The sequence below is a fragment of the Caballeronia calidae genome (assembly GCF_900044055.2).
Taxonomy (GTDB): Bacteria; Pseudomonadota; Gammaproteobacteria; order Burkholderiales; family Burkholderiaceae; genus Caballeronia; species Caballeronia calidae.
Window position 1 is genome coordinate 1 of sequence record NZ_FCOX02000022.1, and the last position, 56,846, is coordinate 56,846.

Genomic DNA, 56,846 nt, shown 5'->3' on the forward strand with positions numbered 1-56,846 from the left:
ACGTCGGGCTGGGCCGCGCACATCATCGAGCAACGCATCGACAACAAGATCATCCGGCCGAGCGCGAATTACACCGGTCCTGAGAACCTCGAGTTTGTCCCGCTGGCCAAGCGTTCGTGAAATGGCTCAGGTTCCCTCTACGTGATACGCGAGATACGTGAGGGATTGGGCCCTGCTGTCACATCCGGCAGTTGGGCCCCTTTTTATGCTTCAATTCATGATGCTTTCCACAGGCAAGTGAAATCCGCTGGCAATTCGATACTCTGGCAACACAGCCGTCCCGAACGGTGAAGCCAGTGGCGACCGGATAGCCCGACTTTTGAAACCGATGGGTCTGCCCCACGATACTTTCGAGCATGGCATCCGAGAGACCATGCAATGACCGAGACACGGCGATGAATACTGCACACCGCAAACCCCTGAGCGGCTCCTCGCTCGACTACTTCGATGCACGCGCTGCCGTCGAAGCCATCGCGCCCGGCGCTTATGACACGCTGCCGTACACCTCCCGCGTGCTGGCTGAAAATCTCGTGCGCCGCTGCGATCCGGCGATCCTCGAGGCATCGCTGATGCAACTCGTCGAAAGAAAGCGGGAGCGCGACTTCCCGTGGTTCCCCGCACGCGTGGTCTGTCACGACATTCTCGGTCAGACGGCGCTCGTCGATCTCGCCGGCCTGCGCGACGCAATCGCGGACCAGGGAGGCGATCCCGCGAAAGTGAACCCGGTCGTGCCCGTGCAACTCATCGTCGATCACTCGCTCGCGGTGGAGTGCGGCGGCTTCGATCCGGATGCGTTCGCGAAGAATCGCGCGATCGAGGACCGGCGCAACGAGGATCGCTTCGACTTCATCAACTGGACCAAGAAAGCGTTCAAGAATGTCGACGTGATTCCGCCGGGCAACGGGATCATGCATCAGATCAACCTGGAGCGGATGTCGCCCGTGATTCACGCGGTCGATGGCATCGCGTATCCGGACACGCTCGTCGGCACGGACAGCCACACGCCGCACGTCGATGCGCTCGGCGTGATCGCGATCGGCGTGGGCGGGCTCGAAGCCGAGAACGTGATGCTCGGCCGCGCGTCGTGGATGCGTCTGCCGGATATCGTCGGCGTCGAACTGAGCGGCAAGCGGCAGCCCGGCATCACGGCGACCGACATCGTGCTCGCGCTCACCGAATTCCTGCGCAAGGAGAAGGTGGTCGGCGCGTATCTCGAGTTCTACGGCGAAGGCGCATCGAGCCTCACGCTCGGCGACCGCGCGACGATCTCGAACATGGCGCCGGAATACGGCGCAACGGCCGCGATGTTCTATATCGACGAGCAGACGATCGACTATCTGCGCCTGACCGGCCGCGACGACAAGCAAGTGAGCCTCGTCGAGCACTATGCGAAAACCGCCGGCCTGTGGGCCGATTCGCTGACGCGCGCCGAATACGAGCGCGTGCTGCGCTTCGATCTCTCGACGGTCGTGCGCAACATGGCAGGCCCCTCGAATCCGCACAAGCGCCTGCCGGTTTCCGAACTGGCGACGCGCGGCATCGCCGGCAAATGGGAAGAAGTGCCCGGACAGATGCCGGACGGCGCGGTGATCATCGCTGCCATCACGAGTTGCACGAACACGAGCAATCCGCGCAACGTCATCGCGGCGGCGCTGCTCGCACGCAATGCGAATGCGCAAGGTCTCACGCGCAAGCCGTGGGTGAAGTCCTCGCTCGCGCCGGGCTCGAAGGCCGTCGAACTGTATTTGCAGGAAGCCAATCTGCTGCCCGATCTGGAGCAGCTCGGCTTCGGCATCGTCGCGTTCGCGTGCACGACGTGCAACGGCATGTCCGGCGCGCTCGATCCCGCCATCCAGCAGGAGATCATTGATCGCGATCTGTACGCGACCGCCGTGCTCTCCGGCAATCGCAACTTCGACGGCCGCATTCATCCGTATGCGAAGCAGGCGTTTCTCGCATCGCCGCCGCTCGTCGTCGCGTATGCGATCGCAGGCACGATCCGGTTCGACATCGAACGCGATGCGCTCGGCGTCGGCAAAAACGGCCAGCCTGTCTATCTGAAAGACATCTGGCCGAGCGACGAGGAAATCGACGCCATCGTCAAACAGAGCGTGAAGCCCGAGCAATTCCGCAAGGTCTATGAGCCGATGTTCGCGCTGACCGCAACGAGCGGCGAAGCGATCAGCCCGCTGTACGACTGGCGCGCGCAAAGCACCTACATTCGCCGCCCGCCGTATTGGGAAGGCGCGCTCGCGGGCGAACGCACGCTCAAGGGCATGCGTCCGCTCGCGGTGCTCGGCGACAACATCACGACGGACCATCTCTCGCCGTCCAACGCAATTCTCGCGAACAGCGCGGCGGGCGAATATCTCGCGAAAATGGGCTTGCCCGAAGAAGACTTCAATTCATACGCGACGCATCGCGGCGATCATCTGACGGCGCAGCGCGCGACCTTCGCGAATCCGACGCTCATCAACGAAATGGCAGTCGTCGAGGGTCAGGTGAAGAACGGCTCGCTCGCGCGCATCGAACCGGAAGGCCGGGTCACGCGCATGTGGGAGGCGATCGAAACCTACATGGAGCGCAAGCAGCCGCTCATCATCATCGCGGGCGCGGATTACGGACAGGGCTCGTCGCGCGACTGGGCGGCCAAGGGCGTGCGGCTCGCGGGCGTCGAGGCGATCGTCGCGGAAGGCTTCGAGCGCATTCATCGCACGAATCTGATCGGCATGGGCGTGTTGCCGCTCGAATTCAAGGCAGGTGAGAATCGCCAGACTTACGGCATCGACGGCACCGAGACGTATGACGTCATCGGCGAGCGCAAGCCGCGCGCAAATCTCACGCTCGTGATCCATCGCAAGAACGGCGAGCGTGTCGAAGTGCCCGTGACGTGCCGTCTCGACACCGCCGAAGAAGTCTCGATCTACGAAGCCGGCGGCGTGCTGCAACGCTTCGCTCAGGACTTCCTGGAGTCGTCGAAAGAGGCGGCCTGATATCGCACGGAGACGGCGCGGGGCGTCGTCTTCTTCAACAACGGATTCGAAACAACATGGCACACGCACCTCAGATCAAGATCGCCGCGACCTATATGCGCGGCGGCACCAGCAAGGGCGTCTTCTTTCGCCTGAACGATTTGCCCGAAGCGGCGCGCGTGCCCGGCCCGGCGCGCGACGCGCTCTTCCTGCGCGTCATCGGCAGCCCGGACCCCTATGGCAAGCAGATCGACGGCATGGGCGGCGCGACGTCGAGCACGAGCAAGACGGTCATCGTCTCGAAGAGCGCGCGGCCCGACCATGACGTCGATTATCTCTTCGGCCAGGTTTCCATCGACAAACCGTTCGTCGACTGGAGCGGCAATTGCGGCAATCTGTCGGCGGCGGTCGGCCCGTTCGCGATCACGGGCGGACTCGTCGATCCGGAACGCGTGCCGGACAACGGCATGGCGACCGTGCGCATCTGGCAGGCGAATATCGGCAAGACGATCATCGCGCACGTGCCGATGACTGGCGGCGCCGTGCAGGAAACAGGCGATTTCGAGCTGGACGGCGTGACGTTCCCGGCCGCTGAAGTGCAGCTCGAGTTTCTCGATCCCGCAGCGGAGGAAGAAGGCGCGGAAGGCGCGATGTTCCCGACGGGCAATGTCGTCGACGATCTCGAAGTGCCGGGTGTCGGAACCTTCAAGGCGACGATGATCAACGCGGGCATTCCGACGATCTTCGTGAACGCGGACGCCATCGGCTACACGGGCACCGAGCTTCAGGACGCGATCAACGGTGACGATGCGGCGTTGAAACGCTTCGAGACCATCCGCGCGTATGGCGCGCTGCGCATGGGGCTGATCAAGAGCCTCGATGAAATCGCCAAACGTCAGCACACGCCGAAGATCGCGTTCGTCGCGGCCCCGGCGGACTATGTCGCATCGAGCGGCAAGCGGATCGGCACGAACGATGTCGATGTGCTCGTGCGCGCCTTGTCGATGGGCAAGCTCCATCACGCCATGATGGGCACGGCGGCGGTCGCGATCGGCACGGCGGCGGCGATTCCGGGCACGCTCGTCAATCTCGCGGCGGGCGGCGGCGCGCGTCAGTCGGTGCGCTTCGGCCATCCGTCGGGTACGTTGCGCGTCGGTGCGGAAGCGGTCGAATCGAATGGCGAATGGCAGGTTAAGAAGGCCATCATGAGCCGTAGCGCGCGCGTGCTCATGGAAGGCTGGGTGCGGGCTCCGGCGGCGGCGACAAATTGAGCCGCAGGGGGAACGCGGATATCGGACGGCGGGCGCCGTCCGAACATACCGGTGGCCGCTTCCCTAGCAACAACCGCTCGCCCATCCGAACAGCGGCGGATAGTTGAGACCTTGCGCTATCGCATTCAGACGCTGGACGAGCTGAGTCATCGTGTCTGCCGCCGCCTCGGGCGATGGCGCCGCAAGCTTGATCGATTTGTATGGGGCACTGTTGTACAGAAGACAGAAGTCCCAGCTGGGCCAATCGGATAGCGCGCCGGATTGCAGGCTCGCCACTTCCTCTTCAACGTCGATATCGACTAAATCCGCCATGAGAACCTCCCTGACGAAGATCGTGCGCGGACGCGAATCCGCAGGCAAGGACTTCAGTTGAGCCGGACAGCCGAACCATCGGTGATATCGGGCTTGACTTCGCTATAGCCGTCGGATCGGAAGTACGTGACACTCGCGTAGACGCCATCGGCGCTATAGAGCTGAAGATCGCCAGTGGACTGATCGGGTTCGAGATAGTTGTCGAACAGAACGGGCGGCGAGTTGGGGTCGCGGCTCGTATCGACGATCTGGTAGCGAATGCTCGAACCATGCCCATTGACGAATGACGCGGTGAGTGTTGCCATGCGAACCTCCTGAATGCGGGTTGCCGACCTGCAGATCCGGCGACGAGACCGGTGGGATGACTCGACCGCACCGCCCGGCGTCGCGGATGATGCATCACGCCATCGCGGTATGAGTCAGAACTCACGATAACCGCCGTCGTGACGAGCGCGTTATGACGATCCTGCTAATCGCTAGGAGAATCGTGCGCCCATTGTTCGCTCCGACCCTCTCTCCCCCCTCACCGCGAGAGGGGCGCGCGAAACGCCCACGCGATAGGATGCGCAGCAATCAAGGGCAAACCGTCGAAGTAATGATGCCGACGGACCGCGACCAAAGGAACCGCATGTCACACCGAATCCCAGTCGGAACGATCGACGAACTCCTGCCCGGCCAGCGCAAGCTCGTCTTCTTGGATGGCCGCAGCATCGTTCTTTTCAACATCGAGGGCGTCATCCACGCCATCGAAAATTCGTGTCCTCATCAGGGCGCGTCGCTCGCGAGCGGGCAGCTCGACGGCTGCGTGCTGCGCTGTCCCGCGCATGGTCTGCGCTTCGATCTGAGGACGGGACGCATGCCGGGGCCGGGAGGATTGAGTGTCGGCACCTTCCTCGTGCAGGCGGTCGATGGAAAGCTCGAACTCCAGATCGACGAGCCTTCGTCAGCAGCTTCGCCGGCGCCGGCCTGCAAAGGCGCGGCGGAGCGAGCCTGATGGGGTTTGAGCGCGCCAAAGAACTGGCGCGCTCATGTGCGAGACCGCTCGCGAGCGAAGGCCTTGGTCGAAGCTCATCGACCGAAGCGCACGCCTACGCAGAGTAATCGAACACCCCGCGTCCGGACTTGCGACCGAGCCGTCCGGCCGCGACGAGTTCGCGCAACAACTGACACGCGCGGTATTTCGGGTCGCCGAAGTCCTTCAGGAACACGTCCATCACGGACAGACACACATCGAGCCCGACGAGATCGGCGAGTGCGAGCGGTCCGATCGGATGGTTCGCGCCGAGCTTCATGCCTTCGTCGATTTCCGCCGCGCTCGCCACGCCTTCATGCAGCACGAAGAACGCCTCGTTGATCATCGGCACGAGAATGCGATTGACGACGAAGCCCGGCGAATTGCGCACGCCGATCGGCGATTTGTCGAAGCGCTCGGTCAGTGCGCGCACGGCTGCCGCCGTTTCGTCGCTGGTTTGCAGGCCGCGAATGATCTCGACGAGCGGCATCATCGGCACCGGGTTGAAGAAGTGCATGCCAAGAAAGCGCGACGGCTCGGCGAGCTGCGCCGCGAGCGCGGTGATCGAGATCGACGACGTGTTCGTCGCGATGATCGCATCCGGCCGCGCGGCCGCCTCGATCTGCTTCAGAATGCGTCCTTTCAGCTCGACGTTCTCGGTCGCCGCTTCGATGACGATATCGGCCGAAGCGAGCCGCGCATAGTCCGTCGAAGTCTCGATGCGCCCGAGCGCGGCCTCTTGCGTCGCCGCGTCGAGCTTGCCCTTGGACACGAGCCGCTCCAGGCTCGCCTTGACCGCCGCGCGACCCTTGCCGAGCGCAGCGTCGGTGACGTCGATCATCACGACGCGAAGCCCCGCGACGGCGGCGGTCTGCGCAATGCCGCTGCCCATCGTGCCCGCGCCGATGACACCCATCGATTCGATGTTCATGCCTGTCCCTCCGTGGGTCACTGAAGGTTTTCGAAGATCGCCGCGATGCCCTGACCGCCGCCGATGCACATGGTGACGAGCGCATACCGGCCGCCGATACGCTTCAGTTCGTAAAGCGCCTTGACGGTGATCAGCGCGCCGGTCGCACCGACCGGATGCCCGAGCGAAATGCCCGAACCGTTCGGATTGACCCTGGCCGGGTCCAGTCCCAGCTCGTTCGTCACCGCGCAGGCCTGTGCGGCGAATGCCTCGTTGGCCTCGATCACATCGAGTTGCGCGACGTCGAGACCGGCGCGCTCGAGCGCCTTGCGCGTCGCCGGCACCGGGCCGATGCCCATGTAGGCGGGATCGACACCTGCATGCGCGTAGGACACGAGCCGTGCCAGCGGCTTCGCGCCGCGCCGCTCGGCCTCGCCGCGCTCCATCAGCAGCACGGCCGCCGCTGCGTCGTTGATGCCCGATGCGTTGCCCGCCGTCACCGTGCCGTTCTCCTTGACGAACACCGGCTTCAGCGTCGAAAAATCGCTGTCGCTCGCGTCGTGGCGCACGTGCTCGTCGGTGTCGAACACGGCTTCGCCTTTCTTCGCGCGCACGGTGATCGGCAGGATCTGGTCGCGAAAGCGCCCTTCCGCGATCGCACGTTCCGCGCGCCGATGCGATTCGAGCGCGAGCGCGTCCTGCGCTTCGCGAGTGATGCCGTACTTGCGCGCGACGTTCTCTGCCGTCACGCCCATATGAATCGTCTGGAACGGGTCGTGCAACGCGCCGAGCATCATGTCGACGAGCCTTCCATCGCCCATGCGCTGCCCGAAACGCGCGCCCGGCAGCGCGTACAGCGCGCGGCTCATGGTCTCCGCGCCGCCGCCGATGGCGATGTCCGCGTCGCCCAGCATGATCGTCTGCGCGGCGGAGACCACGGCCTGCAGGCCCGAGCCGCACAGGCGGTTCACCGTCAGCGCCGGCACGTGCTGCGCGACGCCGCCGTTGATCGCCGCGACGCGCGCGAGATACATGTCCTTCGGCTCCGTGTGGACGACATTGCCGAACACCACGTGACCGATGTCATCGCCCGTTACGTTCGCGCGCTGAAGCGTTTCGCGCACGACCATCGCGCCCAGTTCGGTCGGAGAGAAGTCCTTCAGGCTGCCGCCGAAGTCGCCGATTGCAGTCCGCACGCCGCTCACTACCACTACTTCACGCATTGCTTCGCCCATCGAGTCGCTCCTGTTCGTCTGCGCGTCTGCGCAGTGCCGGTTACATGTTCGGATAGTTGGGTCCGCCGCCACCTTCCGGCGTCACCCATACGATGTTCTGCGTCGGGTCCTTGATATCGCATGTCTTGCAGTGCACGCAGTTCTGCGCATTGATCTGCAAGCGGTCTTCCTCTGCATCGCCCTTGACGAATTCGTACACGCCCGCCGGACAGAAGCGCGCTTCCGGCCCCGCGTAGGTGCGCAGATTGACGGCGACCGGCACGCTCGCATCCCTGAGCGTCAGGTGCACGGGCTGGTCCTCCGCGTGATTGGTGTTCGAGATGAACACGGACGAGAGCCGGTCGAAGCTCAGCTTGCCGTCGGGTTTCGGATACGCGATCGGCGTACATTGCGCGGCGGGCCGGAGCGTCTCGTGATCCGCATGCCGGTGATGCAGCGTCCACGGCACCTTGCCGCCCAGCAGCTTCTGCTCGATGCCGACCATCAGCGTGCCGAGGTAGAGGCCCTTGCCCATCCATTGCTTGAAGTTGCGCGCCTTGTGCAGTTCGTCGTGCAGCCAGGAACCTTTGAACGATTCCGGATAGGCCGCGAGTTCATCCGACCGACGGCCGGCCTGCAACGCGTCGAACGCGGCATCGGCGGCGAGCATGCCCGTTTTGAGCGCCGCATGCGAACCCTTGATGCGCGATGCGTTGAGAAAGCCCGCGTCATCGCCGACGAGCGCGCCGCCCGGAAACACCAGCTTCGGCAACGACATCAGACCGCCTGCCGCGATCGCTCGCGCGCCATACGACACGCGCTTGCCGCCTTCGAGGAAGGTGCGGATCGCCGGATGTGTCTTGTAGCGCTGAAATTCCTCGAAGGGCGAGAGATACGGATTCGAATAGCCGAGGCCGACGACGAAGCCGACCATCACCTGATTGTTGTCGAGGTGATAGAGGAACGAGCCGCCGTACGTGTCGCTGTCGAGCGGCCAGCCCGCCGTGTGAATCACGAGGCCAGGCTTGTGCTTCGCTGGATCGATCTCCCAGAGTTCCTTGATGCCGAGGCCGTACACCTGCGGATCGACGCCGTCGCGCAAGCCGAAGCGTTCCGACAGTTGCCGGCCGAGATGGCCGCGCGCGCCTTCGCAGAAAAGCGTGTACTTCGCGTGAAGTTCCATGCCGAGCTGGAAGGCATCGGTGGGCTGGCCGTCACGGCCCACGCCCATGTTGCCCGTCGAGACGCCCTTGACCGAGCCGTCATCGTGATACAGCACTTCGGCCGCGGCAAAGCCCGCGAAGATCTCGACGCCGAGCGCTTCGGCCTGCTGACCCAGCCAGCGCGTCACGTTCGCGAGGCTGATGACGTAGTTGCCATGGTTCTTGAAGTTGTCCGGCAGCGCCCAGTTCGGCACGGCCCGCGCGCCGGTTTCCGACAGGAACAGAAAGCGGTCCTCGGTCACGGAGACATCGAGCGGCGCGCCGAGCGCTTTCCAGTCGGGAATGAGTTCATCGAGCGCGCGCGGGTCCATGACGGCGCCCGACACGATATGCGCGCCGATCTCCGAGCCTTTCTCCAGCACGCAGACGCCAAGCTCGACGCCCTCTTCCGCCGCACGCTGCTTCAGGCGAATCGCGGCGGACAGTCCGGCGGGGCCGCCGCCGACGATCACCACGTCGTAGTCCATCGATTCACGCGGACCGTATTGCTCGATCCAGTTTTCGGGCGCGAGTGTCCCTGCCGTTGCCGACGTCATGCTGCCTCCATCGATCTCGAGTACGCGTACGCGTCAGAATTGCGCGTCGCTCAGTGCGAACAGCGGATCGTCGCCGCGTGCGGACACGATGGCCGTCTCCAGGCCGCGCGCCTGCGTCAGCACGTATTCGGAGAAGCAGTGCGCGGTCGCGATCTTCGCGCCGTAGAACTGCGGATCCTCGGCGCGCTTGCGTTGCGCGGCGAGCAGCGCGCGAGCCATCTGCCAGCCCGACAGCACGATCCCCGCGAGCTTCAGATACAGCACGCTGCCGCCAAACACCGCACGCGGGTCACGCTTGGCCGTTTCGAGCACATACGCGATGACGTTCGCGAGCGCGTCGCGTCCTTCGGAGAGACGATGGTGCATCGCGTCGAATACGCGCGCGGCGTCGCCTGCATCGACTGTCTGCAACGCAGCGAGCGTGTCGTCGATCTCCTTCAGCAGCGCATGCGCGGCCGCGCCGCCGTCGCGCATCGTCTTGCGGCCGACGAGATCGTTGGCCTGGATCGCCGTCGTGCCTTCATAGATCGACAGGATGCGTGCATCGCGATAGAACTGCGCCGCGCCGGTTTCTTCGATGAAACCCATCCCGCCGTGCACCTGCACGCCGAGGCTGGTGACGTCGATCGCCATCTCGGTGCTCCAGCCTTTCACGACCGGCACGAGGAATTCGTGGATCGCCAGATGCCGTGCGCGGGTTTCGCCATCGCCGTGATGATGCGCGATGTCGGCATGCGCGGCGGCGACATAGGCCAGCGCACGCGCGCCTTCGGTCATGGCGCGCATCGTGCCGAGCATGCGCCGCACGTCCGGATGCCGGATGATCGCGACGGCTTGCGCGCCCGAGCCATCGACGGGGCGGCTCTGGATGCGTTCCTGCGCGTAGACGGCCGCCTTCTGATAAGCCGCGTCGGACAGCGCGATGCCCTGCAGGCTCACGCCGAAGCGCGCGGCGTTCATCATGATGAACATGTATTCGAGGCCGCGGTTTTCCTCGCCTACGAGGTAGCCGGTTGCGCCGCCGTTGTCGCCATACTGAAGCACGGCGGTCGGGCTCGCCTTGATGCCGAGCTTGTGTTCGATCGACACGCAGTGCACGTCGTTGCGCGCGCCGAGACTGCCGTCCTCGTTCACCAGAAACTTGGGCACGACGAACAGCGAAATGCCCTTCACGCCCTCCGGCGCGTCCGGCGTGCGGGCCAGCACGAGATGGACGATGTTCTCGGCCATGTCGTGCTCGCCCCAGGTGATGAAGATCTTGGTGCCGGACACCTTGTACGATCCGTCGTCCTGCCGCTCGGCACGCGAGCGCACGAGCGACAGGTCGGAGCCCGCCTGCGGCTCGGTCAGGTTCATCGTGCCCGTCCACTCGCCCGCAATCAGCTTCGGCAGATAGCGCGCCTTCAGTTCATCCGAGCCCGCGATCAGCAACGCCTCGATGGCGCCGTCGGTAAGCAGCGGGCACAGCGCGAACGACAGGTTGGACGCGTTCAGCATCTCGATGCACGGCGACGCGACCAGCTTCGCCAGCCCCTGTCCGCCGAATTCCGCCGGATGGCTGATGCCTTGCCAGCCGCCTTCCGTGTATTGGCGATAGGCGTCGCCGAAGCCGGCCGTCGCGGTGACCGTGCCGTCGCGCCATTCGCTCGGCCGCTGGTCGCCCGCTGCGTTCAACGGCGCGATGACTTCGGCAGCCAGCTTCGCGCCTTCGTCGAGGATGGCTTGCGCCGTATCCGCATTCGAATCCGCAAGACCCGGAAGCTGGCTGACGCTTGCAATATCTGCCAGCTCTTCCATGACGAACATCATTTCCTTGACGGGGGGCGTGTAACTCATCGATAACTCCTGGCGCCCAGCGATCAGAGGAAAGTCGCGCTGCGGCGGAAAACGTTGATATGTTGCGATGCATGGTATCAACGTCACCCGGTTTCATCGTTACCGGAATCCGCCCTTTCACTGACAAAACCTGCCAAAAACGGATCGTTGGCGGATCGCCCGGTCCGTCCGGGATTTACTCGTCTTTTCTCTGTCTGTACGCCGTGGGCGTGCTGCCGGTCCAGTGCCGGAACGCCCGATGGAACGCGGTCGGATTGTCGAACCCGACGTCGAAGGCAATCGCCGCGATGGCATCGTCGGAACGGGTGAGCCGCTGGATCGCAATGTCGCGGCGCACCTCGTCCTTGATCGCCTGAAAGGTCGTTCCCTCCGCTTCGAGACGGCGGCACAGCGTCCGCGCCGAGTAGTTCAGTTCCTGCGCGACGGCATCGACCGTCGGTGTCGTCGGCAGGCCGCCTGCGATGCATTGCCGCACCCGGTGACACACCATCTCTTCGGTGAAGGACACGAAGATCCAATCCTCCGGCGCGCGCTGAAGGAAGGCGTCGAGATCCGATTTCCGCTGCCGGATGCGGCGGTCGAGATAGGCCGCATCGAAGGCGATGAACGTGCGATCGCGCCCAAAACGCACGGGGCCCGGAAAGAGGTAAAGCAGATCGCCGGTCTGCGCGGGACGCAAGAACTGGAACGCCGCCTCGACCAGTGGAATCTTCTCGCGTATGAGCCACGACGCCACCCCGTGCACCAGCTTCAGCACCAATTCCCGCGCGAGCGGGCTTGCCTCCGGCCCATGCGGATTCGCCACGAACTCGACGGTCGCATAGCGTCCTTCGCGACGCGACACGAGCTGGAATTCATCCAGGACCAGATGAAAGAACTGTCCGAAGCGATGTAACGCGACCTCGAGCCGTGGCGCGTCGAGCAGGCTCAGACAGAGGAACTTGAGCGTGCCGTTGCGCAGCGGACGCGCGAAGATGCCCGGCATTTCGTCATCGAGCTCCATCGCGAGCAGACGGTAGAGCGTCGAAAACTGCTCCTGCGTGACCCGCGCGGCCGGCATGCTGAGCAATTCATGCGGAATGCCGGAATGCTCCGCCAACCGGACGACCGCGGCGCGGTCGGCGCCCGAAAGGAAACCATTCACGACGGAAATGGGTACGGTGGCAGAGAGCGGTCTCATGTCAAGAACCGTGCGGGATGGAGAACTCGCGGCCGATTTTGTCACATCGGTCCCTCGATTCACATCCTCGCACAGGCGACCTGCGCCGCCTCCGCCGTGACCTCGTCCCACCAGCTTGTCGATTCGCCGTCGCTCAGATGCGCGGATCATGCCGGACGCCGATCACCAACTCGATCTGGATAGGGACGACATTGAGAATGCAGTTGTAGGCGAACGGCATCACGGCGCGCGCGGGGCGCCCGCTTCAGTCCACCGTCACGACGATCTTCCCGACTTGCTCGTTCGATTCCAGGAACCGCGTTGCTTCCCGAATCTCATCGAACTCGAAGGTCCGCGAAATAAGAGGAACGAGAGCACCCGACTCGAGCTTCTCATTGATGAACGCCTTCGCACGTTCGAGCAGTTCGTCACTGCTCGTGACCTCGATGTAGAGATAGCCCTTGAAGGTCAGACATTTGCCGAGCAGAGCGAACTGAGGAAACGTCCCCTCGTCCGTGCTCAGCGCGCCGTATTCGAGAAGGATGCCGCCGAACGACATGCACTCCGCAAGCTGAGCGATTGCCGGGCCGCCGATCGGATCGAACACGACGCGAGCCGCCTTTCCGTTCGTGATGTCTCTGACTCGGGTCGCCAGGTCCTCTTCTGTCGTGGCAATCACGGTAGCGCCGACGCTTCGCGCGATCTGAATCGCGGCGATGCCAACGCTGCTCGATGCCGCCGACACAATGACGAAATCGTCAGCGCTCAGTTTGCCCTGTGCGATCAGCGCCCCCCAAGCGGTGACGTACTGCATCCACGATGCAGCGGCCTGCTCGAACGTCAATCGCGCCGGATGCTTTACAACGTACCTGGCGGGAATGTTGATCACTTCGCCGTAGGTCGGGCAACGCGACATGTCCAGGGTTGGAATGACGCTCACGGCATCGTAAACCTACAGCCTTTCTTCTCGCACGACCTTCTATGCGCTGCAGGCGTATCAGCACGCGCGCGGCCAGTCGCTGGCGCGGGCGGCACGGCGATCGCGGATGCCGTGGCTGTCGTCGGCGACTCGCAGAACGGGACGCCATCGTCGGGGCCTTCGCAGTTCGTCGCGATGGTCGGCATCCGCCACGCATTCTGATGCGGTTGCGGCCGGCGAGGCGCTGCTCGCGCCTCGCCGGCGACACTATCGAAGCATCCAGGTTTGCGCGAACGCGTCGAAGCGCGCAGCCTCGTCGGATTGCCACTGCGCGGATTTGCCGAGTTCCTCCGCAATGATTCGCGCGACCTCCGGCGCGGCGCGGCGCGCAGCGGCGGCATCCAGAAACAGCGCGCGATTGCGCCGCGCCAGCACATCTTCCACACAGCGCGCGAGTTCGGCCCGCACCGCGAAGCGCGTCTGCGCCTCGGTCAGCCCGCTCGCACGCACGAGCATGTTCTCCGCGCCCGGCAACCGTTCGATGAACGGCGCGTCCGAACCGTAATGGCCGTGCTGCTCGGCCGTCGATCCATGCAGCGGCAACGACGCCGTGCGGCACGGCGCGGCGGGCAGCAGCCGCTTCGTCACGGCGAGATCGATCACCTGCTGCGCCATCAGCCGGTACGTCGTCCACTTGCCGCCCGTCACGGTGATCATGCCGGTCGCGTTGATTTCGATCGTATGCTCGCGCGACAGCGACGCGGTCGATGCGCTGCCGTCGCTTTTCACGAGCGGACGAAGGCCGGCCCACACGCTCAGGACATCGTCGCGCGTCGGCTTGACGGACAGATAATCCGCGGCCGTCGCGAGGATGAAGTCGATATCCTCGTCGCTCGCGCGCGGGTCGAGCGGCAGGTCGTCGCGCGGCGTGTCCGTCGTGCCGACGATCGTATGCCCGTGCCACGGCACCACGAAGAGCACGCGGCCGTCCGTCGTCTTCGGCACGAGAATCGCGCTTTCGCTGCGCAGGAAGCGGCCCGGCAAGGTCAGATGCACGCCCTGGCTCGGCGCGACGATCGGGCGGGCGCCCGGCTCGGCCATCGCGCGGATCGAATCGACCCAGACGCCCGTCGCATTGACGACGCAGCGCGCGCTCACCGTGAAGCGGTCGCCGGTTTCGGCGTCTTCCACCGCGAGCCGATGATGTCCCGTGGTGCGATCGAGTTCGACGCCGCGCACGGCGGCGTTGTTCAGCGCGACGCCGCCGAGATCGAACAGCGTGCGCATCAGCGCGATGGCGAGGCGCGCGTCGTCGAACTGGCCGTCGAAATAGAGCGTGCCGCCGCGCAATGCGTGCCCGTGCAGGCTCTCGGCGAGCATCGGCGACCTCGCGCGCGTTTCCGCAAGGCCGAGGCTGCGGCTTGCGCTCAGGTTCAGCGAACCCGCGAGCCAGTCATATAACTTGAGGCCCGCGCCGTACATCAGCTTGTCGCCGAGCTTGTATGCCGGGACGATGAAGCCGAGCGCACGCACCAGATGCGACGCGTTGCGCGCGAGCAGGCCGCGCTCGCGCAGCGCTTCGCGAACGAGCGGAATATTGCCCTGCGCGAGATAGCGCACGCCGCCGTGCACGAGTTTGGTCGCCTTGCTCGACGTGCCCTTCGCGAAGTCGCGCGCTTCCAGCAGCAGGGTTCGATAGCCGCGCGATGCGGCATCGACGGCCGTGCCGAGGCCGCTCGCACCGCCGCCGATCACGACGACATCGAAGAGCGGCGTCTGATCGACTTCGCGCAGCAGCGCCGCCCGGTGAGGGGGTGTTCTCGTTTGCATGTCAGTCCGTGCAGACAGCGTGTTCGGCGGGGCGCTCCCACGCGCGGCCGCGACGCGCCCGCGCGCGCAGGCCGGGCGCGCTGTCGAGCAGCCACGCGAGCCTGGTCGCCGAGAAATATGGATCGATGCGCAGACCGGTCTTGCGCTCGATGACCGCCTGCGCACCGCTTTCTATCAGCCGCGCGCAGTGCGCCGCGGTGCGCCGGTCCTGCCAGACGATCGCCGGCACCACCGGCGCGCCCGTCTGCCGGTCCCAGAGCAGCGTGGTTTCGCGCTGGTTCGCGATGCCGATCGCCGCGATCTCCGACGCCTGCGCGCCCGCGTTGCGCATGACTTCGTGCGCGACGGCCAGTTGCGAGCGCCAGATATCGCCGGGATCATGTTCGACCCAGCCGGGCGACGGATAATGCTGCGCGAACTCCCGCTGCGCGCTGGCGATCACGCTGCCCGAACGGGCGAAGAGCATCGCGCGGGAACTGGTCGTTCCCTGGTCGAGGGCAAGGATAAAACGTCGCTGGCTCATTCCGCCACTCCAGACAGCCGGTTCAAGTCATGTTCGAAAACGAATCATGATATTCGTTTTCAATCATCCTAGCACCGCGTGCCGATGACGCAAAGATGGCGGCGGTGCGGTCTCCAGCCGTTCTAATTCACGCGCCGTCGTTGGTCGGAGGCATGCTATCGTCGTACACTGCGCGCATCCGGCAATTTTCATTTTTTTGCGATTCCGCTCAAGCTGATGACATCCGACCATGCACTGAACGGCAGGCAGCGGGCGCTGCTGGACCGCGTCGCCCGGGACGGCTTCGCGACCATCGACGATCTCGCCGCGCAATTCCAGGTCACGCCGCAGACCATCCGGCGCGACGTCAACTGGCTGTCCGATCAGAACCTGCTGCGCCGCTATCACGGCGGTGCGAGCGCGCTGACGAGTTCCGAGAACGCCGCCTATGCCGCGCGGCAGCAGATGTTTCTCGACGAGAAACGGCGCATCGCGAAGCTCGTCGCGTCGGAGATTCCGAATCACGCGACGCTGTTCATCAATCTCGGCACGACGACCGAGGAAGTCGCGCGCGCATTGCGTCAGCACACGGGGCTGCGCGTCATCACGAACAACCTGAACGTGGCGGCCATTCTCGCGGACGAGTCGGATGCGGAGCTGATGGTCGCGGGCGGCAAGGTGCGCGCACGGGATAAGGGCGTCGTGGGCGAGCAGGCCGTCGACTTCATCCGGATGTTCAAGGTGGACTTCGGGATCATCGGCATTTCGAGCATCGAGGAGGACGGCACGCTCAGGGATTTCGATATCGCCGAAGTGCGCGTGGCGCAGGCGATCATCGAGCAGTCGCGCACCGTGTTTCTCGTCGCAGATCATTCGAAGTTCGGCCGCGCCGCGCTCGTGAAGCTCGGGCATCTCAGTCAGATCGATGCGCTTTTTACCGATGCGCCGCCGCCGGAATGGATGGCCGAGGGTCTTGCGGCGGCTGATGTCGCGGTGCGCGTGGCTGATCAGGGCTGAGTGATCGGCGTGCCGTCCTTGGGCATGGCTGGTCAGGCTGTCGCTACCAGTAGCTCTTCCGCATTCTCCGGCGGACGCAGCCCATCGGTGCGATCAGCGAAGTAACGTTGCGTCAGATCCGCCGCCGACACATGTCGCGCGTCCTGGAATCCGGCATCGAGCGCCAGCGCCTGAATCTCCGCGGGCCTGAAGAAGCTGATGAACGGCGTGCCGCTCGCACGCGCGCCCTTCTCCGCCATCTCCAGTCCGGGACGCACTTCAGGGTCCGCGAGTTCGAGCGGAAGCAGAAACGTCATCGCGAAGATCGATCCCGATGCAAAGCCTGCGACTTCACGCAACGTGCCGGCGTTCGCTTCCTTCGTGAGATACATGCTGACGCCCGTCGAAACGACGATAGCCGGCCTGCTTTCATCGAAGCCGTTCATCACGAGTTTCTCGCGCCATGATTCGCCCGCTTCGAAATCCACCGGCACGAAGCGCAGCCAGTCCGGCACGCCATAACCGAGTTCCACGAGACGCCGGCGCTTCCATGCCTGCGGCCCCGGCGGATCGACTTCGAAGATAGTCAGGCGCGACGCGATCTCCGGCCTGCGCTGCGCGAAGCTGTCGAGACCCGCGCCGAGGATGACATATTGCGCGACGCCGCGATCGAGCTGCTCCACGACGAGATCTTCGATGAAGCGCGCCCGCGCGACGATCGATGCACGAAACGGCCGCGTGAACTGCGGGTTCATGTCGCCGCGCTCGCGCCAGTTCGCTTCGGGCGCGAGCAACTGAAGACCGATGCGGTCTTCCAGTACATGCGGCGATGCATCGGCTTCGACATGCAGCGCGCGCCACATCGCGACACGCGCGGCCGTGCTGTCCGGTGCTGCATTCGTCTTGTCGTTCATGGCTCGATGTCCAGGCTAAAGCCGGGAATGTCTCACACTTCGTCGATATCGTCCCGAACACTACAATCAGGTACTTTCGTTGCACGAGCAAACGAACCGGCAAACGAGCACGAGGACGCGAACATGGCGCAAGCGCCGCACATCGACCGCAACGAAGAAGAACGCACAAGCGAACGGCGCTGGCTCACGACCGTCGGCCCCTTCGTGTTCCTGTTGCTCTGGTCCGCCGGGTTTCCGATTGCGAAGACCGGGCTGCACTACGCATCGCCGCTCACGTTCCTGTCGATACGCTTCGCATTGAGCGTCGGCGTGCTGCTCGCCGTGTGCGTGGTCAGGCGCCCGCAATGGCCGCGCAATGCGCGCGCGTGGCTTCATCTCGTCGTCGTCGGCTTTCTCGTGCAGGTGATGTACTTCGGGCTCAGCTATCTGTCGATGACGGCAGGCATCGCGACTTCCGTGCTCGCGTTGATCGTGTCCCTGCAGCCGATTCTCGTCGGCGTGCTCGCACCGAAGTTCGTCGGCGAACGGATCGGCGCGCGGCGCTGGACCGGCCTGCTGCTCGGTCTCGCGGGCGCGGCGGGCGTGATCGTCGCGCGCGGGCCGCTGCACGCGGAGTCGCTCGGGCCGGTGCTGCTCGCGATCGGCGCGCTCATCGGCATCACGGGCGCGATGCTCTATGAAAAGCGCCTGGGCACGACGCAGGATCCGCTGACATCGAATCTCGTGCAATACAGCGTCGGCTTCGTGTTCTGCGCGCCCATGGCGCTTCTCTTCGAGCACACGCAAGTGCAATGGACGCCGACGTTCATCGCGACGCTCGCGTATCTCGTCATCGGCAATTCGCTGATCGCCATCACGCTGCTGCTCGCAATGACGCGCGCGGGCAAGGTGTCGCAAGTGGCGTCGCTGTTCTTCTTCGTGCCGCCCGCGGCCGCCGTGCTGTCCTACGTGTTCCTCGGCGAAGTGCTGCCGGCAGCCGCATGGTGGGCGATGGGCGTCGCGGTGCTCGGCGTCGCGATCGCCACATGGACGCCGCGCAAATGACGCTTCAATGCGAATGCTTCGGCACGTCCGCGCCACGGCAGCCGACGAGAAAGTCGAAGTCGCATCCTTCGTCGGCCTGCAGCACATGCTCGACATATAGCTTGCGATAGCCGGTGCGATCCTCGGGAATCTCGGTGCGCGCCGCGGCCCACGCATCGAGGCGCGTGCGGATTTCATCGTCGCCGATGTCGATGCGCAGCAGGCCCTTGTCGCAATCGAGCTCGATCCAGTCGCCATCGCGCACGATGGCAAGCGGCCCGCCCGCGCGCGCCTCGGGCGCGACATGCAGCACGACGGTGCCATACGCCGTGCCGCTCATGCGCGCATCCGACACGCGCACCATGTCCGTCACGCCTTGCGCGAGCAGCTTCGGCGGCAGGCCCATGTTGCCGACTTCCGCCATGCCCGGATAACCCTTCGGCCCGCAGTTCTTCATCACGAGCACGGAGTCCTTCGTGACATCGAGATCGGGATCGGCAATACGACGCTTGTAATCGTCGAAGTCCTCGAAGACGACCGCGCGGCCGCGATGCTTCAACAGCGCCGCCGTCGCCGCCGATGGTTTCAACACCGCGCCGCTCGGCGCGAGATTGCCGCGCAATACGCACAATCCGCCATCCGCGACGAGCGGCTTGTCGATCGGGCGAATCACTTCGTCGTTATAAAGCGGCGCGTCCTTCACGTTCTCCCAGAGCGTGCGGCCGTTCGCGGTCAGCGCATCCGGATGCGGAATCAGGTTCGCTTCGCCCAGACGCCGCAGCACTGCGGGCAAGCCGCCTGCGTAATAAAACTCCTCCATCAGGAAGCGTCCTGAAGGTTGAAGATCGACGAGCGTCGGCGTGCCGCGCCCGATGCGCGTCCAGTCATCGAGCTCCAGCTTCACGCCGATGCGCCCCGCGATCGCCTTCAGATGGATCGCCGCATTCGTCGAGCCGCCGATCGCCGCGTTGGTGCGGATCGCATTCTCGAACGCCTCGCGCGTGAGCAGCTTCGAGAGACGCAAGTCTTCCAGCGCCATCTCGACGATGCGCATGCCCGACAGATGCGCGAGCACGTAACGGCGCGAATCGACGGCAGGGATCGCCGCGTTGTGCGGCAGCGTGACGCCAAGCGATTCGGCCATGCACGCCATCGTCGACGCGGTGCCCATCGTGTTGCAGGTGCCCGTCGAGCGCGACATGCCCGCTTCCGCCGACATGAACTCGTGTATCGAGATCTTGCCCGCCTTCACCTGCTCGCTGAGTTGCCACACGACCGTGCCCGAGCCGATGTCGCGCCCTTCGTGCTTGCCGTTCAGCATCGGGCCGCCGGAGACGACGATCGCCGGCACATCGCAGCTCGCCGCGCCCATCAGGAGCGCGGGCGTGGTCTTGTCGCAACCGACGAGCAGCACGACCGCATCGACGGGATTGCCGCGTATCGCTTCCTCGACGTCCATGCTCGCGAGATTGCGCGTGAACATCGCGGTGGGCCGCAGGTTCGATTCGCCGTTCGAGAACACCGGAAACTCGACGGGAAAGCCGCCCGCTTCGAACACGCCGCGCTTCACGTGCTCGGCGAGCTTGCGAAAGTGCGAATTGCACGGCGTTAGTTCGGACCACGTATTACATATGCCGATGATCGGTTTGCCCGCGAACTCGTGATCCGGAATGCCCTGATTCTTCATCCAGCTTCGATACATGAAGCCGTTCTTGTCGGCGGTGCCGAACCATGCTGCCGAACGAAGCTTACGTTTGGATTCCGGGGCGCTCATGGTTTTGCTCACTGTGTGAGAAAGACCTATAAATAGCATGACTATATGGAGGGCGCGTACCGGGAAAACGCTAATCGAAACGTCAAAACGTCGTGCATATAGTTTGTCTATTGAAGTCGACGCGCGGACTTCGCATATCCCAATTACTAGTTCAAAACGCCGCGCTCTCGAATCGCCCCTCTCGCACACTGCTCGCATCGTCATCTGTCACGCCTGCATCTTTCGTCGATGAAAGCCGCGTGCGGATGACGTGCCGTGAAACCCAGTATCTGAACGTGATCGACGATGAGTCGACCCCATCGACCAACGAAGAAGAGACCGGAGGAAGTCATGGCGCAGAATCGGGATGACGATGCAAAAGACGGCGGCAGCCTCATCAGTTCGGGCCGGCGCGGCCTCATGCAGGGCGCGGGGCTGGGCGCCGCATTGTCGCTGCTGGGCGGCGTGGCCGGCGGAGGCGGCCTGATCTCGACCGCACAGGCGGCCGAAGCGGCGTTCCCGCAGCACAAGAAATGGAAGATCGTCTTCGTCAATCACGTCACGACGAATCCGTTCTTCGTGCCGACGCAATACGGCATTCAGGATGCGTGCGCGATGTTCGGCATGGACTATCAATGGACCGGCTCGGCCACGTCCGATGCGGGCGAAATGGTGCGCGCGGTGAACTCCGCGATCGCCGCGAAAGCCGATGCGATCGCCGTGCCGATCGTCGATCCCAACGCGTTCGACAAGCCGATTCAGGCCGCGCTCGACGCGGGCATTCCCGTATTCGCTTACAACGCGGACGCGCCGCGCGGCAAGAGCAATCCGCGGCTCGCGTATATCGGACAGGATCTGTATCTGTCGGGCTATCAGATGGGCGAGCGCATCGTGAGCCTGATCGACAGCGGCATGGTCGCGCTTTTCATCGCGACGCCGGGGCAGCTGAACATCCAGCCGCGTCTCGACGGCGCAAGCGATGCGATCAAGAAGTCGGGCAAGAAGATCGACATTCAGACCGTGGCCACCGGCGCGACCGTCAATGAAGAGCTTTCGAAGATCAAGTCGTTCTATCTCGGCCATCAGGACCTGAAAGGCATGTTCGCCGTCGATGCCGGCAGCACGCAGGGCGTCGCGCAGGTGATGAAGGAATCGAACCTGCCGTCGAAGGGCGTGCATGGCGGCGGCTTCGATCTCTTGCCGCAAACCATCCAGCTCATTCACGAAGGCTTCCTCGATTTCACCATCGACCAGCAGCCGTACGTGCAGGGCTTCTACACGGTGATGGAGGCGTTCGTGTTCCTCGCGTCGGGCGGGCTCGTCGGGCCGGCGAACATCAACACGGGTCTCAAGTTCGTGACGAAGGAGACCGTCGAGCCGTACCTCAATACATCGACGCGTTATGAAGGCAAGACCACCAAGCCGCAAATCGTGCCGATGAAAGGCGCGATCAAGTCCTGATGAACACGGTGAACGAACCTCGTAAAGCAGCGGCGCCCGCGCGGATCGACAATCCGCGCGGCGCGTGGGTGTCGCATTGGGCGCCCGAGTTGCGCATCCTGCTCGTCGCCGTGCTGCTCGCGGCGTACTTTCAGTTCGTCAATCACGACTTCCTGCTCAGCAACGCGAGCCTCGTCAATCTTTCGCAGTATGTCGCGCCGGTCGCGATCATCGCGTTCGGCGAGATCATGCTGATGATCGGCGGCGATATCGATCTGTCGGCGGGCATGGTGTTCGCGTTCGCGCCGTTCATGATGGTCTTCGCGAACGATGCGGGCGCGCCGATGTGGCTCGCGGTGGTCGCGGGACTTATAGCCGCCGCGATCATCGGCTTCGTGAACGGGGCGGTGACGGTGTATTTGCGCCTGCCTTCGTTCGTGACGACGCTCGGCACGCTCTTTCTCATCAATGGCATCACGCTGACCGTTTCGCGCGGCACGCCGGCGGCGACGCCCGGCTCGCCCGGACTCGCCGCCGTAATGGGCGCATGGGGCTACAGCGAAATCATCTGGACGGCGGCGATCGCGTTCGTGATGCACGTGCTGCTGCGGCACACGCGCTGGGGCCTGCATACGCAGGCGGCGGGCGCGAACCCGCTCGGCGCGAGCGAGGCGGGCATCCACGTGAACCGGCTGCGGCTCGGTAACTTCGTCCTTGCCGCCGTGCTCGCGGGCTTCACCGGGATACTCGAAAGCTTTCGCATCACGTCGATCGATCCGCAAGCGGGCGGCAACCAGATCATGTTTCTTGCCGTCGCCGCTGCCGTGATCGGCGGCACGCCGTTGACGGGCGGCTCGGGCACGATCGTCGGCGGTTTGCTCGGCGCGGCCGTGCTCGGCATTCTCAGCGACGGCTTCACGCTCATCGGCATCAACGCCTTCACGTTCAACATCATTCTCGGCGCCGCGATTCTCGCCGCGATGATCTTCAACATCCACGTCGGGCGCATTCGCCGCAGAGGAGCACGGTGATGAACGATCTCGCTCTACGCGGCGACAACCTCGTGAAGCGCTTCGGCGCCGTCACGGCGCTCGATGGCGTCTCGCTCACGCTAGGCAAGGGCGAAATCCTCGGCATTCTCGGCGACAACGGCGCGGGCAAATCGACGCTCGTGAAAATCCTGACCGGCTTTCATCAGCAGACGAGCGGCACACTGCACGTACACGGCGAGGAGACGCTGCTCAAGTCGGTCGATCATGCGCGCGCGCTCGGCATCGAATGCGTCTATCAGGACCTCGCGCTCGCGAATTCGCTGTCGATCTACCACAACATGTTTCTCAATCGCGAGATCGTGCGGCGCGGGCCTGCCCGCATCTTGCGGCTCGTCGATCACAAGCAGATGCGCGAGCGCGCCGCGCAATGTCTCGACGATATCGGCGTGCACGTGCCTTCGGTCGATCTTCCCGTAGAGCGCCTGTCCGGCGGGCAACGTCAGGCCATCGCTGTCGCGCGTGCGGTGCATTCGAACGCGAAGATCCTGCTGCTCGATGAACCGCTCGCCGCGATGGGCGCGCGCGAAGCCGCGCTCATCATCGATCTCGTGATGCGCCTGAAGGAGAAAGGCGGGCTCTCGATCATCATGATCATGCACAACTATGCGCAGACGCTCGATATCGCGGATCGCATCATGTTGATGCAGCGCGGCCGCGTGACGTACGAGCAGCGCAGCGCGAATACATCGGTCGCGGAGCTGATGGATATCGTGAGGCGGGAATATCGGGCGATGCGCGCGACGACCGCAAACTAGACGTCGTTCGAGCCGCATCATGGATTACCGCAACCCCAGGCAACGCAAGAGCATGCACGGACGCATCGTGCAGGAGCTCGGCATGCGGATCGTGAGCGGTGCAATCAAGCCGGGCGAGCGTCTGCCCGCCGAGCCCACGCTCTGCGAAACCTATGGCGTGAGCCGTCCGGTGCTGCGCGAAGCGACGCGCGTGCTCGCCGCGAAGGGGCTCGTGGTATCGAAGCCGCGCGTGGGCAGCGTCGTGCGTGCGCGCGACGAATGGCACATGCTCGACCCCGATGTGCTCGTGTGGACCATCAGCCATCTTCCCGAAGGCGAGTTCTTCCGCTCGCTGATGACGGTGCGCCAGATCATCGAGCCCGCCGCCGCCGCGCTCGCGGCCATCTCCGCCAGCGACGACGACATCGCGTGCATCGGCGCCGCGTATGAACGCATGGAAAGCGCAAAGACCGCCGCCGATCTGCTCGATCCCGATCTGGCGTTTCATCGCGCGATCATGACGGCGACGCATAACGACATGCTCGCGTATATCGGCAACATGCTGTCGCTCGCGCTCTCCGAATCGATCAAGCTCACGAGCCGCCATCCGAACACGCACGCACTGTCGCTGCCGCGTCACAAGGCGATCTTCACGGCCATCGCGAACCGCGACGCGCTCGCGGCGCGTCAGGCGAGCGTCGTGCAGCTCGACAATGCACGCGCCGACGCGAACACGATCCTCGGCGGCGCCGCGCTGGAGCCGTAAGACTTCCCGGATCGGCGCCGTCGTAACGTTTGCTTGCGCAGGCTTCGCTCAAGTCTCGCCCCTCCCTGCCGTAAACCCTATTGAGACCGGCGTCGACGCGGTCTTCTCTTCACCCCTTGCCTCCGGCGGCATCGTCCTTTGTGCGGCTCACGGGGTTCTTTCGACGAGCATTCCATACGTCCTTGCGCTTTTCGCGGGATGAAGGTCCGCCATCGGTCCGTCCGTCTTCCTTGGAAGACTTGCGGAACGTGCGCCTACTTCGTGGACATGGAAATTGACCATCAAGTAGTGCGCATCGACATGATGAACTTGAATCGCACCGGCAAGCCGGGATTTCAATCTTCGCGTTCCTTCAAAGCCGCCACTCTTGCGGCCTCGATGAGCGTCTTGCTTGCGGCATGCGGCGGCGGTGGCGGCGGCAGTGATGGCACGGGCAGCGCATCGTCCACCGACGCCGCGCGCAGCGGCAGTGCATCCGCATCCGCATCCGCCGTGTCCGTTACGACGACGGCTCCTGCGTCCGGCAACGGAACCTCGAAGACGACGACGAGCCCCGCCTCTTCCGACACTGGCTCTGTGAGCGTGCCGTCGAACGGTGCGAGCAGCCCGGTCATCGACACCGGCACGATCGCGCCGTCTCAACCCGCGCGGCTCTTCTACGGCGTGAACGGCCACAACAACGAAGGCGGCGCCTACGACATCTCCAGTCCCGCCCTGCAGCTTTCGCAATTGCAGGATCTCGGCGCGAAGCTCTATCGCAATGAGGTGTATAGCGCGGGCACTGCCAACAAGCTCGCAGGCATCGCGCAGACGATGGCAGCGGGCGGCATCACCGTGTATCCGGTGATGCTCATGAACATCAATACCTTCAACGACGAAACCGAAGGCTATAACGCCGGCTTCGCGCTCGGGCAACAGACCGCGACCTCGCGGCGCTATCCGTATTACGAGGTCACGAACGAGATGGAATCGGAGATACTCACCGGCAATGTCGACGGCATCTATCCGGAGCAATACGATCTCGTGAAGTTCAGGATATTGCGCGGCGTGATTCGCGGCATGATCGCGGGCATCAAGTCCGTCGACACCTCGGGCAAGATCATCATGGGCGGCGGCACGTGGCTGCATTACGGCTTCGCGCAGATGCTCGCGGCGGGCATGGAGCCGGACAACAGCATTGGTCATCCGGTCGTCGACTGGGACATCACCGCGTGGCACTGGTACTCGGAGCAGGGCGACATCACGAATGCGTGCGGCGGCACCGGATGTCATAACGTGCTCGCCGCGCTCCACGCGCTCGGCAAGCCGATCTGGATCAACGAATTCGGCGTGCGCCCGAACTACGGCACCGATCAGCAGATCGCGGCGTATATGGTCGGCAACACGATGATGGCGCAGTTCGTCGCGCTCGCATCGACGTATGACATCGAGTCGATTCAGGCTTACGAGCTGTACGACGACGATCCCGTCTACGGCGAAGGCGCGTTCGGGCTTCTGAAGTTCGACGGCCTCACGCCGAAGCCCGCCTACAGCGCGTTCAAGAGTTTCGTCGCGGCGCATCCGATGTAAGCGGCGACGGCGGGTGGATGCTCAGGCGATGTCTTCCTCGATCATCACCCTGCCGTTTTCGATGCGTATCGGAATGCGTCTGAGGCTCGCGCCGAGACAGGGGCCGTCGACGCAAACGCCGTCCTCGAAACGAAACATCGCGCTGTGATGCGCGCACATCAGCAGTCCGCCTCCGTAGGTCCAGAAGGCGTCCGGCTCGTAGTTGAGCGGAATCGAGAAATGCGGGCATACGTTGCGATACGCCCAGGCATCGCGGCCACGACGCAGCACGAGAACGGACGGCGCCGCTTCGAGACCGCCGCCGTCGGGTACGTCATCCAGCGCGCAAATTGCGTTCACGCACGCTCCTTCGCGATCAGCGTGAAATCGCGTGCTACGTCATAGCCGCTTTCCTTCGGCACATACTCGATGATGAGCGAAGGCTTCACGCCGAACACCGCATCGGAGTTCACATAGGGATCGTCCGACGAATACAGCGCGGTCGTCAGCGGCTCATGATCCGGCGCTTCGATGCGAAAGTGGATATGCGCGGGCCGCATCGGATGACGGCCCGTCGCGACGAGCATCTTGCCGACGGGGCCATCGGTGGGGATCGGATAGCTCGTCGGCTTGATCGAATGAAACGCGTATTCGCCGTCCGCGTTCGTACGGAACCGGCCGCGCAGATTGCCTTCCGGCTGCTCCGGGTCCTGTCCTTCGTACATGCCGTTCGGCGCGGTCTGCCAGACTTCGATCAGCGCGCCCGCGACCGGCTTGCCGCTCACATCACGCACGGCGCCATGAAAGAACACCGGCTCGCCTTCGCTTTGCGCGATGTTCGCGCCGAACGCCGACTCCTTCACGCCATCGCGATAGAACGGACCGAGCAGACTGCTTTCGGTCGCGGCTTCATCGTGATGTTGATTGATGTCGTCGAGAACGATCGACAGTCCCAGCGTATCCGACAACAGAATGAACTCCTGCCGGATACCGTCGCATTTCTTGCCGGTCGCGGTGAGGAACTCGATGCCGCGTCGCCATTCGTCGTTCGTGAGATTCACTTCGCGCGCGAAGGCGTGCAGATGCCGCACGAGCGCGGTGACGATTTCCTTCGTGCGCGCATCGGCGCAATGGACGAAGGCTTCGGTGACGTTGTGCGTCAGTGACTCGTTCATGGTCGTCGTCCTTCATAGGCCGCTTCCAGCAACGCACGCAAGGGCGCGCGTTCGACCGGCCGCGGGTTCCAGTACGGGCTCTTCAGCGCGACATCGACGGCGATATCGATATCGCTTTCTTTCATGCCGATGTCCTTCAGCGCGGTCGGCGCGCCGTTCGCGCGCGCGAGCTCGAATGCGCCTTGCGCGGCATCGTCCGAGCCGAGCGCGCGCGCGATGCGCCTCATCGCGTCGGGCGTCGCGTCGCGGTTATAAGCGAGCGCGTGCGGCAGCACGATCGTATGCGTTTCCGCGTGCGGCAGATTGAACGTGCCGCCGAGCGTGTGACACAGCTTGTGATGCAGCGACATGCCGACGCTCCCGAGCACCGCGCCGCACAGCCACGCGCCGTAGAGACAGTCGCTGCGCGCATCGAGATCATCGGGCTTCGCAACCACCTTGCCGATGCCTTGCGAGAGCGCGCGAATGCCCTCTTCCGCCATCAGGCTCACCACGGGATTCGCGTCCTGCGCGTAGAGCCCTTCGGCCGCGTGCGCGATTGCGTTGATGCCGCTCGTCACCGAAAGCGACGCGGGCAGCGATACCGTGAGCTGCGGATCGTAGATGACCGTTTTCGGCAGCACGCGCATGTCGCGGCCCGTCTTCTTCAGTCCCGCTTCGGTGAGACCGTAGATGGGCGTCATCTCCGAGCCGGCATAGGTGGTCGGCACGGCGAGTATCGGCAGCGACGATGTCAACGCGATCGCCTTGCCGAGTCCTGTCGTCGATCCGCCGCCGATGGCGATCGCGCAGTCCGCGCCGATGCGCTGCGCATATTCGCGTGCCTCGCGCGCCGTCTCGACGGGCACATGCATCACCGCCTTGGCGAACACGCCCGCCGCGCGACAACCGATGCGTTCGGCGAGCGCTTCGGCCTGATCGCGCTGCGGCGGGGTCGAAAGAATGAGCGCGCGCTGCGCGCCCAGAAGCTCGATCTCGCGTTCGAGATGTTCGATGCTTCCCGCGCCGAACACTACGCGCGAAGGCATGCCCTGATAGATGAACGATTGCATGATTCCCGATGCGCTCAGCGCGGATAGTAAGGCGGAATATTGGCGTCGACATTCACCCACACCGACTTGGCCTGAGTATATTCGCGCATCACTTCGAAGCCCATCTCGCGTCCGTAGCCGCTCGCGCCAACGCCGCCGAAGGGCGATCCCGGGCTCACGCGCTTGTAGCAGTTGATCCACACCATGCCGCTCTTCAGTTGCCGCGCGAAGCGATGCGCGCGTTGCAGATCGCGCGTCCACAGACCCGCGCCGAGGCCGTATTCCGTGCCGTTGGCGATGGCGAGCGCTTCTTCGTCCGATCCGAACGTGCTGACCGTGACGAACGGGCCGAACACTTCTTCCTGCGCGACGCGATCCGTCGGCTTCGCCTGTACGATGGTCGGCTCGACATAGCAGCCGTTCGCGAGCGCCGATGCATCCGGCGCCTTGCCGCCCGCGAGCACGCGTCCGCCCTGCTCGCGCGCGACATCGACATACGAGAGCACGCGGTCGCGATGCATCTGCGATGTGAGCGGCCCCATCTCCGTCGACGGATCGAGCGGATCGCCGATGCGGATCGAGCGCGCGAGCGATGTGAAGCGCTCGAGCAAATCATCGGCGATCGACTCGTGCACGATGAGACGCGATGCCGCGATGCACGCCTGCCCCTGGTTATGAAAGATGCCGAACGCGGAGCCTTGCACGACGGCATCGAGATTGGCGTCGCCGAACACGACGTTCGCGCCCTTGCCGCCGAGTTCGAGCTGCACTTTCTTCAGATTGCCGCTCGATGCCTGCACGATCTTGCGGCCGACCGCCGTCGATCCGGTGAACGCGACCTTGCCGATCTCGGGATGCTCCGCGATGTATTGGCCCGCAACGTGCCCCAAACCCGGCAGCACATTCACGACGCCCGCGGGAAAGCCGACTTCGGCCATCAGTTCGGCGATGGCGAGGCTCGACAAGGGCGTCAGTTCAGCAGGCTTCATCACGACGCAATTGCCCGCCGCGAGCGCGGGCGCCATCTTCCAGCTCGTGAACATCAGCGGAAAATTCCACGGCACCACCTGCCCGACGATGCCCACCGGCTCGCGCGTCAGATAGTTGAGAAAGCCCGCTTCGACGGGAATCACCGAGCCTTCGAACTTGTCCGCCATGCCGCCGAAGTAGCGGAACGTCGCGGCCGTGCGCGGCACGTCGAGATTGCGCGTATCGCGGATCGGGTGGCCCGTGTCGAGCGACTCGAGACGCGCGAGTGCATCGGCGTTGGCTTCGATCGCATCGGCGAGCTTCAGCAACAGACGTCCGCGATCTGCCGCCGCCATCGCGCTCCACGCCGGGAACGCCTTTTTCGCGGCCTGAACCGCGCGGTCGATGTCCTCGCGGCCAGCCATCGAGACTTGCGCGATCACGCTGTTATCGTGCGGATTCAGGGTCGCGAGCGTTTCGCCGGAAAGGGCAGGCACGAAGCGGCCATCGATGAAGAGTTGCGTTTGCATGTCTTGCTCGTGTCGAGAATTGAAGACGAAGCCTTCCCCGCGGCGCCTTATTCAAGGCGCCGTCGTGAAGCGGAAGAACGTAGGGGATTTAAAGCGCGACCGGATACGGCGGCAGCTCGCCGCTTTCGTAGCGCTTGGGCAGATCGGGCGTCGCGTTCTCCCAGACCAGCAGCATCGAGCGCTTCTGCGAATAACCCTTGTGGCGAATGTCGGCGGGCATCGCGGCGATATCGCCCGCATTCATCGTGATGCGCGCGCGTGGCTCGCCCGTATCTTTATCGGCGACATCCCAGATGATCTGATCCGACAGTTGCAGGAACCATTCGACGCGGTCATTGCCATGAAATACCGGCAGCACGAACTCCTCGGTCGTCGGACAGAAGAGGCTTTGCTTGCAGACGGACGTCACCGACGGATTCCACGTCACATCCGAGCGCGACAGATACTTGAAGAGGCTGAACGCATGCAGTTGCCCTTCGAAGCCCGGCTCGGCGTGAATCTCCGGCTCGTCCTGCGACACATCCGCGAACTGGCGATTCACCGGGAAGTCGTCGCGCAGGGGCGAATCGCCTTCGAGGCCGGGCATGCGCTTCGTCGCGATGCGCGTGCGGTCGATCGCCGCGATGTTGTCGCCGTGCTTCGCGCCGAACGCCGAACCGGTCTCTTCGGGCGCGGCGAACGGATCGAAGCCTTCGTTGACCCAGTCCTTCAGGATCGCCTTGAAGGTCGCCATGATGACCGGCGTCTCGAACTGCTGCGTGTAATCGACGCCCGCCTCGCGGAAGCTCGCGTTATAGGCGCCGGCGTACATGTCGACCTTGCCGTAGTGATTGCGCGTGCCGATCACTTCGTCGAAGTTGACCCAGCCGTAGAAGAAGCCCCACGCGACATCGCGCATCATCGCGCGCAGGAAGTCATCGGCGTGCATTTGGTGCGAGCGCGTCTGTCCTTGCGCGGGCCACTTCACCGTGACGAAGTAGGCGTCGCGGCTGAATTCGAAATCGCCCAGTTTGAAGGTGCGGTAGCCGGTATTGGCATCGGGGTCGGTGGCGACGACGCTTTGCAGGAAAGCCGTTTGATCCATGATGTTGTGCTCCGAAAGTTGACGGTTACTGAATGCAGATATCGGCCCACTTCTCGACCGATTGCGCGCCGAGAATCGTCTGCACGAGCAACACGCCGGTCTTTCTCGCTTCGAAGCGATAGGCCGCGCCTGCGGGCAGCAATGCCTGATGACCGCGACGCAAACGCACGAAGCCCATCTTCTGGCCCGAGGGTTCGCCTTCGAGCTTCACCGTGCCTTCGATGTTTTCGCTGACGAGCGCGCCATCGGACGGCTTGATGAAGTGCACGTCGATTTCGCCATCGAGCGCGATCACGAATTCATCGTGCGATGCGCTGAACCACGGCGACACGCCTTCCGCCCGCAGCGTTTCGATCACGTATTTGAGGTTCTTGCCCACGACCACTTTTTCATACGGTGCGGCATGGCTCGCCACTTCGAACACGTTGGACATCACGTAATGCGAAGCCTTGCCCTTGATGATTTCTATCGAGCCTTTGCGATAGTCGTCGAGGCTGCCGAGAACGGTCTGTTGCATGTCTGTCTCCATGTCTTCGTCGATCTTTCGCGGCGAATGTCAGTGCCGCGCTGGAATCAAGATTAGGGCTGCGGAGCGCGCGAGGCAATGAATCGAGGTTCGTGTTTGCCGAACGATGTGTGCTCGATCGCCGCCCTAGGGAAACTACTTACTGTTGTGCGTGCTTGTCCGCCAGCCACGGATAGCGCCGCGTGTCCGCGCCTTCGTAGTCGGGATCGAGATAGATGAAGCAACGCTGAATCCTGAAGTCGCGGATTTCGAACACATCGGTCCATCGGCCCGCATGCGTGACGCCCGCGCGCCAGTCGACGCCGCTCTTCGTCGTGCCGTAGCTCGTGCCTTCGACGACCACCGTATCGCCCTGCTGGATCACGTTCAGATACGCGAGGTCATGCTTGAACTTCGCGACGATCGAGCCCAGGTCTGCGAAGAGCTGTTCGAAGGCCGCGCGGCCCGTCGCGATGCCCCACTTCGGGAAATAGACTTCGGCGTTGTCGTCGAACAGATCGAAGAAGGGTGCGCCGCGATCGAGCCTGCGCAGATATTCGAGCGCGATGGTCTTGCGCTGTTCGTCGGTCATGGTGATGGGGTTCATGCTCTCGTCTCCTGATGTTGAGTTCAATGCAGCGTGCGCAGATAAGCGATGATCTTTTGACGCCGCGCTTCATCGCCTTCGAAGTAGGTCATCGCGTTGCCGGGCGCGACGGATTGCGTATCGGTAAGCCAGGCATCGAGCAGCTTTTCGTCCCACACCTTGCCCGCTGCCGCCCCCTTCATGCCCGCCGAATACTTGAAGCCCGATTCGGACGCCAGCGGCCTGCCGACGATTCCGAAGAGGTTCGGCCCTTGTCCGTTCGGTTCGCCCTTGCCGAAGGTGTGACACACAGCGCAGTTGTTGGTCGTGAGCTTCTTGCCTAGCGCGACGGGATCTTGTTGTGCGTGCGCCGTGGCGCTGACGAATGCGAGCACAACGAATACCTTGGCCATCCGAATCATGATTGACCTCCATTGGCGGATTGCGCGGCGCGATAAGCAAACGCGATGATCGGTCCGAGCGTGCCGCCGCCCGCCCAGTAAGCCCGCGCCGACGCCGACGCGACGCAATTTCCGACACCGTACAAGCCTTTGATCGGCTCGCCGCGCGTATTGAGCACCTGTGCGTGCGAGTTGGTTTTCGGGCCGCCCTTGGTATCGAGATTTCCGGCAACGATGAGCGCCGCGTAGTACGGCCCTTTCGCCGAGAGCGGATACATCGTCTCGTTCTTCTGATCCGTCTTCTTCGATACGGGCCCGTTGAACAGCTTCTCGACGATGCGCTCGCCGCGATGAAAGTCCTGATCGACGCCCGTCTTCGCGAAGCCGTTGAAGCGTTTGATGCTCGCATCCAAGTTACGTACGAAGTCGCCGGAGAGATCGGCGCTGCCGAGCGCGCTCCTGTACTGCGCCATGCGTTCGCGAATGGCGCCCGCAAGTTCGGCAAGCGTATTGCCGCGCAGCACGTGCCGGTCGTTCGATCCCTTGGGCACGATGAAGCTGCCGTAGTCGTCGCTCGCGCAATGGTCCTGCGCCTGCTGGTCCCAGATCGCAATCAGCGCGAGATTCGGATACTCGCCCTTCGCGCCGTCCCATTCGGAGAACGTCGCGCAGACTTCGTTGTAGGCGAGCTTCTCGTTGACGACGCGCTTGCCGTACTTGTTCACGTAGATCATCGAATCGCCCGTCGGCGTGAAGATGCCGGAGAGCGAGCCATCTTTCGCGATCGCCTTGTCGAGCGAAATCGGCGCCATCCACGAGTAGTTCATGTTGCGCAACTGCACGTCGAGCGCGCTCGATATACGCACGAAATCGCCTTCGTTGGTCGGCGCCGCGCATCCGCCGTACACCGCGCCGTGCAGGAAGTTCTTGCGCAACTCGGGGTCGTGCGTGAAGCCGCCCGTCGCGAAGATCACCGCCTTTTTCGCGCGCACGCGAAAGAGCGTGTCCTCTTCCGTCAGCGATTCGACGCCGATCACCGCGCCCGCTTCATCGACGAGCACCTTCTGCACGCGATAACCCGTCTTGATGTCGATGCCGTCGCGCCGTGCCGCCGCGCTCATCGTACGGATCGCGACACGCCCGCCATCGGACATGCTCGGCAGGCCATCTTTCGGAAACAGCACGCGGCCGCGCGGCGCCTTGTCTTCGGGCAGCTCGGCCCAGTAATCCGGCACCGTCGCCTCATGCCGATACGGCAGCGCGCCCTTGCTCGCGAGCAGCTCCGCCGCCGGTGATGCGCTGTCGTAGATCGCCTCGCACATGTCGTATTCCCAGTCGGACAGGCCGAGCTTGGGCAGCGATGGATCGTATTGCTCGGGCCGCGAAAGACGCGCGACATAGCGCATGTAATCGGGCTTCGGATCGGCCATGCCCGCGCGGCGCATCGGCTCGTTATTCGGCACCCAGTACCAGAACGCGGCCTTCGCCGCCGTGCCGCCGACACTGCCCGCCTTCTCCAGTATCACGACGCGGTTGCCGAGCCAGCGCGAAAAGAGCGCGGCGGGCAAGCCGCCGCCACCGCCGCCGCACACGACGATGTCGTATTCGGCATCGAACCTGATCTCGCTCGCGGCGCGCGCGGTGAGCGACACCGCGCCGAACGCGGCGGCGGCCGTTCCCGCGCCCGCGGCCTTGATGAAGTTGCGCCGTGACGCGGCGGGTGGTCTTTGCATATCGTTCATGTTCGTCTCCTTGAGATTCATCGCCGATCACCAGTAGTGCCACGCCTGCACGAGGATTCCGTTCGTGAGCGTCGTGTTGCGGCCCGAGACCGAGTGCTGGTACTGGATGGAAAGCTGGTCGTACATCTTCTGGTGCAGGAACGGCAGGCTGTTCGGCTTGAACTGGAACAACACGCCGATACCCACGGTCGTTTCGCGGCTCGCGCTGTTCGCGACGGGCATCGCGGCGGTCTGGTCGAACGTGCCGCCGCTCGTCTGATAGTCGAGACCGACGAAGGGAATCGCGAACGGGCTGTCGAGCGGCGAGATGCTGTAGCCGACGCGCAGGTTCAGATGGAAGGTGTTGCCCGGGCTCAGATCGTCGTGGCCGGAGCGCAGCGTGCGTCCGCGAACGATGCCGCCCATGAGCAGATCGACGTTAAGGTGGCCGTACCAGTCGTCATAGAAGACCGACGGCCAGAACGACCACGTATTCGTCGATACCGCGTCCTGCCCGATCGGCACCTGCACGTAGGCCTGAAAACCGAGCGTCGTCGCGGGCGCGGGGTTGTACCAGACGAGCCCGCCGACGAGCGGATCACCAATGCCGCTCGCCGCGAATTGCGAGCCTTGCGTGCGGATCGCGGGCAGCGTGATGCTCGCGTTGAAGCCCATTTGCGGCAGCGACGGCACTTTCCAGTAGTGGATGAACGTCGAAAGTCCGACGAAGGTATTCGTGCCCGGTCCCGCGACCTGATTGCCCTGCGAATCGAACGCGCGGCTGTCGTGATTCCATTCGAGGTTCTGACCGAAGGAATCGTAGGTGCCTTCGAAGTCGCTGCTGAACTGCCAGGTTTGCGGGCGGTCCGTCGCGAAGGGAATGCCCGAGGCGAGCGCGTCGGCGGCCGGCGACATCGTGCAGGTTGCGCCGAGCATGGCGAGCGCCCATGCGTGACGTCTTCGTATCGTTGGTCTCGGGTGCCGCGTTTGCATCGTCGTCTCCGGTCGTTCGTGTCGTATGAGCGAACGTTACGAAGGCGCGACGCGCCGGTCTTTCAGGTTTCGCGGATTACAGATTCCGGACGAACCGCGAACGAATGCCGCAATACCGATACGGGTTAACACCAGGGCGCAAAGCGCGCACGCGGCGTTCGCGAACGGCGACCCATCGCGCGTGCAGGGGCTTCGCGGGCACATCTATACTCGCGTGAACAGCGGCGTCCATCGGCAAGCCGCGATGAAAACGGAGACACGACCATGAGCGCCCCTGCCGTGACCGCCCGCATCGATCGCTTCAGCGCGGTCGCGGGCGTGCCGGGACTCGAATACTGCATCTCGGGCCCGCGCCCTTATTCGCTTGAGTTGAGCAATTCGTCGGACATGATCTGCCTTCTGCTCGGCACGATCGTCTCCGACACGCGCTACGACGACGGCCCCGCCGCGCCCTTCACCTTTCGCGCGGAAACGGCCGCCTATCATCCGCGCGGCGAAAGCATGCGCATCGACGCGCACGACGTGCGGCACGGCTTTATCGCGTTTCGTTATGCGGATGCCTTCGTGAATCGCATCGGCGAGCGCAGCGCGGAGCCGTTGCGCCGCGCGGGCAGCCGCAGCAATCTCGGCGCCGACTCGATCCGGCATCTCGTGCGCTATGCGCGACAGAAGGCGCACGCTGACACGCGCCAGATCGATCCGTGGGAATTGCAATGCGTCGCCACGCTCGCGTGGATCGAAACCACGCGGCATCTCGAACGCGCCGCGCGCGAGCGCAAGTCCGCGCTCACCGATGCCGGTTTCGCGATGCTCGAAGCGTATGTCGCCGATAACATCGACCAGAATCTTTCCTGCGCCGATATCGCGACCGAGCTCGACTTGCCCGTGCGCGTCGTCTTCGACGGCGTGAAGGCGCGCACCGGTCATTCGCTCTATCGCTATGTGCTGGAAAAGCGCATCGACGCCGCCGCGCGGATGCTGCGCTCAGGTCACGCGCCGCTCGTCGATGTCGCCGCCGCGTGCGGGTTTTCATCGCAGCAGCATATGACGGCGCTCTTTTCCGGGCGGCTCGGCACGACGCCGCTGCGCTACCGCAAGAGCGCAGCGTAGCGACGGGAAACAGGAGACAGCATGGATCTCTTCATGTCGATGGAAGCCTTCGTTCGCGCAGCGGAAGCGCAAAGCTTCGCGAGCGCGGCGCGGCAGCTCGGCGTGGCGAAATCGGTCGTCACGTCGCGCGTGAAGCAGCTCGAGGAGCATTTCGGCGTCGCGCTGTTTCATCGTTCGACGCGCGCGGTGCGTCTCTCCGAAGTCGGCGAATCCTACTATCGCGATTGCCTGCTGCTCGTCTCGAAGGTGCGCGAGTTGTCGGGCCGTGCGAGCGCGGAAACGCAATCGCTGTCGGGCACGCTCAATGTCCACGTGCTCCCGGGCTTCGCGCTCGGTCACTTCTCGCAGGCGCTGATCGCGTTTCGCGAGGCCCATCCGCGCATCGAGTTCGTCGTCACCGTGAACGATCGCGTGATCGATCCCGTGCAGGAAGGCTTCGATCTCGCGTTGCAAATCTATCCGCCCGCGTCGAATCTGCTCGTCGAGCGCAAGCTCTTTCCGGTGCGCGGCGTGCTGTGCGCGACACCCGCGTATCTGAAGGACGAGCCGGCCATCGAGACACCGCTCGATCTGCTGCGCCATGATTTCGCGCGTTACGCGCACTATCCGTGGGGCGACAACTGGCCGCTCATGAAAGGCAACGAGTGTTATGAAATCGCGCTCAACCCCGTGTTGAAGACGAACAGCGTGCACCTGCTGCTCGAATTCGCGCGCGCGGGCGCGGGCGTCGTCTATCTGCCGACGATGGTCGCCGCGAGCGATCTGCTCGAACGACGCCTCGTGCGCGTGCTGCCCGAATACGCGGCGCCGCCGCTGTGGCTGTCGGCGGTGTATCCGACTTCGCATCGATCGACGAGCAAGGTGAAAGCGTTCGTCGATTTTCTGCGCGAGCGCTATCTGCGCGAGCCGCAGTGGGACAAAGCGCTCGGCATTTCGCCGCCCGACGACGAAGAGCGCAATGTCGACGAAGAACTCGGCGACGCGTGAAGCGCATCAAAGAATGTAGAGCCACGCGAGCAAGGTGACGATCGAGAAAAGCGTGGTCATCGAGATGACGGCGCCGACCACGGTCTTCTCGATGTCGTACTCGGACGCGAGCACGTATGCGCTCTTCGCGGTCGGCACGGCGGCGCAGACGACCGCGGCGATGGTCGCGGTGCGGCTCAGCCCCGTCGCGAGACAAAGCGCATAGACGACGAGCGGCACGATCACGAGCTTGATCGCCGCGAGAAGCGCGTAGAGATTCAGGCGTCCGCGCAATTCGCTCAGCGTCAGGTCGAGCCCGATCGCGAAGAGCGCGCACGGCGTGAGCGCTTCGCCGAGTATCGTCAGAAAGGATGCGACCGGCGCCGGCAGCGTCAGGCCGATGACCGACCACAGCAGTCCGCAGATCGTCGCGAGAATGACGGGGTTCGTCGCGATCTGGCGAATCAGCGCCGTCATGTCGATCTTGCGCGACGCATCGTATCGGCTGATTTCCAGCAGCACGACGAGCACGGGAAACATGACCGCGCCGACGAACACCGTTGCCACGGCGGCCGCAAGCACGCCGGGCTTGCCGTACAGCGTCTTCAGAATCGGCAGCGCGACGAAACCGGTGTTGGTCATCGAAACGGCGGCAGCGAGCATCGCGCTCGGGCCGAGTCCTTCATGACGCACGAAGCGCACGGCCAGCAGCATGAGCGCGAAGCAGATGATCGAGCCGCCGCCGAACGCCGCGAGAAAGCCCCATTCGAGCAGCGAGCGCAGCGATTCGTCGGCGATGGTCAGAAACACCAGCGCGGGCATCGCGACGTAGTAAGCGAAGCGCATCAGCGACGGCGCCAGCGCGTGCGGCATGTAGCCCGAGACGCGCGCCACCCATCCGGTCAGGATGATGGCGAAGATCGGAAGGATCATGCCGGCAAGATGCATGGCGGGCTCCGATAATGGAACGCGAAAGGCGCGGGCGCCTGTTTCTGAATGCGTTCCATTATCGGAGAAAAGCGTCGCGCGACGCGCAAATTTGCGCAGTCGCGCGATGGCGGCGTTCAGCGCACGCTCAGCAACATGCGCGCTTCCTCGCTCGACAGCACGCCGCGGCCCTTGCGATTCGCGGCGCTCGCGGCATAGACATCCCTGCGCGCATGCGTGATGCCGAGCGGCGCAAAGCCGTTGCCCGGATTGAACGCGAGCTGGTCGATGCGGGCCTCGTCCTCGCGCGAGGGCGGCGCATCGAGTTCGAGTTCGCCGATCATCACCACGTCCGATTTCCACGCGATCGATGCATCGTTGACCGGCGTCTTTTCTTCATCGACGAAGAATTGCAGGCCGAGTTGCCACTTCACCGGGCCTTGCTCCAGACGATTGAATATGTCCGCGCGCAGATAGTTGTCACCGTGGCGTTCGGCTCTCGTGCCGGGGGACGTCGAAGGATGCGGATGAAGCGAGTACTTGATCGCCGCGCGACCCAGTTGCACGACCGATCCCCAGTAGTTCTCCGTCGTCACGCTTTCGACGTGATGCGCCCTGGTTTCCTTGAAGAGAACTGCCAGGATGCGCGCGGCCTCGACCGGCCCGAGCTTGGCCATCATCATTTCGCGCAAGCCCTGCGCGATGCCGCTCACCGGCCCCTCGGCGAGCAACGCGACGATGATATCCGCGACCGCCATGAACTGGACCGCGTTGCGCGCGTGCGAGCGGCCTCCCTCGTTCGTCATCAGCAGATCGGTTTCGGCGCCTTCTTCCGTGAAGAACTTGATCGCGATGCCGCGCACATCGGCTGCCGTGTCGGCCTGCGGGCACGGCTGTCCATTGGAAATGCGGCACGCGACGCGATACGACATCGGTCCGGCTGCGGCACCGCGCTTTTCGAACGGAGCGAATCGCGCGATGTCGGGAATATCGTCTGCAATGCGAAGCGTTCCGAATGCGCCGAGCAACTGCTTCTGATGTTGCGCGCGATCGACCTGCCCGTTCAGGCCCGTATGATGGCTCGCCGCGAGCTTCGTCTGTTGCGCCCCGATCTCCCTGACGAGCATCGCGAGCGTGGTGGCGTCGTCGAGCTTGTCGGTCCAGCCGGTGCCGTCGCTCGCTGATTGAGTGGAGTTCATGATTAATCTCCGTTCGCGCTTCCTGATGCGCTATTAAAGTCTGATTGCTTTCGTCGAGATGTAAAGCGATTCGTCGATGACCCTCACTCGCGACGCGGGACCGTGCTCGCGAAGTAGTCGTATATCGCGTCGATGCGGCTCTCGATCAACGGAATGCCGCGATAAGCGGGCATGCCCATCGACGGATTGCCGTCGAGCACCGCGGCGATGAAACGCTCGCGGCTCTGCGTGCGCGCAAAGCCGACGATCGACGGCGCGGCGAGTCCGTCGTAATCCTTGCCGTGGCAGCGCGCGCAGTCGGCCACGCGCACCGCGCGCCGCGCATCGGCGAGCGACGCATCGGCGGGGTCGGGCGGCTGCGCATGCGCGGCGAGCGACACAGCGAGCATGCAGGCGCCCAGGCACGAGCGCGATCGACGTATCACGAGAACGTGCTCAGCGCTTGCGGTCGGAGATCCGGCCGACGTACTTCCATCCCTGATCGCGCGTCCATACGTAGGTGAACCCCGTGGGGCCGTCGATGAAAACGGTCATCGGCCGCTCGCCGGCGGACGCTTCCTTCTGCGGTTCCGCCGACGCGGGCGTGATGCGCCCCTCCATGGGTTTGAGCGGTGCATCGCGTTCGTCCATGCGCCAGCCGTCCGTATCGACATAGGTCAGGCGCGACGTTCCGCCCGCGGGCGTCTGAATGTCCAATGTGAGCGATCCGCCGTCGATCGGGCGTGCGTCGGCGCTCTCCGTCGCGCTCGCGGCGAGCGTCGTTTCGCACGCCGCGCCGAACGTCAGAAGGGCGATCGCCAGGAACATTGCGCGCTTCGTTTGATGGGATCTCATTTCGGTACCTCCTTGCTGGCCGCTTGGTGCGGCTGCCCTGATGTGCTCATGCAGAGAAGACGAACGTGACCTCGACGAATGTGAGGCCGAGAGATCCGCGAGCGCCGGCAATATGATTTCGCTACCGAATCAGGAGCGTCGCGCATGTCGCGCGTTGTAGCCTGTTGCCGCAGATGAGTGCTTGTCGTGTGGAGCCACCGCCACGCGTGGCCGAAGGGGCCGTCTTGTGATGAGCGTTACTATCGGCCGAACGGTCGTCGTCGAAAACCACGCATAAGGAGGGGCATCACCCCGCCATCATGGGACTGCGCGATGGCGGGCGATCGACTGGTGGAAGAATGAGACCGATGCCTTCGGCGAAGCGCTGGCGTCGTGCCGACTCACTGACCGCTATATATGTTGCAGCTGAGTCCTGGCGCGCAGAGCTGACTCGTGCCGATCGCGCCGTCACGCGAGGCGCTGCCGGACTTGCTCGTCGACATCGCTCCGCCGTAGCTTGAATCGTTCGTTGTCCCGCCTTGTGCGCTTTGCTGCGCGGCGCCGCCCTGTGGCGGCGACATCTGCGTATCTTGCGCCTGCACGACGGCGCTCATCGCCAACAATCCGGCGGCCGTTGCTGCCAATAGCAGAGTTGCTCTCATCGCATCACCTCTTGAATCAAGTAACCGAATGGAGAACTGCGCGCTCGCGACGGGCCTGCGAGCACGCATGCAAAAATCCAGTTGCCGGCGCGAAGAACGCGCGCCTTCCGGACTTCTGATTGAACGGATATCTGTGGAAGCGTGAAGCCTGTAGGCTTTGTAAGCGCGTAGAGGTAGTACGCTCCACTACGGTATACCGTGGACGCGAAAAGTAAATTCCCGATCGGCGAGCGCCAATGCCTGAGCCCATGACAGACACGTTGCGAACGCGCTTGCTTAAGCAGGCTATGACATCGGGCCTTACACGGAGCTTGTGCGGCAGCACCTTTCCGAGCCGGTCCGGCGGTTTTGCTATATTGGCTTTCCCTCCCGGGAGTTTCTGGCAATGCGTGTCGGCCGACCTGTCAAACCTCTACCCCATCCGAATTGCGATTACTGCAGCGCCCCCGCGTCTCTGACGCGCGCGGGCGACGAAGCCTATCCGTACCGCGACGATCACGGTCCACTGTGGATGTGCGCGAACTGCCAGGCATGGATCGGGATCTTTCCGCGCAGCACGCGCAACGTTCCGCTCGGCCGGCTCGCCGATGCCCGTTTGCGCGATCTGAAAGTGAAGCTGCACGCGGTGCTCGAACCGCTCGTTCAGGCGAAGGTCCGGCGCGACGGTTGCAATGTCTTCGAGGCGCGCTCCAAGGGGATGAAGTGGCTCGCGCAATCGATCGGCGTCGAGCCGGACAAGTGCAGCATCCACACGCTCGACGCGGACCAGTGCGAACGGGCGATCGCGGTTGTCGAACATTTCGAGCAGGAACGCGGGCATCACCCTTCAGATTCGGCGATCGATGAACGTTAACCTGAAAAGGTCAACCATCGATCCTCGCATGTCACGCACAATTCCATTTCAGCGCTCGCCCCAGGCGACGCGCGCGCGGTTCAGCAAGGCGCAACTGCTTCCTATCCCGCGCGCGGTGGCGGACGAACTCGCGCTCGCGGCGCATATGTCGCTGGCCGCGTTGCGTTCGGGCTCGCCAGACATCGCGCCCGCGCAGCACATCACCGAGGCGATGTATCTCGCCAAGTTCCTTGCCGAAGCCGGACACGGCGATTTCTCGCACGACGAGCTGATTCGCGCGGACCGGACGATGAGCGCCGTGTTCGACGCCGGGCGCGCGTCCGGTTCCTGGACACTCGCGGCCGAAGACTTCGACCGGCTCGCGGCGATCGTGTCGCTTTACGATCATCAGTTGCGGCGTGCATCGCTCGGCGCGCTGTCGGTCGCGAGCGAGCGGCTCGAACGATTCAAGGGCGGTGAGGCTTATCAGCCGATGCATGCGCGGAAGTCGGCGCCGGTCTGACGGGGTCGTTGTGGCTTGATGCGTCGGGTAGGATGCTGGACCGGTTTTTTTCTGGATGGATGCCGCCGGTTGCACGTCGATTCCCCGCGTCTTCTTCGCGGGTGATTCGGCCCATCGGTAATGGGCCGATTATTTTTCCCAGCCGACGGGCGTTGTTTGTCGTCCTGCGATTTGAGTGTCGATGATCGATGCCTGACGCACGGGACATGTCTGCTTAGCTGCGCGCCGATCGCGCCTGATATTTCTGGCGCGGCGCATTATGGGTCTTGCTGTCGTCGAGCGACTGCGCCAATGCTTTGTGCCGACGATTATTCGTTGGCTCGATCCTGTGAGGCAGAATTCAAGCGTCTAGCGCTGATACGAGAATCGTATTGTTCGATACATCACAGAAAATGTTCTTTGTCCCGGTTCCGGGATGGCCTACTTGCGGGAAGTTGATCGGCGACTTGAGGGACATTTAAGCATAATTCCGTGAAACAAGTTTGGCTTTCTAATATAAGCCATTGATTATAAACGATTTTATACGAGCTCAAATCGTCCGCGATTGTTTCACGGCCAATCTTCGACGCTTTGATCTGTTCACACTCGATTCGTGGCGGTTCAGCGCTTGTGACGGCCTTGTCGTTGAGCCAGCTTCGCCTAAGTCGTTGGAAGTGTGCGCCCGACCGGCCGGACCCATGGTTCGATTCTGAGGTCAGAACGTTTTGACGTATTTGTCCAACGTGAAGCGGGGCTCGCGGTTCATTGATGTTCTATCCAAGCAGCCCTACCAACGGAGCGCATGAGAGTGCCACTTCGGCGACGCCCGCCCGAGCGCTCGCGGCCGTCGATCGAACAAAGCGGTCGATGATCGAATTCCGGAACCTTCAGACCGATTAAAGGAAATGAGAGGTGGGGCCATTCGGCATACGCGCTTTCTTCGTTCACAGATCACGTAATCCCGCATGCATGACTCCCTAGGATCGCGCTTCACTAACTCTGCGAGTCTTTCGAAAACCTGCACACGCTCAGCTCTGTTCCCAGTGCCATGGCGAAACGGGCCAACGAATCTTTCCGGCCCGTGCGCGTGACGTCGCGTCCTGGACTTCGGGCACCGTGATTTCGCTTCCTCGAGTTCGATGCTCGGTACGGCTGCCTGTGAACTCAGTCGCTCACGTATCCCCTGATACTGCTCGAACGCCCGCGCTCTTGGATGAAATCCATGCTCTCCTCCAAGCGCGTTGATGGTCAACTACTTAGGCGATTCTGAGCGTCGGGACAGGTCTACGCTCATCAACCGTCCGAATCCGGACATCTCGCTTGCGCACTGTCACGCACCGACGGCGAGGTCGTGCGCACTCAATTAATGTGTCCGAATTCGGACAGTTTGCCGCGGAAGAGAGGCAGCGCAGCGGACTGGTCTGAGCTCGAATTCCGACTTTGTGACTATGAATTCGAGCCGAGATCCTGCTCCTCGAAGGTCTCCGAATCCGGACCCCCCGCGTGCGCACTGGTACGCACCGACAGTGAAGTCGTGCCTACTCAACCAACGTTTCCGAATTCGGACAGCTTGCGTTGGAAAGGCGCAGCGCAGCGGGGCGGGTCCGAGTTCGAAGGGCCACGTTGCAATTCAAGCCGATATCGAGCGCCTCGAAGGGGGTCCGAATTCGGACCCCTCGCATGCACACTTGTACGCACCGACGGTGAAGGTCGTGCGAACTCAACCAAAGTGCGCGAATTCGGACAGTTTGCGTTGAAAGCGCGCAGCGCAGCGGGACGGGTCCGAGCTCGAAGAGCCACGTTGCGATACGAATTCGAACCGAGATCTTGCGCCTCGAAGGTGTCCGAATCCGGTCCCATCGCATGCGCACTGGTACGCTCCGACGGTGAAGTCGTGCGTACCTGACCAAAGTGTCCGAATTCGGACAGTTTGCGTTGGAAGGGCCCAGCGCAGCCGGGACGGGTCCGAGTTAGACGACCCACTTTGCGATATGAAACCGAGCCGAGATCGTACGCCTCGAGGGTGTCCGAATTCGGACACCCTCGCCCGCTGCAAGCTGTGCGCGTAGAAGTCTCGCAGCGCGAATGCCGTTGTATGGGCTCGGCACCCGGGCCGGCACGTTGAATTCATGCACCTGAACATGCCAGCTGGTCCCTGTCCTGCGTCCAGTGTCCGAATTCGGACACCGCCCGATATCGGCACACGACCAAGCCATAAAAAAACCCGCCGAAGCGGGTTGTCGTTACGGTGACTCGGACTGAATCGAGAACATCTTCCCTATATGTTCTCGCAGTTGATTCTCCTGCTCCTCGGTCATCACGCCCGCCTTGAACTTGAACGTCAATCCCTTGACGTCCTTGGTGATGCTTCCTGCCTGCACCTTCCCCGCGAAAATCTTCAAAATGCTGCGGCCTCCGGAATCAGTCGCAGACTCGCCGCGACTCGCCTGAGCGCTCAAACTCGCCGCGACTTTGGTCTGCACGAGATCACCCGACAGAACCAGCGGCCATAATTCTTGAAGGGCCTTGAGTCCCTGTTCCCCTGACTTCTTGAGCGCGTTGGCGATATCCTGTGCCGACGACGCTCCCAGCACCGACGGATTCAAATCCAGATCTCGTTTCACAAAATCCGGAAGCGCGTCGTAGGCAAGGAACCGATAAAGGTCGCTACGCGTGATGCCCATCGCTTCCGCGAGACGAGTACGATTCGGAAACTCGGCTTCCGCGCGACGAATAGCAATCGCGATCTCGTAATCGGAGAGATCGTCGCGCGTGACGTTTTCCATCAACGCCAACGCCGCCATATCCTGATCCGTGCATTCGATCACCACCGCGCGAATCGTCGGCTTATTGATGAGCTTGTGCGCGCGCCAGCGACGCTCGCCCGCGACGAGTTGAAACGCGTCTCCGATACGGCGAACCGTCACCGCCTGGAGCAATCCCACTTCACCGATCGATCGCGCCAACTCCGAGAGCTTGCTCTCATTGAATTGGCGACGCGGCTGCCAAGGATTCGGCACAATGTCGTCGACCGAAATTTCGGTCTCGACGCCTCTCGACTCGAGTTCCTGAATTCGAAGCTGCGCCGCTGCTAACGCGCTCGTGATCCCCGGCATGGTCTGCGGGCCGCGGCTCGTCTTGTCCTTCTTGTTCTCGCCTTTGAAATCGGCCGGCTTGGGCAGGTTGGCCGTCTTGGCCATCAGTTGCTCTCTGATGTTATTGCTCATGCCGGCTCCTTCCACGATTTCACGAACATATCATCCAGCCATTTAGCATATTGCATCATGGGTTGTCGCACTCGTTGAAGCGATTTCGCCGTGGAGTGGGTACTAACGACGTCCAGCGCGGTGGAGAAGGAAAGCGCTCCGCCACTCATCACCGAACTCGACGGAATCTCGAACGGATCGAGCCATCGCCCATAAGCGCTCTGCGCCCATTGACGCACGACCGGCGCCGAGGACGTCTTCCCATAATCCACCTTCGACAGCAAGATGGAGATGAAGTCGTATACCTTGTCCTCCTCGTACGGGAGGAAATCTTCTGCCACATCCGAAAACAGCCGCCAGAACGCCAACGAACTAATGAAATCGAGATTCTCAGGAATCATCGGCATGACCAATGCGTCGGCGGCAAGGAGCGCGTTGAGATTCATATAGGACAGCGACGGCGACGTATCGATCAAGATGTAGTCGTATTGCGAACGCAGCGGTTCGAGTCCTTCGCGCAAGACAGCCCAGAACCGATATCCCTGAATTGTCTTCTGGCGAGCGGGCAACAAGAACTCCGCTCCATATAAGAATGTGTGACCAGGGATGATGTCGAGTCCGTCCCAGTACGTAGACTGCACGCTCGCACCCAAGCCACCTTCCACGTTCTGGTCGTAGATATACGGCAGCACCGTGTCGTCGCCGGAAATTTCCTTCTCCGCATAGAGGCCGCACAGCTCCGACGCCGAGGCCTGCGGATCGAGATCGATGAGTAGCACCTTGCGGCCGAGCAGGGTCAGTGCTTGCGCAAGGCAAACGGTCGTCGTGGTCTTCGCCGACCCACCTTTCAACTGAGCGGTCGTCAACACCTTGCCCCGGAACGTGCTCTCCCCGTCGTCCAATCGCGTCTGATAAATATCCGACGCCATCTTCACCCACATCCGAACCTCAGGCAGAGTAAACGTCCGGCTGCGACCGCTGCCGTTCAGCGTACCGGCCGGCAGACCTCCTTCGCCCTTGGTCACCAAATACTGGATTTGCTGCCGCGTCAGATTGCACATCTCGGCCAGTTCGCTGATCGTATAAAACGGCGCGAGCTTGCGCGGGCGAGGAGCAAGGATCTGCTCCCGGAGGTTATCCGAAAAGGGTTCGAGGTTATCCGCAAACTCCGCCACTTCGCGAAGCGTAACCTTCCGGTCTTCCATAGGTAGGGTGCCTACGTTTGCCATTCTGCGCTTTCTCCTTGTATTGACGCTGAAGCGCAGAATACACGAATACGCGTAAACAAGGCTACATTGCGCGGACATTTAACCATCCGATAGACGGCAAGCGCTCATTTCCTTGATTTTGAAGCGTTTTTTCGCCCGTTCAAAATGCAGTTCTGTAGTTTTCTCGATCTTTCCTTCGCCATTCGCCTGCATTGATAAGCGATGAATCGTCTACGCACAAAAACCGCCCCGAGGGTGGTTTTTGTGCAAGACGATTTCTTCTTGAATTTCAGGCACTTAACGAGATTTCATAAAGCCTTTTCCCGTAAACTTCGACTTCAGTTCGTTTTGTTTTTTGTAAACCTAGACCCACCCACCAACAAACAGGCTGCCCATTTTTCCTTCGAAATCAAGCACTGACCCTGTGGATAGGGACGCTTTTTGTGAAGAGCAGGGCGGTTTTTGTGCGCGACCGGGTGCAAATTGGGCAGCAGAGGGCGGAAATTGTGGCGACCGGGGTGGAAATTGTGATCGCCCGCCGCGAGTGGGACGGTTTTTGTGCGGATAAGCTGTCGAGGAGGCGGGGTGGTTTTTGTGTTGACACCCCTTGTTCGCCTGATAGAGTGCCGGGGATCGAAGCCGAATCGGACGCATGGAAAACCCAGATTTCACTGTCACCCCGCAGCAGTTGGCGCTGGACATTTACGAAGATATGTCCGGACAGGGCTCGGCCATCTGCGAATCGACGAGGGACATCGGGTTCCTGCGCAACAACATCTTCACGCGCGTCGGTGGGCTTGGTATCGCCGCGCGACGCGTGCTCGATGCGGCGTACTTCATCGTCGCGACGAAGGCGCCCGAGGAACTGATAGACGACAAGGTCTACACGTTCACGGCCGACATTAACTACTTCAAGTGGCTGATGCGCTACGACAGCCGCAACCACAGTCACCTCATCGCGCAGATGAGAGCCGCGGCGCGGGCGCGCGTCGAAATCATGACCGCGCCCTCGATCGAGGAACTGACCGAGAAAGACTCGTGGGGCACGATCAGCCTGCTCGGCGACTGCTACATCGAGCGCAATGTCGTTTGCATTTTGCTCGCCGGACGCGTGATCAAGTACCTGATCAGCCCTTACAAGGCACACTGGTTGAGTCTGCGCGCATCGACGGCTTTTTCGCTTTCCCTCGCCCGGGCCATTTACGACCGCCTTATTCCTTGCCAAGGCCACGGCGTGACGGAGTGGTTTCCGTATGAAGACGTGCTGGAATGGCCGGGCAAGGTCGGCGAGTCGCGCAAGGAAGTGAAGGAGTTCAAGAAGCGCTTTCTCGAGCCCGCGATCGACCAGCTCAACGAAGTCTCGGACTTCGACGTCAGTTGGGAGCCCAATGCCGAGCGCGTCGCGCCGGAGAAACTGAAGATCCGCTTTCGTTTCACGAAGAAGCAGGGCGCCGATGCCGCGCGCGCCGGCATTCAGGATTCGATGTATCTCATGTTGCACAACGAGTTCGCCTTCGATACGCCCGACTTCGAGCGCCTCGCCAAGCGCCGCGACATCTGGACGGACGAGCGGCTCGAGCAGGCGATCGAATACACGCGCTTCAAGCTCAACGAAGGCAAGGTGACGGTCAGTCCGCGCGGCTATCTGTTCAAGGCCCTCGAGGGCAATTACCGGATCGGCGAAGCGGACCGGAAGATGGCGTCCATCAAGGCGAAGCAACTCGAGGACGACAAGAAGGAGCGTCGTTCACGGGATAACGCGCAGGCGCATCTCGAGGCCAGCATCCAGGCTCAGAACGATACGGCGAAAGCCAAGATGAGCGAAGAAATCCGCGCGGGCCGCGAATACTTCGAATCCGTCGACGCGCCAGCACGCAAGGATCTGTGCCACTCGTTCGTGAGCCAGCTGATTCCGCAGCGGCTCATCGAGAAGCAGGGGCTTTCACGCGAAAGCCTGAACGCGGATAACATCCTGACGGTCAATCGCGTGGTCGCCGACGCGTTCTGTTCTCACGTCTACGTAAAGATGAAAAAGGCGCGCGCAGGCAGCCCGCTCTGATCTTCGACGAACGAGACGAATTCGTTCGGAATCCTGCTCTCTCCTTCATTCATCTCGATCGCGCGACCGCATTCAACGGCTTCTGACAGCCCGCGAGCAACGCGCCCGTCGCCAGCACCAGCGCGGAATAGACGAGACCACGCGTCAGCCCCGCGCTGTCCGATACCCGTCCGATCACCACCGGGCCGACGATCTGCCCGAACGCGAACACGATCGTGAAGGCGTTGATGCCGCCCGGCCACTGATTTGCCGGCAGATTGTGCCGCACGAAGGCCGTCGTCGAGGCCACCGCGGAGAGGAATGTCGCGCCGAACAGCGTGCCCGAAACGAATGCCGCGAGCGGATGCGCGATCATCGCGGGGATGACGGTCGCGGCCGCGAGCAGGGCGTTGAGGATCGCGAGCGCCTGTCCGCCGCGCATGCGATCGAGAAGCCCTGACCACATCCGCGCCGATACGACCGTCGCCACGCCAAGCAGGATATAGAAGCCGCTCACCACGGACGCGCTCATGCCCGCGTTGCGCAGCAGCGCGACGATGAAAGTCATGTAGCCGATATAGCCGATGCCGAAGCAGCCATACCCGGCGAGCGCGAGCGCGAAGCGGCGCCGTCGCAGCGGGCCGATAGACGCGCGCGCGCCGTGACGCGTCGAGGAAAGCGGCTGCGCCGTTTCGATCCGCCGCGCGGCCCACACGGCGATGCCCGAAAACGCGGCGCAGGCCGCGGCGAGCGCGAACCACGCGAAGCGCCATCCGTGCGCGACGGGCAGCACCGCGAGCGGAACGAGTATCGATGAAATCACGATGCCCCAGCCGGTGCCGCCGTAATAGAGGCCGATCACGAGCCCCGCATCGCGCACCGACAGCGACGCGAGCCGCGCCGCAAGCACACCGCCGCTCACGAAGATGAGCGCGCTGCCGATGCCCGTCACGACGCGCAGCACGAGCAGGGCGTCGGTATCGGTCGTCGTGCCGCTCGCGGCCATCAACAGCGCCGTCAGCACGCAGCCCGCGACGAACAGCGAGCGCGCGGCGAAGCGCATCGACAAGCGGGAGAAGGCGAGCGCGCCGAGCAGATAGCCGAACGCGTTCGCCGTGTTCATCGCGCCGGCCTGCGCGAAGTTCCAGGCGAGATCGAGCCGCATCGGCGGAAGGAGCAGCGCGTAAGAGAAGCGCGCGAGCCCGAGCGCGATGGCGCTGCCGAGCGACAACGCCACTGCGAACAGGAGCGCCTGCCTGCGATCGGTTTCGTGGACGCTCGCGCTGAACGAAGCGGGGCGGGTTTCGCAAAGGTCTCCATCTGCATCGTTACGCTCTATCACGCTCTTGTCGTCCTTTTTATCGTCGTTTGCCGGCTTATGTTATCGCGGACCGGTCACATTGCTTACACAAGCCGTGGCTAAGCTTCGCAGCGCTGCGTCGATCCGCACCACTGAAGCCGGAGATCCCGATGTCGACTGTTCCAGGCCGCCACGTCATCGTGGCGCGATTCATCCTTTGCGCCTGCGCAATCGTTTGCGCTTGCGGCAAGCCGGACGTCGACGCGTCATCATCGGTCGCCGCGGCGCGCATCGAGCCGTCCGCGCTACCCGCAACAAGCGCAACGAGCGAGCTCCAGGACTGGGCGAAGCAAGCCACAGGCGGCCCATCCGATCAGACCGCGCGGCGCGCCATGGTGCGCGCCGCGTCGGAGCCGCTTGCGACACCGGTGATTCACACGGTGGACTGACCCTTCCCACTCACTTCCCCGCGAAACGCATGAAAAACAAGAACCGTCGTGACTTTCTGCGCGCGGCCGTCGAGGCCGCAGGCGCGACCGCCGCGCTCAACGTGATGCCGCTCGGCATTCGCCAGGCGCTCGCGATTCCGGCGAACAGCCGTCATGGAACGATCGAGGATATCGAGCATATCGTCGTGCTCATGCAGGAGAATCGCTCGTTCGATCATTACTTCGGCACCTTGCGCGGCGTGCGCGGCTTCGGCGACAAGAGCGCCGTGACGCTTCCCAGCGGCAAGCCCGTCTTCAATCAGCCGATCGCCGCAGGCTCGGGCGAAGTGCTGCCGTTCCATCCGGGCGCGTCGAATCTCGGCCTGCAGTTTCTGCAAGACCTGCCACACGGCTGGAAGGACGGGCAGGGCGCGTTCCACGGCGGCCTGTACGACCAGTGGGTGCCGTTCAAGAGCACGACGACGATGGCGTACCTGCAACGCGACGACATCCCGTTCCACTATCGGCTCGCCGACGCCTTCACGATCTGCGATGCGTACCACTGCTCGACCAACACATCGACCGATCCGAACCGCTACTACATGTGGACCGGCTACGTCGGCAACGACGGCACCGGCGGCGGGCCGGTCGTCGACAACGCGGAGGCCGGCTACGGCTGGTCGACGTTCCCCGAGGTGCTGGAGCGCGCCGGCATCTCCTGGAAGATCTATCAGGACATCGGCAAAGGGCTCGACTCGAAGAACGCGTGGGGCTGGACCGACGACGCCTACATCGGCAATTACGGCGACAACTCGCTGCTCTACTTCAGGCAGTATCAGAATGCGCAGCCCGGCAGTCCGCTCTATGAAAAAGCGCGGCGCGGCACGAACGCCGCGGCCGGCGACGACTACTTCGCGATCCTCGAGCGTGATGTCGCGAGCGGCACGCTGCCGCAAGTCTCGTGGATCGTCGCGCCCGAAGCGTTCTCCGAGCATCCGAACTGGCCTGCGAACTACGGCGCCTGGTATATCGATCAGGTGCTGCAAGTGCTGACATCGAATCCGGATGTCTGGAGCAAGACCGCGCTCATCATCAACTACGACGAGAACGACGGCTTCTTCGACCACCTCGTTCCGCCGTTCCCGCCGACCTCGGACGCGAACGGGCTCTCGACCGTCGATACGCGCGCGGAAATCTATCCGGGCAGCGCGGACTACGCGAGCGGCCCCTATGGTCTCGGTGCGCGTGTGCCGATGCTCGTCGTGTCGCCGTGGTCGAGAGGCGGCTGGGTGTGCTCCGAGACCTTCGACCATACGTCGGTGATCCGCTTCATCCAGAAGCGTTTCGGCCGCGCGCACGGTCTCGACGAGCCGAACATCTCGCCGTGGCGCCGCGCGATCTGCGGCGACCTGACGTCGGCATTCGATTTCCGCAATCCGAACAGTACGATGCCCACGCTGCCGGGCACGAGCGCGTATGTTCCGGCCGACAAGCTGCGTCATCAGGACTACGTGCCCGTGCCGCCCGCCACGCCGACGATGCCGAAGCAGGAGCCCGGCGTGCGTGCCGCGCGCGCGTTGCCTTACGAGCTTTTCGTGCGAGCGCGGGCGGATGCGTCGAAGGACGCCGTCGCGTTCGATTTCGTCAATACCGGCAGCGCGGGCGCCGTCTTTCTGCTCTACCGCAATGCGAGCACCGACGCGCCGCGCACGTACACCGTCGAGGCCCGCAAGCGTCTCGCGGATCGCGTCGCGGCGAATGCGGACGGCAGCTTCGATTTCGTTGTGCATGGCCCGAACGGCTTCCTTCGGCGGATCGCAGGCAAGACCGGCGCGCACGGCGGGTGGTCGCGCGAGCAGGCGGCGCCGGAAGTCGCGGAAGGCTATGACGTCGCGAACGGCAATCTGCAATTGAGGCTCGCGAATCGCGGAACGGCCGCCTGCACGTTCCGCATGACCAATGCCTACGATCCGTCGAAGACCATCAGCCGGCGCGTGCGCGGCGGCGACACCGCGCAGGTCTATCTCGATCTTCGCGACGCGCACGGCTGGTACGACGTCGAAATCAAGGTCGACACGGATCGCGCGTTCTTGCGACGCCTCGCGGGCCACGTCGAAACCGGACGCGACAGCATGAGCGATCCCGCGCTCGGCGAATAATCGTTCCGCTGCGGGCATCGCCGTTCCTTTGTCGGCATCGCCAGCCGCGTGTCAGCACGAGCGCGGCCGGCGAGCTTCATCGCTTCTTTCTGCTTCCGCGAATCCGCCGTAATCAGCCGGAAAGATTCACGCCCGCGAAGCCTCGCGTTCTGACATCGACCGGCAGTTTTTGCCGTTCTTTGTGTCGAGCGGTGTGGTATTACCCACTCACATGGGACATCACGCATTGCGCAGCGCGGCGAGGACTGTGAAGATCGAGTGTGCACACCGGTTCACCCAGGATCCGAGCGCCTGCGAATATATAAAACGGCACACCGCAGCGCCGGATCGCGCCGTCAATCCAATAACGAACCGGGGTGCGATACCGGAGACGGGGATGAGAGAACGAGCGACTGTACTGCTGGTTCGTCACCAGTCAGTACTCTTGGTTCGCGAACGCGGCGGTCCGTGGCTGCTGCCGGGTGGGACTGTGGGATATGACGAACTGACCATCGTTGCAGCAATCCGAGCGCTGCACGAAGACACGGGTCTGGAGGCGAGCGCGGCGGCCTTTCTGTTTCAGCAGGTTTCCGCGCATCACTTGCATCATGTTTTTCGCGTCGCGATACCGGATGGCGTGCATCCGCGACCCGAAGCCGGAGGCAAGCTCGATGAGCTGCTGTGGGTGGAGCCGTCGCGCGCCGCTCATGTGGACATCACGCCGGGCACGAGGGCGATTCTGCATCGCGCGATGGGCCTGGGCTACGAGACCACGAGGTCCGGATGGCGCGGCGACGACGCCCGATCGGGAATGGGCGCGGGCTTCGGCAGGCGCGGCCGCTGACCGAATCGGGCGCGTCGTCGCTGTTGACGATAGTTTCACGTTTGCGTTTCCTCGCGCAGGCGCATCCTTCGCCGCAAAATGAATACTTTTTCGGCGAAGTTGCGCCTATGCTTGCGTTTGGACGGCCGCCGGCGCTCGTGAGAAGGTCAAACGAACGCCCAAGCCTGGCGCGGACGCATTCGCTCTCGATTGGCGGAGGAAACCATGAAGCTCGTCAGCCTGTTCGCCGGCACTGTCGGATTCGTCGCCGTGGTGGGGCTCTCTTTGCTGGCGGTGGCGGACATACTCTTCACGCCCTCGGACAGACCAATCGAGAAAGAGCGGCTCGCGTGAAAGCGCGGGCCTTCTCTCGCCGGTAGGGATTAAATCGTCGGGTGAATAGGCTGGGCGGTGACGGTCCACTGTCGAATATCCGACGAAAGCATTCAAAATCGCGAAGTGCTGCCTTTCAAGACGCTAAAGCCGGCAATTTAATTGCTCGACCGGCCGGTGTTTCTGCTGCATGCGTCCCCCGCTTGTGCCCCTTGCCGTTATCCGCCGCCCCTCGGCGGATGCCCTATGCCGCTGCCATGGCCCCCGGCGGGACGAACAGAGCCGGTTTCCCCCATCTGTTCAGCAATTTACATTCGTGAGTTTTGTTGGAAAATCTTACTCAATGGTTGACGGGTAAATCGCCCGATCGCCATGTGATAGAATTAGGAATAAATAGAAACTCATTCCGTCAAAACTTTCCACAACGTGGTTTATCAAATGCTTGATTCAACGCGGATGAGCGCGGAGGAAGCATGACTGTAGTCGGTGTAATAGGCGCAATTGTTTTTTTCGCAATAATCGGCCTGGCTTTGCTGGCCGTGATCGATATTATTTTTTCGCCTTCGGCCGGCCAGGGGGCCGATCAAAAGAGCGGGCCCGCCCACCGGCGCCACACGTGGTATCGCAAGTGGCGCGAGGTCGCCGTGCGCCGTGACGAAGCGCCTTGATCCACAAGGGCTTGTCAGTATTTCCACGCCAAACTGAAATCACTTCTTTCTCACCGATCGGCGGTTCACCGCACAGGCACGCCGATCGGCACTCAGGCCCAGTGCTTCAGCACAGCCGTTCAAATTCCCTCCATTAATTCGCTGTCGGAACAGTGTGCGACAGCGCACCGCAAGCATTTTCCCCAGACCTTAGTCTTTCCTCGCCGCTAGTGGCGTCGAATGGACTGATGTTCGCTGCAAAAGCGCCAGGCCATTGCGCATAAAGACAGTTAAGCGTTTAGCTACGGACGGCTAATTCAGCCGACTTGAAAATCTGCCGCTGCAACGAGAAAAAACATGGCGCAATCCACATTTCCTTCGGTGCTTCAGTGGTGGACGAACATCGAAAAGCGTCTCTATCGCGACGAGCCCGGCCACGCGCTTCAGCCTGGCGTTTCCGCCCGCGCACCGCTCGTCGTGCTCTACGACGGGCACGAGAACATCGAAGCGCTGTGGAAGGCGCTGCTGCAATGCCGGACGCCGCATCTCCAGGTCGCATGGAAATCGCCCGAGTCTGGCGAAATGCGCCTGCTCGCCGAGTCGTACGTCGCGATTCCGGAGAAGCTCTTCTTCCTGAAGTCCCTTCAGACGAGTCTCCAGCGTGTGGCCGTGCTCGTCGAGCGGGCGCAAAGGCGTCTGGACGCCGCTGCTTCGCCGCGTGACTTTCCGCTCGTCAGAAGCGAAGCCCGACCGGCCCGCCTCTCGCCCTTCACATCGGCATGCTTCGCGCTGCGGCATCTCGGCCGCAAGGTGCTGAACCAGCCGCTCAAGCTGCTCGTGCAGCGTGGACATTGGGTACTGGCTTACCGGCGCACCGACGCGCCGCCCGAGCTGCGCGGCGAAAGCGGCATCGAGGGCGACGCAAGCCGCAACTGGATCACGCTGCCCGGCATGCCGACGCAGTTCCATGCCGACCCCTTCCTGTGGCGCGGCAAGAACGGCGACTATCACCTGTTCTTCGAAAGTCTTCCCTACGACACCAACCGCGGCACCATCAGCCATATCGCGTTCGATGCGGCCACACAGCGTTGGCAGGAAACGCCGCGTGTGGTGCTCGATTGCAACTATCACCTGTCGTATCCGTTTCTGTTCGAGCATGAAGGCGAGATCTTCATGATTCCGGAGACCTGCGGCAACCGCACGATCGAGATGTACCGGGCGGCCACGTTCCCGACCGAATGGGTGCTGCACAAGGTGATCATGCGCGACGTCGTCGCGGCCGACACCACGCTCCATCACGACGGCAAAACCTGGTGGATGTTCACGAGCATCACCGAAGACGGCGGATCGAACTGGGACGAGCTGTCGATCTTCCATTCCGACAGCCCGTTCGGCGAATGGACCGCGCATCCGATGAATCCGGTCGTCTCCGACTGCCGCCTCGCGCGCATGGCCGGCAATCTCTTCAAGGATGCGCAGAACCGCCTGATCCGCCCCGCGCAGAACTGCGAGCGTGAATACGGCGCGGCGCTGACGTTCCGCGAGATTACCGAGCTCACGACCACGACCTATGCCGAGCGGACGATGTCGGTGCGCAATCCGCCGCGCGGCCATCAGGGGCTGCATACGTGGAATGCGGTCGGCGGGATCACGGTCATCGATCTGAAGACGCAGCTTCGCAAATGGAGTCCATGGCGCGCGGCAATGAGGCGCGCGTAACACGCATGTGGCCCGGCGCGGGGCGCGCGCCGGCAAGGAATCCGGCGTGTGGTGCGTCGCACAGAGCGTGCGGCCGGCGCCGACATACATTGATGGTTCACCGGAGACCGAAACCCGCATCGCGCAGTGCCTCGCGCGTGCCTCGCACGAGTCCTTCGGCGAGGCAGCTCATCAACATAAAACAGACCCGTCAGCACGAGCACTTCCGCCCGCGACGCGCGCCGCGGTTGCCAGCGAACGGGCCCTTCTCAGAAAAACGGCAGCCGGGACCATGAAGCTTCTCCATGTCATCGTTGCGCTCAATGCGGACGGCGCTGAACGCATGCTTCAGCGCCTCATCGAGTCGCACATCGAAGATCCGCGCTTTCGTCACGTCGTCTGCTCGCTCACCACGACCGGCAAGATCGGTGAGGAGCTCGCCGCGCGCGGCATCGACGTGCATAGCCTCGGCATGCGCTCGCCGCTCGGGTTTCCGCGCGCGCTGCTGTGTCTCGTGAAGCTGATCCGCGAGGTGCGCCCCGACATCATCCAGACATGGATGTATCACGCCGACTTCCTCGGCGGCCTGGCGGGGCGTCTCGCGGCGCACAAGCGCATCGTGTGGGGCGTGCGGACCACCGACGTCAGATCGGGCGGCTCGCGCGTGACCGTGCTGCTGCGCAAGATCTGCGCGTGGCTCTCCTACTACGTGCCGCAGACGATCGTCTGCGCGGCCGAGGCGTCGCGTCGCGCGCACGTTTCCGTCGGCTACGACGCGAGCCGCATGATGGTGGTGCCGAACGGCTTCGACGTCGCGCGCCTCTCCGCCACGCCCGAGCAACGCCGCGCGATCCGCGAGCAATGCGGATTCGATGACAGAACGATCGTCGTCGGCATTCTGGGGCGCTTTCATCCGGTGAAGGATCATCAGAATTTCGTGCGCGCGGCCGGCATGCTGGCCGCGCGCCATCCCGACGTGCGCTTCATGCTGGTCGGCCGCGATCTCGACGCGAACAATCGCGAGCTCGCGGACTGGATCGCGCAGACGGGGTTCGCATCGCGCTTCGTGCTGGTCGGCGAGCGGCGCGACGTGCCCGCG

The 56,846-nt window shown here is 63.2% G+C and carries 52 protein-coding genes and 3 pseudogenes (1 of these 55 running past the window's edge); 24 read left to right on the forward strand and 31 right to left on the reverse strand.

Features of this window, described 5'->3' with window-relative positions:
* The 3 genes and pseudogenes from AWB78_RS43660 to prpF all read left to right on the forward strand — a co-directional run.
* Positions 1-120: pseudogene (locus AWB78_RS43660) on the forward strand (2-methylcitrate synthase); the annotation flags it as partial.
* A 275-nt stretch (positions 121-395) separates the two neighbouring features.
* Positions 396-2,993, forward strand: coding sequence for a Fe/S-dependent 2-methylisocitrate dehydratase AcnD (gene acnD / locus AWB78_RS20310; RefSeq protein ID WP_062607485.1), 2,598 nt, complete (start codon positions 396-398; stop codon positions 2,991-2,993).
* A 56-nt stretch (positions 2,994-3,049) separates the two neighbouring features.
* Positions 3,050-4,243, forward strand: coding sequence for a 2-methylaconitate cis-trans isomerase PrpF (prpF, locus tag AWB78_RS20315; protein WP_062607487.1), 1,194 nt, complete (start codon positions 3,050-3,052; stop codon positions 4,241-4,243).
* A 63-nt stretch (positions 4,244-4,306) separates the two neighbouring features.
* Here prpF and AWB78_RS20320 read toward each other — a convergent pair whose 3' ends face one another.
* Both AWB78_RS20320 and AWB78_RS20325 read right to left on the reverse strand, forming a co-directional pair.
* Complete coding sequence (locus AWB78_RS20320) at positions 4,307-4,555, reverse strand: hypothetical protein (protein WP_157697580.1); 249 nt, start codon at positions 4,553-4,555, stop codon at positions 4,307-4,309.
* Between the two features lie 53 nt (positions 4,556-4,608).
* On the reverse strand, positions 4,609-4,860 hold the full coding sequence (locus AWB78_RS20325) for a hypothetical protein (RefSeq protein WP_062607491.1): 252 nt from the start codon (positions 4,858-4,860) through the stop codon (positions 4,609-4,611).
* A gap of 323 nt (positions 4,861-5,183) precedes the next feature.
* Between AWB78_RS20325 and AWB78_RS20330 the strand changes: the two genes are divergently transcribed.
* Positions 5,184-5,549 carry a Rieske (2Fe-2S) protein gene (locus tag AWB78_RS20330; protein ID WP_062607656.1) on the forward strand — a complete coding sequence of 122 codons (366 nt, stop codon included), beginning with the start codon at positions 5,184-5,186 and terminating at the stop codon, positions 5,547-5,549.
* Between the two features lie 94 nt (positions 5,550-5,643).
* Here AWB78_RS20330 and AWB78_RS20335 read toward each other — a convergent pair whose 3' ends face one another.
* The 6 genes from AWB78_RS20335 to AWB78_RS20360 all read right to left on the reverse strand — a co-directional run bounded on the left by AWB78_RS20335 (position 5,644) and on the right by AWB78_RS20360 (position 13,259).
* Entirely contained in the window at positions 5,644-6,498 is an 855-nt protein-coding gene (locus AWB78_RS20335; RefSeq protein ID WP_062607493.1) for a 3-hydroxybutyryl-CoA dehydrogenase, read from the reverse strand.
* A 17-nt stretch (positions 6,499-6,515) separates the two neighbouring features.
* Complete coding sequence (bktB, locus tag AWB78_RS20340; RefSeq protein WP_062607495.1) at positions 6,516-7,712, reverse strand: beta-ketothiolase BktB; 1,197 nt, start codon at positions 7,710-7,712, stop codon at positions 6,516-6,518.
* Positions 7,713-7,752: 40 nt separating this feature from the next.
* The gene (locus tag AWB78_RS20345; RefSeq protein WP_096031817.1) at positions 7,753-9,450 is read right to left on the reverse strand and encodes an electron transfer flavoprotein-ubiquinone oxidoreductase; all 1,698 of its coding nucleotides are present in this window, start codon (positions 9,448-9,450) and stop codon (positions 7,753-7,755) included.
* 33 nt (positions 9,451-9,483) lie between these two features.
* Positions 9,484-11,286, reverse strand: coding sequence for an acyl-CoA dehydrogenase (locus tag AWB78_RS20350; RefSeq protein WP_062607497.1), 1,803 nt, complete (start codon positions 11,284-11,286; stop codon positions 9,484-9,486).
* Between the two features lie 175 nt (positions 11,287-11,461).
* On the reverse strand, positions 11,462-12,466 hold the full coding sequence (locus AWB78_RS20355) for an AraC family transcriptional regulator (protein ID WP_198399309.1): 1,005 nt from the start codon (positions 12,464-12,466) through the stop codon (positions 11,462-11,464).
* 244 nt (positions 12,467-12,710) lie between these two features.
* A complete protein-coding gene (locus AWB78_RS20360; protein ID WP_232477765.1) occupies positions 12,711-13,259 on the reverse strand; it encodes a zinc-binding dehydrogenase in 549 nt (182 codons plus the stop codon).
* A gap of 136 nt (positions 13,260-13,395) precedes the next feature.
* On the opposite strand from AWB78_RS20360, the pseudogene AWB78_RS48400 reads away from it, so the two are divergent.
* A pseudogene (locus AWB78_RS48400) lies at positions 13,396-13,586 on the forward strand (porin); the annotation flags it as partial.
* A gap of 45 nt (positions 13,587-13,631) precedes the next feature.
* Here AWB78_RS48400 and AWB78_RS20365 read toward each other — a convergent pair.
* Complete coding sequence (locus AWB78_RS20365; RefSeq protein ID WP_062607499.1) at positions 13,632-15,194, reverse strand: glycerol-3-phosphate dehydrogenase/oxidase; 1,563 nt, start codon at positions 15,192-15,194, stop codon at positions 13,632-13,634.
* Positions 15,195-15,240: 46 nt separating this feature from the next.
* Positions 15,241-15,717 (reverse strand): annotated as a pseudogene (locus AWB78_RS20370) (FGGY family carbohydrate kinase); the annotation flags it as partial.
* Positions 15,718-15,933: 216 nt separating this feature from the next.
* Here AWB78_RS20370 and AWB78_RS20375 point away from each other — a divergent pair.
* Positions 15,934-16,713 (forward strand): DeoR/GlpR family DNA-binding transcription regulator, encoded by a 780-nt coding sequence (locus AWB78_RS20375; RefSeq protein ID WP_062607502.1) that lies wholly within the window; start codon positions 15,934-15,936, stop codon positions 16,711-16,713.
* 32 nt (positions 16,714-16,745) lie between these two features.
* Here the strand turns inward: AWB78_RS20375 and AWB78_RS20380 are convergent, their stop codons facing one another.
* Complete coding sequence (locus AWB78_RS20380; RefSeq protein ID WP_062607504.1) at positions 16,746-17,606, reverse strand: class I SAM-dependent methyltransferase; 861 nt, start codon at positions 17,604-17,606, stop codon at positions 16,746-16,748.
* A 123-nt stretch (positions 17,607-17,729) separates the two neighbouring features.
* Here AWB78_RS20380 and AWB78_RS20385 point away from each other — a divergent pair, with 123 nt between their 5' ends.
* Positions 17,730-18,650, forward strand: coding sequence for a DMT family transporter (locus tag AWB78_RS20385; RefSeq protein WP_062607506.1), 921 nt, complete (start codon positions 17,730-17,732; stop codon positions 18,648-18,650).
* Positions 18,651-18,654: 4 nt separating this feature from the next.
* On the opposite strand, the gene AWB78_RS20390 is transcribed toward AWB78_RS20385, so the two are convergent.
* Positions 18,655-20,403 carry an IlvD/Edd family dehydratase gene (locus AWB78_RS20390; RefSeq protein WP_062607508.1) on the reverse strand — a complete coding sequence of 583 codons (1,749 nt, stop codon included), beginning with the start codon at positions 20,401-20,403 and terminating at the stop codon, positions 18,655-18,657.
* A 330-nt stretch (positions 20,404-20,733) separates the two neighbouring features.
* Between AWB78_RS20390 and AWB78_RS20395 the strand changes: the two genes are divergently transcribed.
* The 4 genes from AWB78_RS20395 to AWB78_RS20410 are packed head-to-tail and all read left to right on the forward strand — an operon-like array spanning position 20,734 to position 24,374.
* On the forward strand, positions 20,734-21,843 hold the full coding sequence (locus AWB78_RS20395) for a sugar ABC transporter substrate-binding protein (RefSeq protein ID WP_062607510.1): 1,110 nt from the start codon (positions 20,734-20,736) through the stop codon (positions 21,841-21,843).
* Positions 21,843-22,853: an ABC transporter permease gene (locus AWB78_RS20400; protein ID WP_062607512.1), complete on the forward strand. Its 1,011-nt coding sequence runs from the start codon at positions 21,843-21,845 to the stop codon at positions 22,851-22,853. The genes AWB78_RS20395 and AWB78_RS20400 overlap by 1 nt, the downstream gene beginning before the upstream one ends.
* Positions 22,853-23,629, forward strand: a complete 777-nt coding sequence (locus AWB78_RS20405) for an ATP-binding cassette domain-containing protein (RefSeq protein ID WP_062607514.1) — start codon at positions 22,853-22,855, stop codon at positions 23,627-23,629. The genes AWB78_RS20400 and AWB78_RS20405 overlap by 1 nt, the downstream gene beginning before the upstream one ends.
* Before the next feature lie 19 nt (positions 23,630-23,648).
* Positions 23,649-24,374 (forward strand): FadR/GntR family transcriptional regulator, encoded by a 726-nt coding sequence (locus AWB78_RS20410; RefSeq protein WP_062607516.1) that lies wholly within the window; start codon positions 23,649-23,651, stop codon positions 24,372-24,374.
* A 335-nt stretch (positions 24,375-24,709) separates the two neighbouring features.
* Here AWB78_RS20410 and AWB78_RS20415 read toward each other — a convergent pair whose 3' ends face one another.
* On the reverse strand, positions 24,710-24,988 hold the full coding sequence (locus AWB78_RS20415) for a hypothetical protein (protein WP_062607518.1): 279 nt from the start codon (positions 24,986-24,988) through the stop codon (positions 24,710-24,712).
* On the opposite strand from AWB78_RS20415, the gene AWB78_RS20420 reads away from it, so the two are divergent.
* Positions 24,957-25,943: a glycoside hydrolase family protein gene (locus AWB78_RS20420; RefSeq protein WP_232477766.1), complete on the forward strand. Its 987-nt coding sequence runs from the start codon at positions 24,957-24,959 to the stop codon at positions 25,941-25,943. The two genes, AWB78_RS20415 and AWB78_RS20420, sit on opposite strands and share 32 nt — an antisense overlap.
* 21 nt (positions 25,944-25,964) lie before the next feature.
* Here AWB78_RS20420 and AWB78_RS20425 read toward each other — a convergent pair whose 3' ends face one another.
* The 10 genes from AWB78_RS20425 to AWB78_RS20470 form a co-directional block, all read right to left on the reverse strand.
* Positions 25,965-26,282, reverse strand: a complete 318-nt coding sequence (locus AWB78_RS20425) for a Rieske (2Fe-2S) protein (protein ID WP_062607519.1) — start codon at positions 26,280-26,282, stop codon at positions 25,965-25,967.
* Positions 26,279-27,097, reverse strand: coding sequence for an intradiol ring-cleavage dioxygenase (locus AWB78_RS20430; RefSeq protein WP_062607521.1), 819 nt, complete (start codon positions 27,095-27,097; stop codon positions 26,279-26,281). Before AWB78_RS20430 ends, AWB78_RS20425 begins: the two co-directional genes overlap by 4 nt.
* Positions 27,094-28,149 carry a maleylacetate reductase gene (locus AWB78_RS20435; protein ID WP_062607523.1) on the reverse strand — a complete coding sequence of 352 codons (1,056 nt, stop codon included), beginning with the start codon at positions 28,147-28,149 and terminating at the stop codon, positions 27,094-27,096. The genes AWB78_RS20430 and AWB78_RS20435 overlap by 4 nt, the downstream gene beginning before the upstream one ends.
* Positions 28,150-28,163: 14 nt before the next feature.
* Positions 28,164-29,627, reverse strand: a complete 1,464-nt coding sequence (locus tag AWB78_RS20440; protein WP_062607524.1) for an aldehyde dehydrogenase family protein — start codon at positions 29,625-29,627, stop codon at positions 28,164-28,166.
* A gap of 88 nt (positions 29,628-29,715) precedes the next feature.
* Positions 29,716-30,711, reverse strand: coding sequence for a hypothetical protein (locus tag AWB78_RS20445; RefSeq protein ID WP_062607526.1), 996 nt, complete (start codon positions 30,709-30,711; stop codon positions 29,716-29,718).
* A gap of 25 nt (positions 30,712-30,736) precedes the next feature.
* Positions 30,737-31,228, reverse strand: coding sequence for a cupin domain-containing protein (locus tag AWB78_RS20450; RefSeq protein ID WP_062607528.1), 492 nt, complete (start codon positions 31,226-31,228; stop codon positions 30,737-30,739).
* A gap of 148 nt (positions 31,229-31,376) precedes the next feature.
* The gene (locus AWB78_RS20455) at positions 31,377-31,823 is read right to left on the reverse strand and encodes a nuclear transport factor 2 family protein (protein ID WP_062607529.1); all 447 of its coding nucleotides are present in this window, start codon (positions 31,821-31,823) and stop codon (positions 31,377-31,379) included.
* A 23-nt stretch (positions 31,824-31,846) separates the two neighbouring features.
* Positions 31,847-32,224, reverse strand: coding sequence for a c-type cytochrome (locus AWB78_RS20460; protein WP_062607531.1), 378 nt, complete (start codon positions 32,222-32,224; stop codon positions 31,847-31,849).
* Positions 32,221-33,945 carry an FAD-dependent oxidoreductase gene (locus tag AWB78_RS20465; protein ID WP_062607664.1) on the reverse strand — a complete coding sequence of 575 codons (1,725 nt, stop codon included), beginning with the start codon at positions 33,943-33,945 and terminating at the stop codon, positions 32,221-32,223. Before AWB78_RS20465 ends, AWB78_RS20460 begins: the two co-directional genes overlap by 4 nt.
* 27 nt (positions 33,946-33,972) lie before the next feature.
* The gene (locus AWB78_RS20470; protein WP_232477767.1) at positions 33,973-34,917 is read right to left on the reverse strand and encodes a transporter; all 945 of its coding nucleotides are present in this window, start codon (positions 34,915-34,917) and stop codon (positions 33,973-33,975) included.
* A gap of 264 nt (positions 34,918-35,181) precedes the next feature.
* Between AWB78_RS20470 and AWB78_RS20475 the strand changes: the two genes are divergently transcribed.
* Positions 35,182-36,027 carry a helix-turn-helix domain-containing protein gene (locus tag AWB78_RS20475; protein ID WP_062607535.1) on the forward strand — a complete coding sequence of 282 codons (846 nt, stop codon included), beginning with the start codon at positions 35,182-35,184 and terminating at the stop codon, positions 36,025-36,027.
* A gap of 21 nt (positions 36,028-36,048) precedes the next feature.
* Entirely contained in the window at positions 36,049-37,014 is a 966-nt protein-coding gene (locus AWB78_RS20480) for a LysR family transcriptional regulator (protein ID WP_062607537.1), read from the forward strand.
* Between the two features lie 6 nt (positions 37,015-37,020).
* On the opposite strand, the gene AWB78_RS20485 is transcribed toward AWB78_RS20480, so the two are convergent.
* The 5 genes from AWB78_RS20485 to AWB78_RS20505 all read right to left on the reverse strand — a co-directional run bounded on the left by AWB78_RS20485 (position 37,021) and on the right by AWB78_RS20505 (position 40,594).
* Positions 37,021-37,941, reverse strand: coding sequence for an AEC family transporter (locus AWB78_RS20485; RefSeq protein WP_062607539.1), 921 nt, complete (start codon positions 37,939-37,941; stop codon positions 37,021-37,023).
* A 116-nt stretch (positions 37,942-38,057) separates the two neighbouring features.
* Positions 38,058-39,119: a catalase gene (locus AWB78_RS20490; protein ID WP_062607542.1), complete on the reverse strand. Its 1,062-nt coding sequence runs from the start codon at positions 39,117-39,119 to the stop codon at positions 38,058-38,060.
* 83 nt (positions 39,120-39,202) lie between these two features.
* Entirely contained in the window at positions 39,203-39,508 is a 306-nt protein-coding gene (locus AWB78_RS20495) for a c-type cytochrome (RefSeq protein ID WP_074173489.1), read from the reverse strand.
* A gap of 46 nt (positions 39,509-39,554) precedes the next feature.
* Entirely contained in the window at positions 39,555-39,953 is a 399-nt protein-coding gene (locus AWB78_RS20500; RefSeq protein ID WP_062607544.1) for a hypothetical protein, read from the reverse strand.
* Between the two features lie 380 nt (positions 39,954-40,333).
* Complete coding sequence (locus AWB78_RS20505; protein WP_074173494.1) at positions 40,334-40,594, reverse strand: hypothetical protein; 261 nt, start codon at positions 40,592-40,594, stop codon at positions 40,334-40,336.
* A 385-nt stretch (positions 40,595-40,979) separates the two neighbouring features.
* On the opposite strand from AWB78_RS20505, the gene AWB78_RS20510 reads away from it, so the two are divergent.
* Complete coding sequence (locus tag AWB78_RS20510; RefSeq protein ID WP_062607548.1) at positions 40,980-41,447, forward strand: zinc-finger-containing protein; 468 nt, start codon at positions 40,980-40,982, stop codon at positions 41,445-41,447.
* A 28-nt stretch (positions 41,448-41,475) separates the two neighbouring features.
* The gene (locus AWB78_RS20515; protein WP_062607550.1) at positions 41,476-41,949 is read left to right on the forward strand and encodes a hypothetical protein; all 474 of its coding nucleotides are present in this window, start codon (positions 41,476-41,478) and stop codon (positions 41,947-41,949) included.
* Positions 41,950-44,171: 2,222 nt separating this feature from the next.
* Here the strand turns inward: AWB78_RS20515 and AWB78_RS20520 are convergent.
* A complete protein-coding gene (locus AWB78_RS20520; RefSeq protein ID WP_062607552.1) occupies positions 44,172-45,155 on the reverse strand; it encodes a ParB/RepB/Spo0J family partition protein in 984 nt (327 codons plus the stop codon).
* Positions 45,152-46,363, reverse strand: coding sequence for a ParA family protein (locus tag AWB78_RS20525; RefSeq protein WP_062607554.1), 1,212 nt, complete (start codon positions 46,361-46,363; stop codon positions 45,152-45,154). Before AWB78_RS20525 ends, AWB78_RS20520 begins: the two co-directional genes overlap by 4 nt.
* Before the next feature lie 631 nt (positions 46,364-46,994).
* On the opposite strand from AWB78_RS20525, the gene AWB78_RS20530 reads away from it, so the two are divergent.
* A complete protein-coding gene (locus tag AWB78_RS20530) occupies positions 46,995-48,401 on the forward strand; it encodes a replication initiation protein (protein WP_062607556.1) in 1,407 nt (468 codons plus the stop codon).
* A 49-nt stretch (positions 48,402-48,450) separates the two neighbouring features.
* Here the strand turns inward: AWB78_RS20530 and AWB78_RS20535 are convergent, their stop codons facing one another.
* Positions 48,451-49,722, reverse strand: coding sequence for a YbfB/YjiJ family MFS transporter (locus AWB78_RS20535; protein ID WP_062607557.1), 1,272 nt, complete (start codon positions 49,720-49,722; stop codon positions 48,451-48,453).
* A gap of 128 nt (positions 49,723-49,850) precedes the next feature.
* Here AWB78_RS20535 and AWB78_RS20540 point away from each other — a divergent pair, with 128 nt between their 5' ends.
* The 7 genes from AWB78_RS20540 to AWB78_RS20565 all read left to right on the forward strand — a co-directional run.
* Complete coding sequence (locus AWB78_RS20540; RefSeq protein ID WP_062607559.1) at positions 49,851-50,129, forward strand: hypothetical protein; 279 nt, start codon at positions 49,851-49,853, stop codon at positions 50,127-50,129.
* Between the two features lie 29 nt (positions 50,130-50,158).
* Entirely contained in the window at positions 50,159-52,267 is a 2,109-nt protein-coding gene (locus AWB78_RS20545; protein WP_062607561.1) for a phosphocholine-specific phospholipase C, read from the forward strand.
* 376 nt (positions 52,268-52,643) lie between these two features.
* Positions 52,644-53,090 (forward strand): NUDIX hydrolase, encoded by a 447-nt coding sequence (locus AWB78_RS20550; RefSeq protein WP_062607563.1) that lies wholly within the window; start codon positions 52,644-52,646, stop codon positions 53,088-53,090.
* 204 nt (positions 53,091-53,294) lie between these two features.
* Complete coding sequence (locus tag AWB78_RS49335; protein WP_269768943.1) at positions 53,295-53,423, forward strand: hypothetical protein; 129 nt, start codon at positions 53,295-53,297, stop codon at positions 53,421-53,423.
* Between the two features lie 452 nt (positions 53,424-53,875).
* Positions 53,876-54,070: a hypothetical protein gene (locus AWB78_RS20555; RefSeq protein WP_062607564.1), complete on the forward strand. Its 195-nt coding sequence runs from the start codon at positions 53,876-53,878 to the stop codon at positions 54,068-54,070.
* A gap of 336 nt (positions 54,071-54,406) precedes the next feature.
* Complete coding sequence (locus AWB78_RS20560) at positions 54,407-55,768, forward strand: glucosamine inositolphosphorylceramide transferase family protein (RefSeq protein WP_062607566.1); 1,362 nt, start codon at positions 54,407-54,409, stop codon at positions 55,766-55,768.
* 271 nt (positions 55,769-56,039) lie between these two features.
* Positions 56,040-56,846 carry the 5' portion of a glycosyltransferase family 4 protein gene (locus AWB78_RS20565; protein WP_062607568.1) on the forward strand. 327 nt of this gene lie beyond the right edge of the window, so only the first 807 of its 1,134 coding nucleotides appear in the window; the start codon lies at positions 56,040-56,042; its stop codon lies off the right edge, out of view.

Coding starts and splice junctions, on each gene's coding strand:
- acnD (WP_062607485.1), top strand. CDS start 396: ATGAATACTGCACACCGCAAACCCCTGAGCGGCTCCTCGCTCGACTAC.
- prpF (WP_062607487.1), top strand. CDS start 3,050: ATGGCACACGCACCTCAGATCAAGATCGCCGCGACCTATATGCGCGGC.
- AWB78_RS20320 (WP_157697580.1), bottom strand. CDS start 4,555: ATGGCGGATTTAGTCGATATCGACGTTGAAGAGGAAGTGGCGAGCCTG.
- AWB78_RS20325 (WP_062607491.1), bottom strand. CDS start 4,860: ATGGCAACACTCACCGCGTCATTCGTCAATGGGCATGGTTCGAGCATT.
- AWB78_RS20330 (WP_062607656.1), top strand. CDS start 5,184: ATGTCACACCGAATCCCAGTCGGAACGATCGACGAACTCCTGCCCGGC.
- AWB78_RS20335 (WP_062607493.1), bottom strand. CDS start 6,498: ATGAACATCGAATCGATGGGTGTCATCGGCGCGGGCACGATGGGCAGC.
- bktB (WP_062607495.1), bottom strand. CDS start 7,712: ATGGGCGAAGCAATGCGTGAAGTAGTGGTAGTGAGCGGCGTGCGGACT.
- AWB78_RS20345 (WP_096031817.1), bottom strand. CDS start 9,450: ATGACGTCGGCAACGGCAGGGACACTCGCGCCCGAAAACTGGATCGAG.
- AWB78_RS20350 (WP_062607497.1), bottom strand. CDS start 11,286: ATGAGTTACACGCCCCCCGTCAAGGAAATGATGTTCGTCATGGAAGAG.
- AWB78_RS20355 (WP_198399309.1), bottom strand. CDS start 12,466: ATGAGACCGCTCTCTGCCACCGTACCCATTTCCGTCGTGAATGGTTTC.
- AWB78_RS20360 (WP_232477765.1), bottom strand. CDS start 13,259: ATGCAGTACGTCACCGCTTGGGGGGCGCTGATCGCACAGGGCAAACTG.
- AWB78_RS20365 (WP_062607499.1), bottom strand. CDS start 15,194: ATGCAAACGAGAACACCCCCTCACCGGGCGGCGCTGCTGCGCGAAGTC.
- AWB78_RS20375 (WP_062607502.1), top strand. CDS start 15,934: ATGACATCCGACCATGCACTGAACGGCAGGCAGCGGGCGCTGCTGGAC.
- AWB78_RS20380 (WP_062607504.1), bottom strand. CDS start 17,606: ATGAACGACAAGACGAATGCAGCACCGGACAGCACGGCCGCGCGTGTC.
- AWB78_RS20385 (WP_062607506.1), top strand. CDS start 17,730: ATGGCGCAAGCGCCGCACATCGACCGCAACGAAGAAGAACGCACAAGC.
- AWB78_RS20390 (WP_062607508.1), bottom strand. CDS start 20,403: ATGAGCGCCCCGGAATCCAAACGTAAGCTTCGTTCGGCAGCATGGTTC.
- AWB78_RS20395 (WP_062607510.1), top strand. CDS start 20,734: ATGGCGCAGAATCGGGATGACGATGCAAAAGACGGCGGCAGCCTCATC.
- AWB78_RS20400 (WP_062607512.1), top strand. CDS start 21,843: ATGAACACGGTGAACGAACCTCGTAAAGCAGCGGCGCCCGCGCGGATC.
- AWB78_RS20405 (WP_062607514.1), top strand. CDS start 22,853: ATGAACGATCTCGCTCTACGCGGCGACAACCTCGTGAAGCGCTTCGGC.
- AWB78_RS20410 (WP_062607516.1), top strand. CDS start 23,649: ATGGATTACCGCAACCCCAGGCAACGCAAGAGCATGCACGGACGCATC.
- AWB78_RS20415 (WP_062607518.1), bottom strand. CDS start 24,988: ATGACCGGGCTGCTCGCACCGTTCGACGGCACGCTCACAGAGCCAGTG.
- AWB78_RS20430 (WP_062607521.1), bottom strand. CDS start 27,097: ATGAACGAGTCACTGACGCACAACGTCACCGAAGCCTTCGTCCATTGC.
- AWB78_RS20435 (WP_062607523.1), bottom strand. CDS start 28,149: ATGCAATCGTTCATCTATCAGGGCATGCCTTCGCGCGTAGTGTTCGGC.
- AWB78_RS20440 (WP_062607524.1), bottom strand. CDS start 29,627: ATGCAAACGCAACTCTTCATCGATGGCCGCTTCGTGCCTGCCCTTTCC.
- AWB78_RS20445 (WP_062607526.1), bottom strand. CDS start 30,711: ATGGATCAAACGGCTTTCCTGCAAAGCGTCGTCGCCACCGACCCCGAT.
- AWB78_RS20450 (WP_062607528.1), bottom strand. CDS start 31,228: ATGCAACAGACCGTTCTCGGCAGCCTCGACGACTATCGCAAAGGCTCG.
- AWB78_RS20455 (WP_062607529.1), bottom strand. CDS start 31,823: ATGAACCCCATCACCATGACCGACGAACAGCGCAAGACCATCGCGCTC.
- AWB78_RS20460 (WP_062607531.1), bottom strand. CDS start 32,224: ATGATTCGGATGGCCAAGGTATTCGTTGTGCTCGCATTCGTCAGCGCC.
- AWB78_RS20465 (WP_062607664.1), bottom strand. CDS start 33,945: ATGAACGATATGCAAAGACCACCCGCCGCGTCACGGCGCAACTTCATC.
- AWB78_RS20470 (WP_232477767.1), bottom strand. CDS start 34,917: ATGCAAACGCGGCACCCGAGACCAACGATACGAAGACGTCACGCATGG.
- AWB78_RS20475 (WP_062607535.1), top strand. CDS start 35,182: ATGAGCGCCCCTGCCGTGACCGCCCGCATCGATCGCTTCAGCGCGGTC.
- AWB78_RS20480 (WP_062607537.1), top strand. CDS start 36,049: ATGGATCTCTTCATGTCGATGGAAGCCTTCGTTCGCGCAGCGGAAGCG.
- AWB78_RS20485 (WP_062607539.1), bottom strand. CDS start 37,941: ATGCATCTTGCCGGCATGATCCTTCCGATCTTCGCCATCATCCTGACC.
- AWB78_RS20490 (WP_062607542.1), bottom strand. CDS start 39,119: ATGAACTCCACTCAATCAGCGAGCGACGGCACCGGCTGGACCGACAAG.
- AWB78_RS20495 (WP_074173489.1), bottom strand. CDS start 39,508: ATGCTCGCTGTGTCGCTCGCCGCGCATGCGCAGCCGCCCGACCCCGCC.
- AWB78_RS20500 (WP_062607544.1), bottom strand. CDS start 39,953: ATGAGATCCCATCAAACGAAGCGCGCAATGTTCCTGGCGATCGCCCTT.
- AWB78_RS20505 (WP_074173494.1), bottom strand. CDS start 40,594: ATGAGAGCAACTCTGCTATTGGCAGCAACGGCCGCCGGATTGTTGGCG.
- AWB78_RS20510 (WP_062607548.1), top strand. CDS start 40,980: ATGCGTGTCGGCCGACCTGTCAAACCTCTACCCCATCCGAATTGCGAT.
- AWB78_RS20515 (WP_062607550.1), top strand. CDS start 41,476: ATGTCACGCACAATTCCATTTCAGCGCTCGCCCCAGGCGACGCGCGCG.
- AWB78_RS20520 (WP_062607552.1), bottom strand. CDS start 45,155: ATGAGCAATAACATCAGAGAGCAACTGATGGCCAAGACGGCCAACCTG.
- AWB78_RS20525 (WP_062607554.1), bottom strand. CDS start 46,363: ATGGCAAACGTAGGCACCCTACCTATGGAAGACCGGAAGGTTACGCTT.
- AWB78_RS20530 (WP_062607556.1), top strand. CDS start 46,995: ATGGAAAACCCAGATTTCACTGTCACCCCGCAGCAGTTGGCGCTGGAC.
- AWB78_RS20540 (WP_062607559.1), top strand. CDS start 49,851: ATGTCGACTGTTCCAGGCCGCCACGTCATCGTGGCGCGATTCATCCTT.
- AWB78_RS20545 (WP_062607561.1), top strand. CDS start 50,159: ATGAAAAACAAGAACCGTCGTGACTTTCTGCGCGCGGCCGTCGAGGCC.
- AWB78_RS20550 (WP_062607563.1), top strand. CDS start 52,644: ATGAGAGAACGAGCGACTGTACTGCTGGTTCGTCACCAGTCAGTACTC.
- AWB78_RS49335 (WP_269768943.1), top strand. CDS start 53,295: ATGAAGCTCGTCAGCCTGTTCGCCGGCACTGTCGGATTCGTCGCCGTG.
- AWB78_RS20555 (WP_062607564.1), top strand. CDS start 53,876: ATGACTGTAGTCGGTGTAATAGGCGCAATTGTTTTTTTCGCAATAATC.
- AWB78_RS20560 (WP_062607566.1), top strand. CDS start 54,407: ATGGCGCAATCCACATTTCCTTCGGTGCTTCAGTGGTGGACGAACATC.